The 57,671-nt window shown below is 46.8% G+C and carries 51 protein-coding genes and 1 pseudogene (2 of these 52 only partly in view); 37 read left to right on the forward strand and 15 right to left on the reverse strand.

The window, feature by feature from the left end; translation table 11 throughout:
- Positions 1-672: the 3' portion of a Gfo/Idh/MocA family oxidoreductase gene (locus K6T99_01230; GenBank protein MCL6518430.1), read on the forward strand. 216 nt of this gene lie to the left of the window's left edge; 672 of the gene's 888 nt are visible here — the last part of the coding sequence; the start codon falls outside the window, past its left edge; its stop codon occupies positions 670-672.
- A gap of 148 nt (positions 673-820) precedes the next feature.
- Positions 821-1,234, forward strand: coding sequence for an ATP-binding protein (locus K6T99_01235; protein MCL6518431.1), 414 nt, complete (start codon positions 821-823; stop codon positions 1,232-1,234).
- Positions 1,235-1,334: 100 nt separating this feature from the next.
- On the opposite strand, the gene K6T99_01240 is transcribed toward K6T99_01235, so the two are convergent.
- The 5 genes from K6T99_01240 to ndk all read right to left on the reverse strand — a co-directional run bounded on the left by K6T99_01240 (position 1,335) and on the right by ndk (position 7,773).
- Entirely contained in the window at positions 1,335-3,386 is a 2,052-nt protein-coding gene (locus tag K6T99_01240) for a SpoIIE family protein phosphatase (protein ID MCL6518432.1), read from the reverse strand.
- A gap of 166 nt (positions 3,387-3,552) precedes the next feature.
- A complete protein-coding gene (locus tag K6T99_01245; GenBank protein MCL6518433.1) occupies positions 3,553-5,124 on the reverse strand; it encodes a 4Fe-4S binding protein in 1,572 nt (523 codons plus the stop codon).
- Positions 5,125-5,214: 90 nt separating this feature from the next.
- Positions 5,215-6,135: a DUF362 domain-containing protein gene (locus K6T99_01250; protein MCL6518434.1), complete on the reverse strand. Its 921-nt coding sequence runs from the start codon at positions 6,133-6,135 to the stop codon at positions 5,215-5,217.
- 54 nt (positions 6,136-6,189) lie between these two features.
- Positions 6,190-7,242: a DUF362 domain-containing protein gene (locus K6T99_01255; protein MCL6518435.1), complete on the reverse strand. Its 1,053-nt coding sequence runs from the start codon at positions 7,240-7,242 to the stop codon at positions 6,190-6,192.
- A gap of 114 nt (positions 7,243-7,356) precedes the next feature.
- Positions 7,357-7,773, reverse strand: a complete 417-nt coding sequence (gene ndk / locus K6T99_01260; protein MCL6518436.1) for a nucleoside-diphosphate kinase — start codon at positions 7,771-7,773, stop codon at positions 7,357-7,359.
- A gap of 288 nt (positions 7,774-8,061) precedes the next feature.
- Here ndk and K6T99_01265 point away from each other — a divergent pair, with 288 nt between their 5' ends.
- The 3 genes from K6T99_01265 (at position 8,062) to K6T99_01275 (ending at position 10,500) form a co-directional block, all read left to right on the forward strand.
- Entirely contained in the window at positions 8,062-8,928 is an 867-nt protein-coding gene (locus K6T99_01265; GenBank protein MCL6518437.1) for a cation diffusion facilitator family transporter, read from the forward strand.
- Positions 8,929-9,278: 350 nt separating this feature from the next.
- Positions 9,279-10,031 carry an SIMPL domain-containing protein gene (locus K6T99_01270; GenBank protein MCL6518438.1) on the forward strand — a complete coding sequence of 251 codons (753 nt, stop codon included), beginning with the start codon at positions 9,279-9,281 and terminating at the stop codon, positions 10,029-10,031.
- Positions 10,032-10,056: 25 nt separating this feature from the next.
- Positions 10,057-10,500, forward strand: a complete 444-nt coding sequence (locus K6T99_01275; protein MCL6518439.1) for an STAS domain-containing protein — start codon at positions 10,057-10,059, stop codon at positions 10,498-10,500.
- Between the two features lie 23 nt (positions 10,501-10,523).
- Here K6T99_01275 and K6T99_01280 read toward each other — a convergent pair whose 3' ends face one another.
- Together K6T99_01280 and K6T99_01285 are read right to left on the reverse strand one after the other, a co-directional pair.
- A complete protein-coding gene (locus K6T99_01280) occupies positions 10,524-11,261 on the reverse strand; it encodes a hypothetical protein (protein ID MCL6518440.1) in 738 nt (245 codons plus the stop codon).
- Between the two features lie 108 nt (positions 11,262-11,369).
- Positions 11,370-12,599: a hypothetical protein gene (locus K6T99_01285; GenBank protein ID MCL6518441.1), complete on the reverse strand. Its 1,230-nt coding sequence runs from the start codon at positions 12,597-12,599 to the stop codon at positions 11,370-11,372.
- Between the two features lie 286 nt (positions 12,600-12,885).
- On the opposite strand from K6T99_01285, the gene K6T99_01290 reads away from it, so the two are divergent.
- Together K6T99_01290 and K6T99_01295 are read left to right on the forward strand one after the other, a co-directional pair.
- Entirely contained in the window at positions 12,886-13,854 is a 969-nt protein-coding gene (locus K6T99_01290) for an ROK family protein (GenBank protein MCL6518442.1), read from the forward strand.
- Positions 13,832-14,782, forward strand: coding sequence for a sugar kinase (locus tag K6T99_01295; GenBank protein ID MCL6518443.1), 951 nt, complete (start codon positions 13,832-13,834; stop codon positions 14,780-14,782). Before K6T99_01290 ends, K6T99_01295 begins: the two co-directional genes overlap by 23 nt.
- Before the next feature lie 44 nt (positions 14,783-14,826).
- On the opposite strand, the gene K6T99_01300 is transcribed toward K6T99_01295, so the two are convergent.
- From K6T99_01300 to K6T99_01310, 3 genes are all read right to left on the reverse strand, one after another.
- Positions 14,827-16,074 (reverse strand): hypothetical protein, encoded by a 1,248-nt coding sequence (locus K6T99_01300; GenBank protein ID MCL6518444.1) that lies wholly within the window; start codon positions 16,072-16,074, stop codon positions 14,827-14,829.
- A gap of 199 nt (positions 16,075-16,273) precedes the next feature.
- Complete coding sequence (locus tag K6T99_01305) at positions 16,274-17,017, reverse strand: VIT1/CCC1 transporter family protein (GenBank protein ID MCL6518445.1); 744 nt, start codon at positions 17,015-17,017, stop codon at positions 16,274-16,276.
- 55 nt (positions 17,018-17,072) lie between these two features.
- The gene (locus K6T99_01310; GenBank protein ID MCL6518446.1) at positions 17,073-18,113 is read right to left on the reverse strand and encodes a low specificity L-threonine aldolase; all 1,041 of its coding nucleotides are present in this window, start codon (positions 18,111-18,113) and stop codon (positions 17,073-17,075) included.
- A gap of 246 nt (positions 18,114-18,359) precedes the next feature.
- On the opposite strand from K6T99_01310, the gene rpmE reads away from it, so the two are divergent.
- The 7 genes from rpmE to K6T99_01345 all read left to right on the forward strand — a co-directional run bounded on the left by rpmE (position 18,360) and on the right by K6T99_01345 (position 24,754).
- Positions 18,360-18,602: a 50S ribosomal protein L31 gene (gene rpmE, locus K6T99_01315; GenBank protein ID MCL6518447.1), complete on the forward strand. Its 243-nt coding sequence runs from the start codon at positions 18,360-18,362 to the stop codon at positions 18,600-18,602.
- Positions 18,603-18,663: 61 nt separating this feature from the next.
- The gene (locus tag K6T99_01320) at positions 18,664-19,650 is read left to right on the forward strand and encodes a DUF1385 domain-containing protein (GenBank protein MCL6518448.1); all 987 of its coding nucleotides are present in this window, start codon (positions 18,664-18,666) and stop codon (positions 19,648-19,650) included.
- Between the two features lie 34 nt (positions 19,651-19,684).
- On the forward strand, positions 19,685-20,761 hold the full coding sequence (gene prfA / locus K6T99_01325) for a peptide chain release factor 1 (protein ID MCL6518449.1): 1,077 nt from the start codon (positions 19,685-19,687) through the stop codon (positions 20,759-20,761).
- Positions 20,762-20,765: 4 nt separating this feature from the next.
- Positions 20,766-21,656, forward strand: coding sequence for a peptide chain release factor N(5)-glutamine methyltransferase (gene prmC / locus K6T99_01330; GenBank protein ID MCL6518450.1), 891 nt, complete (start codon positions 20,766-20,768; stop codon positions 21,654-21,656).
- A complete protein-coding gene (locus K6T99_01335) occupies positions 21,631-22,266 on the forward strand; it encodes a threonylcarbamoyl-AMP synthase (protein ID MCL6518451.1) in 636 nt (211 codons plus the stop codon). The genes prmC and K6T99_01335 overlap by 26 nt, the downstream gene beginning before the upstream one ends.
- 165 nt (positions 22,267-22,431) lie before the next feature.
- On the forward strand, positions 22,432-24,438 hold the full coding sequence (locus K6T99_01340; GenBank protein MCL6518452.1) for a hypothetical protein: 2,007 nt from the start codon (positions 22,432-22,434) through the stop codon (positions 24,436-24,438).
- Positions 24,439-24,553: 115 nt separating this feature from the next.
- Positions 24,554-24,754: a cold shock domain-containing protein gene (locus K6T99_01345; protein ID MCL6518453.1), complete on the forward strand. Its 201-nt coding sequence runs from the start codon at positions 24,554-24,556 to the stop codon at positions 24,752-24,754.
- Positions 24,755-24,897: 143 nt separating this feature from the next.
- On the opposite strand, the gene K6T99_01350 is transcribed toward K6T99_01345, so the two are convergent.
- Together K6T99_01350 and K6T99_01355 are read right to left on the reverse strand one after the other, a co-directional pair.
- A complete protein-coding gene (locus tag K6T99_01350) occupies positions 24,898-26,496 on the reverse strand; it encodes a hypothetical protein (GenBank protein MCL6518454.1) in 1,599 nt (532 codons plus the stop codon).
- Positions 26,489-27,424 (reverse strand): hypothetical protein, encoded by a 936-nt coding sequence (locus K6T99_01355; protein MCL6518455.1) that lies wholly within the window; start codon positions 27,422-27,424, stop codon positions 26,489-26,491. Before K6T99_01355 ends, K6T99_01350 begins: the two co-directional genes overlap by 8 nt.
- A 280-nt stretch (positions 27,425-27,704) precedes the next feature.
- Here K6T99_01355 and K6T99_01360 point away from each other — a divergent pair, with 280 nt between their 5' ends.
- From K6T99_01360 to K6T99_01390, 7 genes are all read left to right on the forward strand, one after another.
- A complete protein-coding gene (locus tag K6T99_01360; protein ID MCL6518456.1) occupies positions 27,705-28,097 on the forward strand; it encodes a DUF1648 domain-containing protein in 393 nt (130 codons plus the stop codon).
- A gap of 164 nt (positions 28,098-28,261) precedes the next feature.
- Positions 28,262-29,773 carry a DUF2961 domain-containing protein gene (locus tag K6T99_01365; GenBank protein ID MCL6518457.1) on the forward strand — a complete coding sequence of 504 codons (1,512 nt, stop codon included), beginning with the start codon at positions 28,262-28,264 and terminating at the stop codon, positions 29,771-29,773.
- A gap of 4 nt (positions 29,774-29,777) precedes the next feature.
- Positions 29,778-30,635: an aldo/keto reductase gene (locus tag K6T99_01370; GenBank protein ID MCL6518458.1), complete on the forward strand. Its 858-nt coding sequence runs from the start codon at positions 29,778-29,780 to the stop codon at positions 30,633-30,635.
- Positions 30,636-30,737: 102 nt separating this feature from the next.
- On the forward strand, positions 30,738-31,868 hold the full coding sequence (locus K6T99_01375; GenBank protein ID MCL6518459.1) for a DUF3662 domain-containing protein: 1,131 nt from the start codon (positions 30,738-30,740) through the stop codon (positions 31,866-31,868).
- Positions 31,869-31,977: 109 nt separating this feature from the next.
- Positions 31,978-33,339, forward strand: coding sequence for a Stp1/IreP family PP2C-type Ser/Thr phosphatase (locus tag K6T99_01380; GenBank protein ID MCL6518460.1), 1,362 nt, complete (start codon positions 31,978-31,980; stop codon positions 33,337-33,339).
- Between the two features lie 26 nt (positions 33,340-33,365).
- Positions 33,366-34,961, forward strand: a complete 1,596-nt coding sequence (locus K6T99_01385) for a protein kinase (protein ID MCL6518461.1) — start codon at positions 33,366-33,368, stop codon at positions 34,959-34,961.
- A 59-nt stretch (positions 34,962-35,020) separates the two neighbouring features.
- Entirely contained in the window at positions 35,021-36,451 is a 1,431-nt protein-coding gene (locus tag K6T99_01390; protein MCL6518462.1) for a HEAT repeat domain-containing protein, read from the forward strand.
- A 3-nt stretch (positions 36,452-36,454) separates the two neighbouring features.
- Here K6T99_01390 and csrA read toward each other — a convergent pair whose 3' ends face one another.
- On the reverse strand, positions 36,455-36,685 hold the full coding sequence (gene csrA, locus K6T99_01395) for a carbon storage regulator CsrA (GenBank protein ID MCL6518463.1): 231 nt from the start codon (positions 36,683-36,685) through the stop codon (positions 36,455-36,457).
- 338 nt (positions 36,686-37,023) lie between these two features.
- Here csrA and accB point away from each other — a divergent pair, with 338 nt between their 5' ends.
- From accB to folP, 11 genes are all read left to right on the forward strand, one after another.
- Positions 37,024-37,512, forward strand: coding sequence for an acetyl-CoA carboxylase biotin carboxyl carrier protein (gene accB, locus K6T99_01400; GenBank protein MCL6518464.1), 489 nt, complete (start codon positions 37,024-37,026; stop codon positions 37,510-37,512).
- Positions 37,513-37,607: 95 nt separating this feature from the next.
- On the forward strand, positions 37,608-38,894 hold the full coding sequence (locus K6T99_01405) for a homoserine dehydrogenase (protein MCL6518465.1): 1,287 nt from the start codon (positions 37,608-37,610) through the stop codon (positions 38,892-38,894).
- A 2-nt stretch (positions 38,895-38,896) separates the two neighbouring features.
- Complete coding sequence (gene thrC / locus K6T99_01410) at positions 38,897-39,979, forward strand: threonine synthase (GenBank protein MCL6518466.1); 1,083 nt, start codon at positions 38,897-38,899, stop codon at positions 39,977-39,979.
- Between the two features lie 39 nt (positions 39,980-40,018).
- Positions 40,019-40,978: a phosphoribosylaminoimidazolesuccinocarboxamide synthase gene (locus K6T99_01415; GenBank protein ID MCL6518467.1), complete on the forward strand. Its 960-nt coding sequence runs from the start codon at positions 40,019-40,021 to the stop codon at positions 40,976-40,978.
- Positions 40,979-41,047: 69 nt separating this feature from the next.
- Positions 41,048-42,244 (forward strand): cofactor-independent phosphoglycerate mutase, encoded by a 1,197-nt coding sequence (locus K6T99_01420; GenBank protein MCL6518468.1) that lies wholly within the window; start codon positions 41,048-41,050, stop codon positions 42,242-42,244.
- A complete protein-coding gene (gene tilS / locus K6T99_01425) occupies positions 42,241-43,647 on the forward strand; it encodes a tRNA lysidine(34) synthetase TilS (GenBank protein MCL6518469.1) in 1,407 nt (468 codons plus the stop codon). The genes K6T99_01420 and tilS overlap by 4 nt, the downstream gene beginning before the upstream one ends.
- A gap of 100 nt (positions 43,648-43,747) precedes the next feature.
- A complete protein-coding gene (gene ftsH / locus K6T99_01430) occupies positions 43,748-45,640 on the forward strand; it encodes an ATP-dependent zinc metalloprotease FtsH (protein MCL6518470.1) in 1,893 nt (630 codons plus the stop codon).
- 50 nt (positions 45,641-45,690) lie between these two features.
- Positions 45,691-46,590, forward strand: coding sequence for a glutamate formimidoyltransferase (gene ftcD, locus K6T99_01435; protein ID MCL6518471.1), 900 nt, complete (start codon positions 45,691-45,693; stop codon positions 46,588-46,590).
- A gap of 113 nt (positions 46,591-46,703) precedes the next feature.
- Complete coding sequence (locus tag K6T99_01440; protein MCL6518472.1) at positions 46,704-47,738, forward strand: Gfo/Idh/MocA family oxidoreductase; 1,035 nt, start codon at positions 46,704-46,706, stop codon at positions 47,736-47,738.
- Positions 47,739-47,757: 19 nt separating this feature from the next.
- Positions 47,758-48,543, forward strand: a complete 786-nt coding sequence (locus tag K6T99_01445) for a tetratricopeptide repeat protein (protein ID MCL6518473.1) — start codon at positions 47,758-47,760, stop codon at positions 48,541-48,543.
- Positions 48,544-48,610: 67 nt separating this feature from the next.
- A complete protein-coding gene (gene folP / locus K6T99_01450) occupies positions 48,611-49,864 on the forward strand; it encodes a dihydropteroate synthase (protein MCL6518474.1) in 1,254 nt (417 codons plus the stop codon).
- Here folP and K6T99_01455 read toward each other — a convergent pair.
- Positions 49,836-51,503 carry a GAF domain-containing protein gene (locus tag K6T99_01455; GenBank protein MCL6518475.1) on the reverse strand — a complete coding sequence of 556 codons (1,668 nt, stop codon included), beginning with the start codon at positions 51,501-51,503 and terminating at the stop codon, positions 49,836-49,838. The genes folP and K6T99_01455 overlap by 29 nt on opposite strands.
- A gap of 52 nt (positions 51,504-51,555) precedes the next feature.
- A pseudogene (locus K6T99_01460) lies at positions 51,556-52,137 on the reverse strand (response regulator).
- A gap of 90 nt (positions 52,138-52,227) precedes the next feature.
- Here K6T99_01460 and K6T99_01465 point away from each other — a divergent pair.
- From K6T99_01465 to K6T99_01485, 5 genes are all read left to right on the forward strand, one after another.
- Entirely contained in the window at positions 52,228-53,046 is an 819-nt protein-coding gene (locus K6T99_01465; GenBank protein ID MCL6518476.1) for a hypothetical protein, read from the forward strand.
- Positions 53,047-53,105: 59 nt separating this feature from the next.
- A complete protein-coding gene (leuS, locus tag K6T99_01470; GenBank protein ID MCL6518477.1) occupies positions 53,106-55,598 on the forward strand; it encodes a leucine--tRNA ligase in 2,493 nt (830 codons plus the stop codon).
- A gap of 31 nt (positions 55,599-55,629) precedes the next feature.
- Complete coding sequence (locus tag K6T99_01475) at positions 55,630-56,385, forward strand: carbohydrate-binding family 9-like protein (GenBank protein MCL6518478.1); 756 nt, start codon at positions 55,630-55,632, stop codon at positions 56,383-56,385.
- Between the two features lie 75 nt (positions 56,386-56,460).
- On the forward strand, positions 56,461-57,513 hold the full coding sequence (locus K6T99_01480) for a glycoside hydrolase (protein MCL6518479.1): 1,053 nt from the start codon (positions 56,461-56,463) through the stop codon (positions 57,511-57,513).
- Between the two features lie 63 nt (positions 57,514-57,576).
- A protein-coding gene (locus K6T99_01485) for a heparinase II/III-family protein (GenBank protein MCL6518480.1) crosses the window boundary here: on the forward strand, positions 57,577-57,671 show its 5' end (the start). The gene runs 2,701 nt beyond the window's last position; the window shows 95 of its 2,796 coding nt (coding positions 1-95); it begins with the start codon at positions 57,577-57,579; its stop codon lies beyond the right edge, outside the window.

Consider the following 57,671-nt stretch of genomic DNA (forward strand, 5'->3'; position numbering starts at 1 on the left):
GACTTTGAAGAAGCAGTTGCCAACTGCGATGCGATAATGCTTGAAATAAACGATCCTGCTTACCATTTGGAGTATTTCACCAAATGCGCAGACCTTGGCAAACCCATATTCTTGGATAAGCCACTGGCTGACACAATCGAAAACGGCAGGAAAATCTACGAATTGGCGAAAGAGAAAAATGTCCGAGTTTTCTCGGCGTCTTCTTTGCGCTTTGTGCCCCAGTTAATTGAGGCTTGTAAAACAATACCTGTGCCGAAATTTGTTACTGTGTATGGCCCGCTCGGTAAGGCGCCAGCAGGAAGCTCGATTGTATGGTATGGCGTCCATGCTTTCGAAATGCTCGAACGTGCGATGGGTCGAGGAGCAATTGCAGTTACAGCTCGGTGCGATGGTGCGGGCGTTGTTGCGATTGTGGATTATCCTGAGGGCGTGCGCGGCGTTGTCGAATTGAATGAAGGTTCGTGGATTTATGGCGGTTGTCTGCGGACAAAGGACAAAGCTGAGCCCTTTGTTGTAAATATGGCTAGGGCTTACTCAGATGAGCTTGAGCTCGTGGGGAAATTCTTCCAAGGCGGCGACGCACCTGTCGAAATGGAGGATACACTAGAGGTAATGGCAATGCTGGACGCCGCAGAACGCTCTGTACAAAGTGGAAAAACCGAATCGGTTTAAGTGTAGGTGGACCCCATAAATAGCATACAAAGCTATTGACCCACCTTGTTTATCTTGCTATACTTCCGCACATATAGCAAACGTTTCTATGCATTCTAGAGAAGTTAGGAATTCCATTGCTTTCGATTGCCGACTGGAGTGTTGCGAAGTGAGACCAGACGAAATTGGTTGCTTTGTTGAAATGCGAGTTCGCCCGCATGCTTCTGAATGTTCCAGGATTCGGCGAATTGTATCATTTCTAGCGTTCCATAAACTTCATAATTATGCTGCTACCTATGACCTTGAACTCGCTGTAGGCGAGGCGTTCAGCAATGCAATAAAATATGGAGGTGGCGACAATATCTTCCTAGTAGTAAATGCCACGTCTTCTAGAGAGTTAGTGGTCGAGTTTTATTACAAGGGAGAAAGCTTCGACACAGCGATTGAGTTTCCTAATGATTGCTTGAGTGGCAATGGCGGCTTTGGTAGATATATCATGAGCGAGGTTCTCGATGATATAGAATATCTATTCCTTGATGGTTACACACGCCTTCGCATTGTAAAGCGAGCCTTTGACTACTAAAATCCTCTTTCCAATAAGCCAGCTTTGCGGAACCGAAACTATCTGTATTATTGATGAGAATTGATGTTGGTTTATCAACGGCCGCCAACCATTGCGGATGCTAGCCAATGGTTCGCTCGATAACTATGAGTGCAATGTCGTCGGAAAGCTGGCCTCCAGTCCAATTGTTGATGGCTTTGAGTATTGCGTCCAACAGATACTGGCAAGAACGAGCGCCGAATTTATGAATGATTTTTTTGAGTTCTTCTGCCCCAAAGAAGCTTAAATCGTGCCGGGCTTCAATGATTCCATCCGTATAAAGGATGAACTTGTCATTGGGGTTTAGCCTAGTTGAGTGCTCTTCAAACTCTAACCTCTCTAAAACACACAGCGGCGGTTGGCCGAGCAAGAGGGTTTCTACTTCGCCAGTCGTTCCCCTGCGTACCAAAGGCGGAGGTTGTCTTGCGATTGAGTATCCTAACTTTCCCGTGTCAAGGTCCAGAATGCCCAGGAATAATGTTACAAACGAACCAGAGGTATAACCTTGGTTGATAAGGACGGAATTCGTGTGGCCAAGGGTTGTAGCTGCACTTGATGTTTCGTATGCGAAAGCTCTGGCTGTGCTCCGGGTCGAAGCTGCAAGTGCCGCTGCCTCAATTCCTTTGCCGGATACATCGCCTATGAGAATTCCAATTCTTCCCGATTCCGTAGGGAAAACATCGTAGAAGTCGCCGCCAATCTCTGCTCTTAGTGCTGGAATATATTTGGCTGCTACGTTATACCCCTTACCTATAGTTGGTTTTGGTGGCAATAGAGCTTTTTGCAATTGTGCTAATTGCTGTTGAGCCTCAAGGCGTGCTTCTGCTTCTCGCCTAGCCGCTTCGCGTTGCGCCTCATAAAGCCGCGCATTTGCTAGTGCAAGCGACACCGAATCACCAAGCCTTCGGGCAAAATTAACTTCCTGGTCCGAAAAGCCAATGGGTTCCTTTTGGCGAATAAAGAAGAGAATACCTATCACCTCGTTTCTTATAATGAGAGGAACAAGCATAATTGATTTAGCGTTAAAGACTTTTGCGGCGGATGTAATAATTGTCTCTTTTGAAACATCACTTATCGCTAAGGGTTCTCGGCTTGCGGCAACCAACGCAAAAGCAGGATTTTCCTTGTCGCTAATTCGCAGCCCCCAAATGCTCTCGGGCAGATTGTGCAGATACTTGACCACCCAAGAGTAATCTTCACGCACGCATACCCCAACTGCGTCGGCGCCCACTAATCTGCTGGCTTCTGCGACGACACGTCGCATTATCTCATCGTAGTTGAAAGTCGATATAAGCGCAGTAGTTATTGTGCTAAGTACTGCATTTAGTTCTTCAATCTGCTTTCGCTGGGTAATGTCCCTCGCAACTATAATTGCCCCTATTATTGCTCCTTCTTCGTTTCTTAACGGTGATATGCTAGTTTCCGCGTGAAAATGGGACCCGTCTTTGCGAACTAGAATGTGCTCGGTGTGCACAGTTTGTCCTTCTTCGGAAACTAGGAGGGCAGTTTCTCTCGCCCGAGGCTTGTCCTCTGGAGCAACCAAATCAATGACGTTCATCCCCAGAAGCTCTGTGGCAGAATAGCCTGTTATCCCACGCATTTTAGCGTTGGACATCGTGATTATTCCATTAAGGTCTGTTACAGTTATCGAGTCGGGAGAGGTTTCCATTAGGGTGCGATATTTCTGTTCGCTATCTTTGAGGTTATTCTCAGTATTCTTCCGCTCAGTAACGTCAAGGCAGAAAACCGAAATAGAGTTTATTTCTTTTGTGCGGGAATTGATGTTTGGAATAGCAATGACATCAAAGTACATAGTGCGCCCGCCAATGTTGAGTTTTAAGTTCTCTGTCTTGAGTATTTCGGCAGTTTCCTTGAGGTGGTCTAATAGCGGTTTTAGTTGTTTTAGTTCGGATGATACTTCCCAAGGGGTCTTGTTTAGTGCATCCGCAGGTTCTTTAAGCCCCAAGTTTTTGACTAGCGAAGTCATACGGTCATTTAGAAAAATAATTTGGTAGTCTGTGGATGATAAAATGAAGAATAAACAAGGAATCTTTGCAAGTGTGGCAACTAGTATTGAATGAAGGTCTTCCTGCGGTATGCTTGATAGTATTCCATTGGCAAGGCTAGCAGCCATAAAATATCCACTTCCCTGGCAGATGTGGTTCCTGCCTTTACATTGTTATTGGAGCTAGCGACCATGATTTTATAAAATTTTTGTATTTAGAAGCTTAAGATGCCTGCTTTGTTGTACCATTAAATGCAAAGCAGTGAAACATGATTAAATATCTTCGCGCTGAGGCTTAATTTTCAGACCATGTTTTCTGTTCGTCACGTGTCATATGGCGCTTGTCGCCGTAAGAGAATACTCGGATTGCGGCAGAGGGTTGGATGGGGCATTTTGCTTCGCAAATTCCGCACCCGACGCACTTCTTTTCATTAACAAACGGGCGGTTGTTTCCATCAACTACCTTCCAGTAAATGGCTTTGTAGGAGCAGTGTTCGTCACAGACTAGGCATTTTTTATCAGCATACCAGGCAATGCATTTGCTTCGGTCAATGCAGGCTGTACCAATAAAAATGTGCTTCTTTTCTGCCGTGCCGAACGGTTCGATTGCATTAGTTGGACAGATACTGCCGCAGATATTACAGTCTTCCTGACAGTATCCAATTCTTGGCATGAGAATTGGAGTCCAGAAGCCTTCAATTCCTGCTTCGTGGAAGGCTGGTTGTAAGCCATTCGTGGGGCAAGCTTTCATGCACATTCCACACCGTACGCATCTGGCTATGAACTTATCCTCAGCTACCGAACCAGGCGGGCGGATGAGAGTATCACTGCTCAGCTTAATAGGCATTTCGCCATTAATGGCGAGCTTGCGAGCGGGGTCTACTTTGACTAATGCGGCAAAAGCCAGCCCGATTCCCGCACCTTGAAGTACATGTCTCCGTGAGATATCAAGCGCTGTTTCTTTATGACGTTCAGACTTCAATCGAATACCAAAGCTCACGGTGTTTTGGGGACATATCTCTACACAATCAAAACACACAATGCACTCGGTAGCTTGTGTAAGCCTGGGGGTTTTTGGTATTGCATCCATTTTGCAGTCAGTTGTGCAACGTGAGCATTCATTACACTTTATTCCGACTTTTCGTTTGAGTATGGGAGACAATGAAAATAGGCCTAAGAGCGCACCGAGTGGACAGAGGTTTCGACACCAGAAACGGCGGGATATGCTATTAAGCCCAATAATGGTGGCGAAGATGGCAAAAACTATAAGACTACTTCGGAAATAAACTTGGGTGTTCGAGATGAAAGGCCGCATTCCTAGGAAGCTGCTTATTTTTGTTCCTAGCCAAATAGTTGGTTCGAATGTACCTGACGACCAAGCGGTACCAAGTTCGTTTAACCACTTAAGCATCATTTGCACAGGCGCTATGAATGCGAGAACGACAGTTCGTGTGAATAGGCACATTGGGTCAAGCAAGTAAATTGCCTGAGTGGAAAATAGGGCAGTCATAAATAATCCAGATAGAATATAGTACTTAATTTTGCGAGGCGAATTTGAAGCCTTTTTACGTCGATTTTGGAAGAAAAGTACGTCGGATATATCAAGGGTTGTGCCTAAGGGGCAAATCCATCCACAGAATACCCTTCCTAGGATTATGCTCAGCACGATGATGATTAGGGAAAAGCTAATGGCTTCCCAAATTAAAGTTCGCGAGGCAATGCTCGCTCCTAAAGCGACCAGGGGGCTTAGTTGGACAAAAAAGTCGGTCGCAAGGTTATGCTCGAATGGGTAGGCGGTTATAAGTATCAGCACTAGGAAAAAGGCAAGAAAGATAATTTGGCAGATTCGGCGAACAGTCTTTGTCATCGTAGTAAAAATATGGAGCGATGTACCATTGGTTTTTGGCTCTCCGCGAAATTGGAAATCTCGATTATACTCAAGCCTTCAACCATATATTCATACTTTCTTAATCGTTACTTTTTTCAGATTTATTTGACCTAAACCATGGGCAGCGGCTGCGGTGATATGGCCTATGCTTGATGGTTCTTTGCCCAAAAGTGTTGCGGCATATGCATCAATTGCAACTGGGTCGGTGGACGCAATCACCTGGCCAACATCTTTTGTCTCCCCCGGCCCCTTTGGGCCACGGGTTAGCAGTATGCGGACGGCGTCTAATATAATTAGGTCGGGCTTCACGGCAGTGGAGTAGTCGGCGATGCATTGGTCGAGGCCGTTTTGATGCCATGCCTGTCGGTTCCAATTTGTGCCCATCATGTTTTTTAGGCTCGCTGTTATTCCTGCGCCGCCGTGAACTTTAGCAATGGGTACATTGATAAAGCAATCAGCATCCAGTATGAGTTTCGCGCATTCGTCGGATTTCAAAATCTTGCCTTTCGGAATATTGATTTTCTTGTATAGGCTTCTGCTGTGGCCAGAAATAAGTTGAACGCCTAAATCAGATGCGACTTTTGCGGCGCCGCTAGCTTTGAATGCTGCTGGTCCGTTATCGCAGCTGTGATCAAATACTGTGATGGAGCTTGCGCCAGCAGCTTTACACAACTTAATTATGCCAGCAAGTACCTGCGGGTTTGTGTTTGCGGCGGTTTCTGGAGTTCTAATCCACGCAAGGTTGGGTTTGATGAGAACCTTGCTTCCTTTTTTTACGAACTTTCTAATTCCGCCGAGTCCATCAATTGCTTTTTTTACAAGGTGCTCCGGAGACCCCTTGGATGCAATGCTCAATGTTGGTTGCCTGGCGGCTTTGGCTTCTTCTAAGATGTCGAGGAGCTCATCACCTGCTAAAAGAAATCCGCAGGTTGATGCACCTACTATGCCTGCACGCCTTAAGAATTCCCGACGACTGTATTTGTTTTCCATTTTATCCTCCATAATACTTAATAACTAATGGAGAATTCAGCTTACCCGCATTCGCTAGACATTAACAACTTTTCTAATTATTTCCATCTTGGTTGGGTCATTTGTGCCTAGCCCCTTTGAAGCGGCGGTTTCGATGAATTTTGTTGGACGCCCTTCCTGTGCTAGTGGCTTTCGGTCAATTTCGGCACGCCTTTTTTCGATTATTTGCCAGCCCATAAAGTCAAGAGCCACGGGATCAGCAGCAAAAAGAAGCGATTTGTATTCCCAAACAAAATCGGGTCTGTATCCAGGTCCGCCGTGGCATTGGGGCTTAATTGCATCACAGACGATAAGCCTTGTTTTCTCTCTGATTGCCGGAACAGAGTTTAAGTCAGCCAAATAGGGGTCACAGCCGTTTGCATGATGGTCGCCAGGGTTGTTATGCGACCCATAGTGGTTTTTCATTGCACAAGTAATGCCAGAGATACTATGGTCTTTGAGGATTGGTACGTTAATTAGTGCGGTAATCTTTTGCGTTAATATTTTGCTCAAGCGGCCGTTAAAACTGCCCATTTGTGTTGGCTCATCTTCATAGTTGCCTTCTGTTCCATAACATTGGACGCCTGAACCGCTATTATTGATAACAAAGGCGGCGCTCTTCATTTCTCGATTGTTGCGGTCCCATACGATGATGTTTGCCGCTGGAATACCTGCACTTCGAAGGCCAGCTATTAAAGATGCCACCACTTCTGGATGGGTGGATGCGCCAACTGAAAATAGGCAGTTGACTTTTATTCCAACGATATCATTAGGCTTAAATAGCTTTTTCCATGCACCCGACTCTGTCTTCTCCCCAGTAAATGCTTTGATACCCTCTGCGACCATTGAGTTTAAAACCTTCTGGTCGAGGCTGGGGTCAACTTCGCCTACTGATTCCATTCGGAGTTTTGATGGAGTGTTGGTGTTTTTGTCTCTATCCACGATGATGTTTGGGCTTGTAACGATGACAATGCGGGATTTCTTGGAAGTTTCTTCTGCAATGGCTCCAAGAGATGGTGAAGCTGCGCTGTATATGCCGATTCCAGCGGCAGCTCCTTTGAGGAATTCTCTGCGTGTAAGTTTCCACATTGTACACACTCCTGAATGATTTTACCTAATATTGGGCGCCTGCGATATTAACCTTAAGAGGCTGGTTCTAAAGACAAAGCAAGCCATCTTTTAGCTGGGGTTCCGACTGGAAGGTTACGGCAGTATTTCCTCTGGTTTGAACCAGATTGCAATCTCGGCCTCCGCATTCTCTGGAGAATCAGAAGCGTGCAACAAGTTGTATGTTATGCTCAAGGTATAATCGCCTCGAATCGTGCCTGGCTGTGCTTTGCAAGGCTCGGTTGCTCCGGTCATTGTTCGCACAATTTCAATTGCATTTTCACCTTCTAATAACATTGCAACTACAGGACCGGAGGTTAGGAAGCTTACCGCTAGCTCATAAAACGGTTTGCCCCTATGAGCTGCATAGTGGCGCTCAGCCAGCTCTCTGGAAGGCCGTATGAGCTTTAGGGCCTTGATTTTAAAAGTGCGATTTTCAAATCTGCTAATAATTTGGCCAACCAGCCTGCGCTCAAAAGCATCCGGCTTGATTAGCACGAGTGTGCGTTCCATCTGTTCACCAGATTATTTTTTTCCTGAAACGCGGAAAGTATAGCAAACAAGGGTAAGTGTGTCAAGAAACATTTGGAAGTAAGATTTTGCCTTGACTTGATTATGTAGGTTGCCTATAATATTATCGAAAAATCTCATAAATGCGAAAACATATCGTTAGAACAGGCGATCCCATTAAAGGGATGGTGCCGGGCTTGTGTTAACAAGCAGCAGGTTGAACCTGCGGGACTACTTCATCATTTGTACCCGCAGGTTTTTTGTTTGAAAAATGATGGAAAAAGTTTCTACATGAATAAAACTGGTGCGGCGAGACTATCAATAATATCGAACGTCTTGTTGGTGCTGGCGAAGGGAGCCATAGGCATCCTTGGTGGGTCAATGAGCATCCTTGCTGAGGCTGTGCACTCGGCAGTGGACCTAATTGCCGCCATTGTTGCCTATATTGCGGTGCTTTTTGCCGACCGACCTGCAGACGAAGCGCATGCATATGGCCATGGTAAATTTGAAAACCTTTCGGGCACGGTTGAGGCCCTTTTGATTATTGTAGCAGGCGCATACATAGTGTATGAAAGCATCAAGCGTATTATAACTAATGCTCCAGTGGAGCGTCTTGACCTTGGCATGGCTATAATGTTGGTCTCTGCTGTGGCGAATTTTCTTGTGTCAGCAAACCTTTTCCGTGTCGCCAAGCAGACAGATTCGATTGCACTTGAAGCTGATGGCCATCATCTTAGACTTGATGTATATACTTCCTTAGGCGTGCTTTTGGGTCTGATTCTGGTTCGTTTGACCAATTTCGTGATTCTCGACCGCTTAATTGGTCTGTGCGTTGCCCTATGGATTGGTTGGATTGGCATCCAGCTTTCAAGGAAAGCTGTTGGGCCTTTGATGGATTCCCGACTTCCAGCGGCTGAAATGGAGCGAATCGTTGAAATTATCAAATCAGAACCCGGAATCCTCGATTTTCATAAACTCAGAACGCGAAAAGCAGGCGCCCAGCGCCACATAGACGTTCATTTACTAATGCCTCGCGATATGAGCCTCATAACCGCTCACGAGCTAGCTGAAGAGGTGGAGGATAAAATTCGGTCTGAGCTCGAAAATGTTACAATCGTTACCCATGTTGAGCCTGCTGAAGAAGACAGTAACGCCTAAAGTTTGATTTCCCATCAATATGGATATATTAAAATAAGCAGGAGGCTGGCAGCATTTGCCGGACCTCGTGTATGGTAACTCACTGACTGCCCGCCCATGTCGAGTGGGCGGGCAAGAGAAGTGAGTAAAACCTGAAGCACGGGGTCCGGCAGATGCTGGTAATTTATAGTTGCTGATAGAAGGTATCCTACGTCTGCTTTTGTTCCTGCCTTTTTGTTTTTGCATTGGTAAACCTGAGGAAAATCTGCATCCGGTACGGATTGGTTTAAGAAGCACCGAAGCAGGGGATGAAACTTTTGGTATCCTCCCCATTCGCAAATTTTCGCACCCAGCGGAAAGGCTGACCGACTATGTCTGAAACGTTTGTTAACAAATCGCTGGTTTCATGCTTTATTATTGCTCTAATATTATTAGCGTTGTTAGCGCCTTCATGTTGTTGGTCACAGCTTACTTCCGATAGGCAGCCTCCTTTGTTAACGGCATCTGGCAATGCCGAAGTGAGGGTTCGCCCCGATCTTGCGATTGTTCGGCTTGGCGTGGAGAGCGAGGCAAAAACTGCTGCCAAAGCTCGAGAAGAGAATGCGAAGAAGGCAAATGCCATAGCTGCTGCTCTTAAAACACTTCGCATTCCGGCCGCGAATATTGAAACATCTACGTTTCAGATTTCGCCAGTACGTCGCTTTCCCGAGGGAAGCTCTCAGCAAGGTCAGCCTCCAATTGTGGGCTATAGCGTTACCAATATCGTGACTGTTAGAACTGGACAACTTGATCTTGTCCCGAGAATAATCGATGACTCAGTCGTGGCGGGAGCTAACGAAGTCCAAGGTGTGGATTTTGTTTTGCAGAATGATTCTGTTGCCAAACAGCAAGCCCTAAAAGCAGCTGTTGCAAATGCGAGAGAAAATGCTCGTACCATGGCAAACGAACTTGGGTTAAGACTAGTACAGGTACGGTCTATTCAGCAAGGCGGTGTGGGGGTCGTCCCACCTCCCATTTTCTATAGGCTTGGGGCTGCTGCTCCCACTGCAACCACACCAACGCCTATTTTTCCTGGGGAGGTTACCATAAATGCTTCGGTAACACTTACTTACTCAATTCGATAGCTGCTTGCGAAGATTGGAGGTTAAGATGACAAGTAAGGAAATATTTCAAATTGGGGTAAACGAGATTGGGACGACCAGAGTACTCAGGCTAATAGGAGATCTTGACTCTTATACAAGCCGCCGCCTCTTGTTTGCAGTGGATTCGTGGATTGATAATGTAGAAAAGCTTCTTGTAAATCTGGACCAAATTGAATACATAGACAGCACCGGCCTTGCTGCACTTGTCGCAATTTGGGTCGAAGCTGAAAAACGAGGCGTTCGCTTTATATTGTCGTGCAAGAACTCGCGAGTATACAGGATTTTGGAGATCACCGGTTTATTGAACCTGTTTAATTTAGCCGAGGGAAGCACCACATCTATGCCTACAGTTGGGGGAGCGCCACCAATTATAAGCTCAAAAAGAGAACAAAAGACACCACCAATTGGTGGACCGACGTCGTTTATGCGAAACAAGCGGGTAGGCGGCTAATGTCGAATGATGCATTTTCCGAGTTATGTGCCAATGTGGAAAAATTGGCGTAGGCGGCTCATTAGCCCTCGTTTTGGTTTTGCGGTTTCCATTTTTCCAGCGATTCGGCCAGTTTCGTCGCACTGAATACTCCGGAAAAATTGCTCGATTAGGTCCTCTTCGTTCGCAGATTTCTCAGGTGACCGTTCCAATTTTGTAGCTTCGCTTTGCTCTCCTGTTACCTCCAAAGCTTTGCTTGTATCTTCGCTTGAGACCGTCTCTGCTTCGTTTTGGGCTTGAGCGTCTTTAATCTCACGCTGCTCTTGAGCATTTATACTTGTTTTATTTGAAGTCAATGTCTCCGTAAATTTCACAGATTCCAGGGGCTCTTCTTTAAATATGCCGCGCGTGATTTCATTTTGTACTTCTGTTGCGAGCTTACGACTCTTCTCAAAAAGCTCGTTGACTTTGGCAACCGTTTCTTCCCACTTCGGGTCTTCTGGCTCGGGGAGTTCGCCTTTAAGTTGTTTTAATTCACCTTCTATTGCCAAATTAGTGTCCTGAAGTTGATGAAGAACAGAGCTTGCACGGTGAAGCATATAATTGACCTCTCGCTGGCGTTCAAGCAGCTCGTATGCTATGTGATTCATTACTTCTTCACGCCTGCGAAAATCATCTATCTGTTGCTGGAGCTGCTTTGTTCTTTCCGTCAGCACAGCCTTGGCTTTCAGTGCGCGAGCCAATTTTTGTTGGAGAACTTCAGGGGTAATCTCGTTCTTCATAGTGTGCATCACCAGCGAGACGTTAAGATTATCGGACTTTCGCTGCTTGTTCTTCATAGGCGGTGTGTCTTGATTAAAGTGTATCACTTTTGTGAAATAAAGTAAAACCTACTTTTTTTTAGGCGATAAAGATGGGTGGAACGATATGTATAAAGCAGCTAGTGCCTCCCGCATAGCCTTTTGATTTGTTTCAGGGTCACCTCGTTCGTAAATTTCGAAATTTGATTTTTCTTTTGTTTTCTCAAATGTAAAGATGCCGTCCTCGCGCACTTTGATTTTGCATGAAAGCAGGTTATTTGGCAGAACAATATCACCTGGTTTTATCTCAGACTGGGGGATAAGACGGTATGTCCCGTCTGCACGCTGGACTAGCTTTCTGCGAGAAACTTGCGCCCATAAAGCGGTTTCCCAAACATTGTGCCGACGAATGCAAATTCGGTTCAGCACTTCCAAAGGTAAATCTTCTTCAAGGAAGTTGATGAAGTCAGGCCGGGTTAATCGTTCAAATGAATATGCCGCATATCTTTGCAATTTAGAATCCATTTGTTTTATGAAATTTAGGTTCTCAAGTAGATAATAGCTGTTGTTTGGACCGAGATCGAATGCACCTTTGCCTGTACCGCATGGGTAAATAGCGATTGGAAGGTCGGAGCTTAAGAGGCATACAATGGCTTTCGGGTCTAGCATCACATTCCATTCCAAGAACTCTGGCGAGGATGAACCTGCCGAAAGATGGATTTTTCTGACTTTTTCGCGCAATAACTTAGGCTCGCGATTGTATGCAGCCGCCAGCGGTCTCGCTGAACCAAAAGAAAGAATTTCGACCTTTTGTTCTGACTCTTTGAGAACTTTGAGGATAAGCTCAACCCCAAATTGTTGAAACTTTGGTACGTCGAGCATCTTATCATCCGGCGACTTCATGCGGGTAAATGGCGCAATGCCGAAGGGAACATTGCGATTGAATATATAATTGAGTTGCATGACGGGGATGATTCCAGGATCGCGCGGACCAGTTTCATCACGATATTCGGATTTTTGTCGGGGATCACTGGGTTTTCGATACTCGTCTGTGACGTCGAGGATTACTGCTTTTAAGTCAACTTCGGGCAATCCATATGCGGCAATCAAGTCAAAATTATCTCCTGGGTCCTGGTATGGATGGTAAAGGTCGGTGATATCTATGATTGGAATTTTGCTTGTTGAGGCTGAGTAATTGGATGAACCAGCTGATAAGCTATTCCGGCGAAACATTCCAGCTGCTACTCCCGTGCTAATTATGCTAAAAGCCTTTAAAAGTGTTCGTCGGCCGATGCGGCGGTGTCCAAGTTTGTTTTTCATCTTTGTTTTCCTCCTAAAATCGGATGCCAAAATCAAGCGGTATAGTACCGAGGAAACTATCAGCCTCATATTAGCCGAAAGGGAGAAAGTGTGAAAATAGTAGATCGAACATAATAGCGCAAAGTATGCAATCGAACAACGGTTTATTCGAGAGCTTGTGGAGCTCAGCAAATTAATCAGTGTGTTTACTTAAATGTTTTTGTAACCAACCAATGCCAGGAGTAGCAAGTCTGATATTGTGGATGAAGGAAGAAGCAATCCATGAATCTAACTCCACAAATGGAAGATGAGCAAGCTTACCATTGGAATTGACATTGGTGGAACAAAAATTGCGGGCGGCCTTGTTACCCGGCAGGGCAACGTTATCCGACTATTGGAGAGGCCGACGAATGCGGCTGAGGGTGGCAAAGCGGTCATGGAGCGCGTTGCGGAGCTCATTGCTGAACTGGTCTCGTCATCGCAAGCCGGAATCGAAGGCATTGGAGTCGCAACGGGAGGACAAATCAATCCGGAAACTGGCGTTGTTTTCTCAGCCACGCCTCTTCTCCCGGGTTGGGTTGGGATGCCAATTAAAGGTATTCTGGAGGGACGTTTCTGTCTTCCTGTGCGAGTAATTAATGATGCAAGCGCATCAGCATTAGGCGAGTGGATGTTCGGGGCTGCTCGTGGGTCGAGGAATTTTGTTCTTTTAACAATCGGTACAGGCATCGGCGGCGGGGTATTCTGCGATGGCAAGCTTGTTCAAGGAGCAATGGGTGCTGCAGGGGCAATTGGCCATATGGTTATTGACTGTGATGGCCGGTCTTGCAACTGCGGAAGTCATGGATGTTTAGAGGCATATGCTTCTGGTACAGCAATGGCGAATCGTGCACTTGAGTTAGCAGAAGAGAGAAAGCTGGACACCCAGCTTATTCGCATGATTCGCTCAAATCACAAGATGGGAGCATTTTTCCTAGCGCAATCAGCGTTGGCTGGAGATGGATTTGCTACTGAGGTTATCCGTGAAGCCGGCGAATATCTCGGCTGGGGATTAGTGAGTTTGCTCAATCTCTTCAACCCAGAGCTTGTTGTTGTTGGCGGAAGCGTGGCGGAGATGGGTGATCTACTGCTTCAGCCTGCTTGGGAGATTGCAATGAAGCATAGCCTAAGACGCGAGAAAGATCCAGTTCGTATAACTAAAGCACAGCTGGGAAATAACGCGGGGCTTCTTGGGGCTGCAAGCCTAATATGGCATGAAAAGAATGCAAATGGCTGAGTTTGATGTAATCTGCCTTGGATACAGCGCAACGGATTATCTTGGAATTGTGCCTCATTATCCTGAAGAAGATACGAAGATTGAACTTTTGCAGTTCAGCAAGCAAGGAGGTGGCCCCGCTGCGACTGCGGCCGTTGCGCTTGCACGGCTTGGCGCACAGGTTGCGTTTTTGGGCAAAGTTGGCGATGATGACTTTGGAAAATTCATGTTGGCCGAGCTTGCAAAAGAAGGAGTTTGCACTGAGCACGTCATAGTCCAAAAGGGCGTTAGTTCTCAGTTCGCCTTTATTGTTATTAACCGTCATACGGGAAAGCGGACAATATTCTGGACTCGCTCGGGTGTTGCGCCTCTGCGGCCAGAAGAACTTAATAGCAGTGTACTCACCTCCTGCCGTGTATTGCTAACCGACGGACACGACACTTGGGCCGCTGTGAAAGCAGCTAAATTGGCGAATGAGGTAGGCATACCAGTTGTTTATGATGCAGGCAGTGTTCGTGAAGCATCTGTGGAGCTTGCGGAACACACAGATGCTTTAATTGCCTCCGAGCGTTTTGCACGGGAATATACTGGCAAGAAAGATCCTCACGAAGCTGCGCAGGTTATGCTGTCTGGGCGAAGGCGTTATTCGGTTGTAACCCTTGGAGAGCGCGGCTGTGTATATGCAACCAATGAAGGTACGTTTCACCAGCCAGCATTCAAAGTAAATGTAATTGATACAACAGGAGCTGGCGATGTTTTTCACGGCGCATTTGCCTTCGGAATTCTTAGCAATTGGCCATACCGCGAGATAGTCGAGTTCTCAAGTGCTGTGGCCGCAATGAAATGTACTAAGCTAGGTGGTAGGCCGGGGATTCCAACGCTTATAGAGGCACTTTCTTTCTTAAGGGAGCGATCAGAGAACTCGTTTTGGCACTCTATCAATAAATAAAAAAGCGGCCTCTTGCTCGGGAGAGGCCGCTTTTTTAACCCAGCCTAATTCTTTTTGCCTTTGCCGACACCTTTTTCTTTGTTATTGCTCTTGCCTTTGTCCTTTTCTCTTTCTTCATCGTTTTCCAAGCGATATCTGGCTTTCTCGCGCAGTTCCTCTCGAGTTCTAATCCATTCTCGCCATCTTGCTTCTAGCTCTTCGGGTTTATCTTTATAATGAATATTCCACCACACGACGAAGTCTTCACGATCTTTAGGGTCAAGAGCCTGATAACGGTCTATCCAGATTCCGGTTATCCTTTTTCTTAGGTTGCCTTTGCCAATGTACCAGCCCTTGTGGAGACCTTGGTCATGACGTTCGGTGGTGATTATATCGCTTCTAAATCTGTTTCCGAGAACATCTTCAAGAGGGTGGTATATTGGCTTTAATTTGTACCAGTCAGCTTGGCGTTCTCGGATTCTTTGCTGGTCGGCTATGCTTGTGTCAATCAGTGCTGTTACCCCAACGCCGGCGATACGCTTTATCTTTAGCGGACTGGTAGAATCCGATGGGACAAAAATCTTGATTCTGAATTTACCATTGTCGAAGATTTCTTCATACTGATAGCAAGCCTTCACTGCCTTTACTTCCTTGCTTGGACCGGAAACCTGCACGCCGCCGATATATGCTTTGTCGCCAATAGTGGCAATAGGAACAACCTTTGTGTTGGAATCTAGACCTTTGGTAATTGAGTTTATTGCCTTGTTGAGCGGGTCCGCGGCAGCATTGATGGCAATTGCCACGACTCCTGCTTTTAGGATTTCGCCAGGCCCTACGCCTCGACTGATAGTTTGACCTTTCCACTGTCCGTCAAGCGAAACATCAATGATTGCAGAAATTCCAACCTTCTGCGTGCGTTTGAGTTCCAGTGGATTCAAACTACTAGTTGGCACGTAAACCTTCAGTCTAAACTCATTGTTGCTGAAGTTGTCTTCGTAAAGCCATACTGCCTTTGTGCTTTTTACATAAGAATCCGGTCCGGCTACTTGTGCGGCACCAACATATCCTTTTTCGCCTACGCTTAGGATGGGCACGACTTTTGTTGTCGTTCCAACCGGGACACCATTGTTAAACGTTACAGTACGAATAAATTTGTCTAGTTGTAGGGCTGCAGCGTCTACTGCAAGACCAATTGCAGCAGCACGGAAGATTTTTGTAGTGAACTCTGCGCCATACGCCCGCACGCTAATTGTCAAATTCCAGCATGATAGCAAGAGAATTGCAAGCAAAATGGTTGGGAGTTGTCGCTTCATTTAATGCCTCCTTATTTGTGCAGAACAAGTCCTAAATAAATTATACCTTATTCAGCGATGGAATCACATACTTGGTTACTGAGTTAGTTGGTTTGAAAGTCATTTTAAAATAATACGCTTCTTGCACGCATAATGTTTCAATAGATTGCTGAGTTTTGTTCTACTGTCAGAATGGGAGAGCTGATATGAGGTTGCGAGGTCACATACTGGAGGCGGCTGTAAAATGACCGGCCACGAAACCTGCTATGCCGGCAAGAGCTGCAATGCCGAGCATTTCAAGCCCGCTCTTTATTGGATTGAGCCGAGTGTAAATTGTTTTTGCCGCACCTACGGCAAATAATGTTATAACCGTCCCAATAATGGAGACTACGAGTGCAAAGTCATGTGGGAAACAAGCATACGGCAAGACCGGGAATATTGCTGCCAAGATATATGCCATAAAAATCCAAAATGCCCTCCACATGGGGTTCTTTAGCTCTTTTGGCGAGATTCCATATTCATGAGCTGCCATTTCCTCCATTAGAAAATTTGGGTTGCGAGTGACAGCTGACACACAAATTCTGAGTTCTTCAGGCGTCATGCCATGTTGACGATAGTATTCTATAAGTTCTGCTCGCTCATGTTCTGGGTGCTCTTTGATGCTTTGGGCTTCCTCTTGGAGCTGTCGTTGGAGGACTTCAATTTCAGATTTGACGCCGAGGTAATTACCGGCTGCCATCGAGATTGCCCCTGAGATGGCGCCAGCTGTGCCAGCTAGTAGAACCACCTGCGAGCTTGTAGTTCCAGCAGCTACGCCTGTTACAAGGCCGAGAATGGAAACGAGGCCATCTTCTGCACCAAATACTAGCTCTCTAATAGCGCTCTTGAGGTTTTGCTTTTCCTCTGCGCCACCTTGAAGTTTATGTGGACGAGCTTCCTGCGTGGCGTCATTTCCTATGCTCATACATATCTACTTCCGTGCTATTAGGAGAATTAAACATTATCGGTAGATTTCTAATTTATCGCCTTAGTCGCTCGTCTATTAGCATTTCATGGACTCTTCTTGCAACTTCCAGAATGTCTTTTCGAGTAATTCCCAGATGTGTTACTGCACGGACGCGGTTGTCTTTATATGCACCCATTCGAACTTCTCGCTCGCGCATTTTTTGTGTAAACTCTACAGCAGTCATGCCAATGCTGTTGGTTTGGAAGAAGAGGATGTTCGTTTCGACGTCGTCAGGCTTGATATCAATCCCCTCATCCGCTAGGCGTTCGGCAAGGAGCTTAGCGTTTGCGTGGTCCTCAGCCAGCCGGTCAACATGGTGTCGGAGAGCATAGAGTGCCCCAGCGGCAATTATCCCGGCTTGTCGCATTGCTCCACCGAATACCTGCTGGTAGCGGCGCGCTTCCTTAATGAAGTCCTTTTCACCTGCAAGAGCAGCTCCAACTGGCGCTCCTAGCCCCTTTGAAAAGCACAGTGTAACCGAATCTACTGGGTATGCATATTCTTTCGCCGAGATGCCGCTTGCGACGACGGCATTCATTAGGCGTGACCCATCCATATGTACAGATAAGCCATGTTGCTGCGCAATGTCAGCGACTGCCATCAACTTCCCCAATGGCCAAATTGCCCCGCCGCCAAGGTTCTGGGTTTGCTCAACCGAAACCAGCTTGCTTCTCGGCGCATGGGGGTCGTCTGGCCGCAGCGCGGCAAGAACGTCTTCCTCGGTAAAGATGCCCCGTTCGCCGTGGAGTGGATATATTGACACGCCGGAAAGAAACGCTGGTGCGCCGCCTTCAAATTGGATTGCATGCGAGCGCCAATCCATGATTATTTCATCACCTGGTTTGGTGTGGGTTTTGAAAGCAATTTGATTTGCCATAGTTGCAGAAGGCAGGAATAGCGCGGCTTCCTTGTCCAAGAGTTCACATATGGCGTCCTGAAGGGCATTGACAGTTGGGTCCTCGCCTCGCTGCGAATCGCCCACTTCCGCTTCCGCCATTGCCTTTCGCATTTCGGGAGTGGGTAATGTAACGGTGTCACTTATCAAGTCAATCATCTTTTCGCCTCCGGGCAATTTCATCCTTCATAGTATACCCCATTCATCCTAAAATGGTGAACTCCAAACAATATTACCGCTTGCATGTAGTTCTTGAACGTTTTGGGCATTTACATGAGAGCAATACATTGCCAAGAAGGATGGAATATGTTATAATAACGGCGTTCCACGGGGCTTAGAACTTGGTTCCGCGGCCCGGTGGATTTTTTACGATAGTTTACGACAACTTTTTAAGGGGAGATAAGATTGAAGAAAGGAATACATCCTGAATACAGGCCCTGCAAAGTGATTTGTGCATGTGGCAACACGTTTGAAACTCGGTCAACGATACCCGAAATTCGGGTTGAGATTTGCTCGGTATGCCATCCGTTCTTTACAGGCCGCCAAAAAATAGTTGATACCGAGGGTCGTGTAGACAAATTCCTTCAGAAATACGGCATGAAGTCTGAAGAAAAGTCAGAAGAGAAGAAGGAAAAGGTAGAGAGCTAAACCCTTGGCAGAGCAGAAAAATAACGTTCAATATGGTGGGCAGGCGGTTATCGAGGGCGTTATGATGCGAAGCCCCCGGTTTTTTGCCGTGGCCTGCCGCAGGATGAATAGGGAAATAGTCGTCCAACAGGAGAGTGTGGAATCCTTACTTCGCAGGTTCCAATGGCTAAACAAGCCTTTCCTCCGCGGCACTTTGGCGCTTATAGATGCTATGGTTCTTGGGATAAAATCGCTTATGTATTCTGCAAATGTAGCAATGGAGGACATTGAGAATGCAAATCCCAAGAAACAAAAGGGAGGACAAGGGACAATGGCCGGGCTATTTGGTGTACTGAAAAGCATCGTCCTATCGAGCGCTTTATTCCTTGTAGGAGCGGCTGGCGAAAGCGAACTAAAAAAGAAGAGCACGGTAAATGATATCGCTATTGGAGGAACGCTTGTTCTCGGTCTTGGGCTTGGAGTAGGCTTGTTTGTTATCCTTCCACATGTTGTAATTGGCTTACTTGAAAAAGCTGTCAAGAGCAGTCTGCTACTAAATCTTGCTGAAGGGATTTTCCGCTTTGCGCTTTTTGTGGGCTATGTGGCTACTATTTCGTTGATGAAAGATATTCGCAGGGTATTCGAATATCACGGCGCGGAGCACAAAGTGATAAACACCTTCGAAGCCGGGCTTGAGCTTACTCCTGAGAACTTCGCAAAGTATGGAACAATTCACCGGCGATGCGGAACAAGTTTTATACTCCTTGTGCTGGTATTGAGCATTTTTCTTTTTGCATTTCTGGGCTGGCATCACATCTGGTATCTTAGAATTATCTCTCGGCTAGCCCTCTTGCCAGTTCTTGCAGGCTTGGCATATGAAGCTATAAGATATGCAGGGAGGCATAAGGATTCGAAAGTTGTTAATTTCTTCCTTGCACCAGGCTTGCTGCTTCAAAAACTAACAACTCGCCAGCCTTCGGATGACCAGGTTGAAGTCGCACTGCGGGCGCTCGAGGCAGTTCTGGATAAGGAGCGTGAGTCTGGCTCTCCAGTTCCACAGGCGGCTTAATAATCAACTCGTGGGAAAAATTGTGTAGCTGACTATGTTTGAACGCCTACAAGAAGTAGAACAACGATACGATGAGCTAACTGATAAGCTAAGTGATCCGCAGTTGCTGGCTGACCCAAAGGAGTACCAGCGGATAGCCAAGATGCACGCTGACCTTACCGATATTGTGACTAAGTATCGGGAATATAAACGCACGCATCAGGAAAAGCTAGATACTGAGGAGCTCCTCCGCGAACAACTCGACGAGGAAATGCGCAACCTGGCGCAAGCCGAATTGGATAGGCTTAAAGAGAAAGAGCGTCAGTTAGAGCAAGAACTCCGCATCATGCTCCTGCCGAAGGACCCTAACGACGAAAAGAACGTCATTATTGAAATCCGAGCTGGAACAGGTGGCGAGGAAGCTGCGCTTTTTGCAGGCGACCTGCTTCGCATGTATTCTCGGTATGCTGAGCGAAAACATTGGAAAACTGAGCTTTTGAGCGCTAATGAAACTGGTATCGGTGGTTTTAAAGAAGCGATAATGGCGGTCGAAGGAAAAGGCGCATACAGTATGCTTAAGTTTGAAGGCGGTGTTCACCGCGTCCAGCGCGTTCCTCAGACGGAAAGTGGCGGACGCATTCATACATCAGCAGCGACTGTAGCCGTCTTGCCAGAGCCAGAAGAAGTTGAAGTTGAGATAGACCCAGACGACCTTGAAATAGAAACCTACAGGTCTTCTTCCGCTGGGGGACAAAATGTTCAAAAGAACGAAACCGCCATCCGCATTACCCATAAGCCTACCGGCATCGTAGTTACCTGCCAAGATGAGCGTTCTCAGCTCCAAAACAAGGAAAAGGCAATGCGCATGCTACGCGCACATCTTCTCGAACGCATGACTCGTGAACAACAAAATGAAATTACCGAGACGCGGCGGAGCATGGTAAGGTCCGGAGATAGAAGCGATAAAATTCGCACTTATAATTTCCCTCAGGGACGCGTAACAGACCACCGAATTGGCTACACAATTTATCGGCTTGATAGCTTTATGGATGGCGACATCCAGGAAATGGTAGACCAGCTGATTAGCGCAGATCAAGCTGAGCGCCTGAAGGGTGAAGAAGAAGCAGCTTAAGCTAATGCAAACTGAAACTACCTTCAAGCCAACAATCAAACAAATCCTCACCAAAGCCGTTGCCGTTCTCGAAAAAGTCGAAGTAGATACTCCTCTACTGGATGCCGAGGTTATGCTTTCAGAATTATTGGGTGTGCCAAGGTCATATCTATTTGCCCATCCAGAGGAACTTCTTGATTACGTAGTTGTCGGCCATTTTGAGTCTTGGCTTCGCCTTCGCGAACAAAGGGTTCCGCTTGCTTACATAATTGGTCATAAAGAATTCTATGGACTTGACCTTGAGGTCACGCCGGCAGTTCTAATTCCTCGGCAGGAAACCGAAGTCCTGGTTGAGACTGCACTTTCAGCTCTTAGAGGCATTGCGTCACCAATGGTCGCCGAGATTGGAGTAGGAAGCGGCGCAGTTGCAATCGCATTGGCGAAGTCAGTTCCCGATTCGATGGTTTTTGGTACGGATTCATCCGAGCAAGCACTTGAGGTTGCACACAGAAATGTGGAAAAACACGCTTTGGCACAGAGAATCAAACTTCGGCTGGGAAACCTTCTCGAGCCATTGGCAGGTCTGACCTTTAGTGTCATTGTTTCAAACCCGCCATACATACCTACCGACGAGATTCCAAATCTTCAGCCAGAAATTTTTCGATATGAGCCACTGGTGGCGCTAGATGGAGGGCCCGACGGCCTTGAGTACCACAGGAGAATTGCATGTGAGGCACCATCATATTTGGAACCGGGTGGTCTGCTGATTTTGGAGGTCGGCTTCGGGCAGTCAGATGCCGTGAAGGCAATACTAGCCTCAGCAGGATTCACACATATACGTTCAATATGCGACCCGGGTGGCTTGGAAAGGGTGGTGATTGGTAAATACAATGCGCACACTTGTGTTAAAAACTAATCCAGAGAGTCCCGACCCGCAGGTGATTCTCCAAGGGGCACAGGCAATCAGACGAGGCGAGCTAGTGGCTTTCCCGACGGAAACAGTCTACGGATTAGGTGCTGATGCCTTCAATGAGAGGGCAGTGGAACGGGTTTTTGAGGTCAAGGGGCGTCCTAAAAATAATCCACTGCCAGTGCAAATAGCAGCTGTTGAAGATATTTCTTCGCTTGCTGTAGAGATTTCAGATATAGCGAAGCGGCTTATGAAGCACTTCTGGCCTGGTCCGCTTACATTGGTACTGCGCGCATCTCCTCGGGTATCTAAGCTCATAACTGCTGGAACAGGTAATATCGGCGTGCGCATTCCAAACCACCCGGTTGCGCTTGCTTTAATTAAAAGGGCGGGGACGCCAATCGTAGCCCCAAGTGCTAATACTTCCGGCGAACCTCCTCCAACAACCGCGGAGCAGGTGCTGACCTATTTAGAAGGAAAGATTGAGCTTGTCATTGATGCTGGTCCCACCGAAATTCAGGTTTCGTCAACCGTCCTTGATGTAACGGAAACACCACCTCGGGTGCTTCGCATAGGCAGCATCACTTGGGAAATGCTCCAGCCATATATAGAATAACCTAGCATGCTAGCGTAAGCTGGCCATTGACATGCGCCTGGTTCAATAGCTATACTCTATTCATATCCTCTTCGAAAGGAACCACGATATTATGGCCCCTGTCGAGGGAATGATTATTTCCTTCTACAATTGGCGCCTGGATTACGTCTGCGAGAAAACATGGTAATGGAAGCAAACAGGGAGGAAATTAGGCGACAGGCGAATACCAGCGTGTCGGAATACCAAAGCGGGCGGATTGGTATATCTTTTCGAGCGCTCATGATTGGCCTTACATTGGTTGCCGCCACTTGTTTTGTGGTTTCATATGCCGAGTTGGTTATCATGCGCATCCAAATTGGTTTTCTTCAAATGCCGCCTGCTGTTATCGGTATATTCTTTTTCATAGTTTTGCTCAATAAAGGAATGCAGAGGCTCCGAAGAAAATTTGGCTTGTCCGCCGGCGAGTTGATGATGATTTACTGTATGATGCTGGTTGCCTCGATGATTTCCTCGCGCGGCATAATGGAGAAGATTATTCCTTTATTAGTTACTCCAAATTATTTTGCAAACTCAACTAATAGGTGGCAGGAACTATTCTACCCTTATATCAAGAAGTGGGTTGTACCATTTGACCCCCAGGGTGAAGCAAAACAGTTTGTGGCATTGCGTTTCTACGAGCGGCTTAGAGCTGGAGAAGCTGTCCCATGGGATGCATGGATTACGCCATTTCTTGCTTGGGGTGTCCTTGTACTTCTTGTCATTTTTGCATTCCTTTGTTTGGCAACAATTCTTAGAAGACAGTGGGTGGACAACGAGAAACTTTCATTCCCACTCGTCCAGCCACCTCTTGAGCTTGTTAAGGAAGATCAGTCGCGGCCATTGCTTAAGAATAAACTCTTATGGGGTGGAATTGCGCTGCCGGTGTTGGTATTCGGATTTAATGGCTTGCATAATTGGTATCCGAACGTGCCGGAAATTCCGTTGCATAAAACTCTAAACGAATATCTTGTAAATCCGCCATGGACGGAAATGTATTTTACGCCCGTATATTTCTCATTTGCAGCGATTGGTTTTTTCTTCCTGTTGCCATCGGATTTGCTCTTCGCGCTTTGGGTTTTCGCAATTCTTGCACGTATTCAAGGAGTTATTGCGGCGTCGTTTGGCATGGATTTGTATAGAATGCCAATGTACGGTACCCACCTCTTCGTGGGCTACCAAGTTGCGGGCGCATATGTTGTTCTGGCGGGCTATCTATTTTATGTTGCTATCCCTCACCTCAAGAAGGTTGTTCAAGCGGCAATAGGCCCTGGAAAGGTGGATGACGGCGATGAACTGATGCCTTACTCAGTAGCTTTTTGGGGATTGTTGATTAGTTTCGCGCTAATCATCGGTTGGTCTTATTTAGCTGGAATGTCGTTTTGGATAGCACTTCTCGAATTCGGCGTTTTCATTTTTGTAATTGCGCTCGTAATGGCGCGGAGTACAGCAGAAGCTGGCATGCTAATGACTGAAACCTCCTTTAGGCCTGTTGATTTCTACCGTTTGTTTGCGCCTGTCCACTCCCTAGGCCCCGGAAATATGACAATGCTTGCTTTCTTTGACGCAGCATTCCTGCGCGACCAGCGTGGGTTACTGCTAACCGGCTTCCTCGATGGTTTGAAAATTTCCGATGGTGCGAATGTTCGGCGTAGGGCATTCTTTCCTGTATTTGTCATCGCAATCCTCGCGGCGCTCGTAATTGCCGGGGTTATCCAGCTGTGGTTGCCGTATTCCAAGGGCGCACTCACCATGTATTGGTATACATACCAAGGCAACCCAGTTTGGGCGTTCTCCGAATATCAGAGCCACATGGCGAACTCAATCCCAGGAACATGGCAGGCGCCTGTATTCTTCATTGTTGGCGTAGTTTTCACTATATTTCTTGCTTACATGCGTGCTATGTTCTATTGGTGGCCATTTCATCCACTTGGCTATGCCCTATGTATTTCATGGACTATGACTGTTTTTTGGTTTTCTTGCTTTGTTGCATGGCTTATCAAGACCGTGATTCTTCGCTATGGTGGAATGCGCCTATATGTCAGGGCTAGACCCTGGGTTTTGGGAATGGTACTGGGTGAGTTCGGTATGGCTGTAATTTGGACCCTTATTAGCGCTTTGACTGGTGCCCCCACTCCCGAATTTCCTTGGCCTTAAATATAAAAAATTACAATTTGTGATTTAAAGATACTTGACTAAAGTAAAGAGATGCGATAAAATTATTTAACCCTGGGCGGTTGCTTGCCCAGCAAGATGCAAGGAGGTATGAGATATGCCTGTTGGAAAGGTAAAATGGTTTAACGACGCCAAGGGTTATGGTTTCATCGAAACCGAGGAAGGCAGGGATGTCTTCGTTCACTACTCCGCAATTAGCATGGACGGCTACAAAAGCCTGTCCGAGGGGCAAACTGTGCAGTTTGACATCGTGGATGGTGCGAAGGGACCACAAGCAGCTAACGTTTCTCCTCTTTAAGTTGCTTTGTTAAGATCCTAAAGGGCTGATCTTTGTGCAGGTGCTGATGTTAGGCCAAATACTGAGTCGGAGTTCCCGATAATAATAGTCCTGGCAGCGTACAGAGCGTATCTACTTCTAGCTGTTACTGGTCAGCCCCTTCCTTAGTCGGCGGTTACTGGAAACTTTGAGACTGCTATTTGTTTCACGGCTAGGTCGCCATCGTGCACTACGAGCCGGAAGTCAGAGTTGCAATTCTGCCGTCCTGCGAACATCGCATCTTCAAGAACGAATGTCTCGCGCTTCCAGATACCGCTCCCCATTAACCGGACGGTTTTGCCTGCATCTTTATATGCCCCATTAAAAGGTTCTGTATTTGCCATAGAGTCGTATTGTAATGAAAATGACCCTTGTTTCCCATCATAGTAGTCAACAATTATGTAAGTTTTTCCGCTTACGGGTATATTGTCACTCACCCCAAAATATATATACCGAGTTGCGCTAAAGGGATTAGGCATGGTCTGACGGCAAGCGGTTTCCCCAATTATTTTCGGCTCGCTCAGCCCGTCGTCGCATTTGTTCATCCATAAGCCCCGAGTTTCCGAGGTTGTTCCAAGCGTTAGCACCACCTCTGCCACAGTCCTGAGTCGCACTGGATGCTCATCTACGGATATACTTATCCAGGTCGAGCGTTGTCTTAGTTCGTCACCTTTCGGACGGATATATGTAATGTAAAAGCTGGCTTTCTGATAAAAGCTGATGGTCTTTTTCTCCTGATTTAGCGATAGATTAACTGGTAAAAATGGCGAAATAGTAACGTCTTCCATTCTTTGTTTTGGAAAGGCATTTTTAAGCTCAATTTTGGCTAAAAGCTTTTCAGGTGTTGCTTTGACAATTGTTTGCCTTATCGTGAATGGATCCATAATTTGCACTTCAAAGGGATAATTTAACTTGATTTGGACACCGTTGTGTTCAAACGATAGTTCCCCAATGATTGGGAAAACTCTTGGCCTATAGAGGCTATTTCTTGGAGCCTTAATGTTATAAGCAAACTCCGCTGACTTGCCAGGACTGAGGTTGGCTATTAAGCTAGGTGATGCATCAAGCTCACATGTCCACTCATCTGGCACTGACAATCGGACATTTGGCTTTATTATATTCTCCCTTCCAAAATTATGGATTGTGCACTTTACTCCGAATTTTCTACCTGCGAATATCTTATAATCTGCGTTAGTTTCTGATGGGTAATCCATCTCAACTTTAAATTTAATGGACAAAAGGGCGCAATATGCTTCCGTCAACAAGCGTTTATTATAGGCGAGCGATTCATTGAAGCCCGACTCAAGCCCCGCGTTGATCTCACTTATCTTTTGCCGCAATATCTCATGCTTCTTTTTATAGCTCAAGTCAGAGGGGTCTTGAGCACACAATGAGCGAATTATGTTATTAACGAAATCGGAAGCCTCTATTATTTCATAATTCGTAAGGGGTTTTGCTAGGATAGTAATGCTTGATTTTGTGGTCTGAGCTTGAATTTCCTTTAGGTGTTTATTCTCACGACCCAATTCAAATACTAGAGGATTATTGCAAATGCGTGGCAAGGTAATCTTGCTTGGCTTTGAGTTGAAATGGGTCAGTAAGTGCCCATTGCCATAGCGCTTTAAGTCGTAGATAGGTTGTAATTCGGATGAGTGGATGGAAGAGCAAGTAACTGTGGCTAGAGCCACTAAAATTAAGATTCCGAATGTCTTTTGTTTATGCAATTGAAAGTTCCTCCATTCGTGATTCGATGGTGGAGAGTATAACTTCATGTAGTCGAGGGTTCGATGTTGCAATGCAACTGCGAATATTTGACTCAGATGCATTTAATAGCAATGTATCATCGAGTTTGTTTCCATAAGCATCTGTTACGGTGCAACCAGCAGTTTCAGCAATTAACACCGCTGCTGCGATGTCGTAAGGGAATAAACCCATCACGGTTCCCATTCCGGCTTGAATGAAACGATTGCGTGTCTCTGGGAAATCACGGAAAATTCTATTTCCTACGTCGACTACTGCGCTCAACTGACCTGTTAGAAGCCGTGTTAGAGAGTATGCAGTGCTACTAAAAACGAAGACCCCCCCTCTCAGGGAGGATTTGTCTATTAATGGCGATAGGACATCAGTCACTAGTTCGATTGGCCGACCTGCAAGCTCGAAGGTCCAAGCCATCTTGTCTAACTCCTCATTTGTCGAAAGCGTCACCGGTAGTTCACGCTCGCCTTCACGAATGCTTGCAAAGCCCTTTCGGCTAGCCGTAAATAATCGGTCATTTTTAATTTCAAGAATGCAGCCAAAAACTACGTCGGAGAGGCGAATATCCTCTGAACATGGAGCAAGCGCGATGGAAACGACGCAACTTTCGAAACCTGCCATTGCTGGGCGAGTGCCGTCAATTGGGTCGATGATTAAGACGTGTTCAGGTTTTCCAAACTTCACTAGCCCACGGTCTTCTGAATAATATGCCACCTGAAGCTCGTGCTTTCGTATGAAGTCGTCTATAGCTTGTTCTGCAATTTTATCTATTTCAAATGCCTCGTCGCCACTAACTGACTTCCCTTTCACCAACCTCGATGTTTGCAAGCCAATATGGGGTCGTACTGTTGCGCGGATAGCATATGCAAGCTCGATCAACGTTTTCGGTAGTTCCATAGATTACAATCTCCGGGGCATTCCAAGCGCTGAACTGGCAAGATTTAATTACATGCAAAGTATATAGGTTCAATCTCTCGGCCGTCAACTTTGTTGCGCATTATTCGTTGGAGTTGCTGGGTTTATTTTTTTCAGCGCAGGGCAGAAAAAGTAGCCTAAACATATGGAAAAATATGCTGTTAATGCGCTCTGCAATACTTGAATAATTGACACTCGCAGAAGGAGACCATAAAGTGTATAATTAATTTACTAATGAAAAAGTTCAACGTCCAGGAAGACCATGGCAAAGCATAAGAAGAATCAACAAAAACTTCAAAATCAATCAAAACCGATAAAAGAGCCAAAGCGCACATATGCAGGGTTTCTTGCGTCGCTAATCGCCATTATACTTGGTTTCATCGCTCAAATGGTGATGGCAGTTATCGTTTACCCTCGTCTTCCCGAACAGATACCATCAGGTTGGGCAGGCTCGGCTACTCCATATAACACCATTCCCTCGTGGACTGTTTTCCTCCTTTTTCCTGGTGGCCAAATTGGCATGCTTATACTAATCATGTTTGTCCACCGGGATGAGCAAGGACGGCGTGTATTAGATACAGGCAATGCCATTTTTCTGATATTACTCTCGGCATTATTCACAGTTCTACAGGCATCTGCATTCCGTCTTCACTGAGTTTTCTTATATCTTCATAAGTGTTTGCAAAGCATAGCTGACGTGGGCAAATCTTCGCAAAGGATATAGCATGGTTTGCCAAAGGATTTCTGGGGAGCCCTGCGGAACTTAGGAAATAAACCATGTGCTAAACTTTACCTCAGTATTCTTAGGGAGGTTCACAAATGGTATCAAAGGCTGCCCTTGTGTTAGCTATGTTCCTCAACGTAATTATTTGCCAAGCTGCGCTTGACATCTATCCCCAAGTTGAATCAATCTGTCGCCTTTGGGAAGGGGAAACTAAACAGGTGAACGCGCTTTGGGGTGAGAACCCAAAGGAAGTGCAGTTTGGCGAAGGGCGAAGCAAAGTCATAATTGCTGATTTGAAGGGGCCGGGGATCATTACAATGATTCACTTTGCACTTCCGCAGGCGATGAAGTTGAATCGCGATGCAATACTAAGAATTTATTGGGATGGCGAGAAAAATCCTAGTGTTGAGACACCGCTTGTAGATTTCTTCTGTGACCCCAATGGTGCTCTTGAGCGTGTGGAATCAGCTCTTGTTAACAAGAAGCGTGGGTGGAATTGCTATTTCCCAATGCCATTCGCCAAGTCGGCCCGAGTTGAGGTCGAAACGGACAATCCGCGCTATCCAAACGGTTCGTGGTCGGCAAACCCGTGTTATAGCTATGTTATCTACCGCACGCTTAAGTCATTGCCCCCGGATGTCGGATATTTTCATGCTAATTGGCGGCAGAAGACGCTCCTTCTTGGCAGGGAAGATTACAAGGTTTTCGAAGCACAAGGTAGGGGACAATTTGTTGGTTGGAATGTTACCATTCGGCATGTTGGTAATCCATCGGGAGGATATCCAGTAGATGAAAATGTTAAATTCTACATCGATGGAGAAGCAGAACCATCCATTGAATGGCAAGGTCTAGAGGATTCATTTGGCTTTAGCTGGGGATTCCCCGAGCATGCGAATAGCTTTGCGTATACTGGATACCAGCCGTTTCTAAACGGTGCGGCGGCGTATCGTTTTACTCTCAATGACCGCATTTCATTTAAAAATTCATTAAGGATGACAGTCGGCTTCGGCAAGAACGAAGCGCCTTTCTTCCGTGAAGAGTTCTCTAAATCTGAGAACCCCCTCCAAATTTCAAGCGTGGCATATTGGTATCAGAAAGAGCCGCATATGCCGTTTTCTCCGCTGCCGCCAGCAAGAAATCGCCGGCCTTTTGTAGCGCCCCAAGCCAAAACCGAGCCACCTGAGCCCGGAGAGACTTTTGTCGTGCATTGCGGCAGATTACAGAATGAAGATGAATACCTCGCAGAGGGCTGGGATTTTGTTTTAAAGAAGGGCTATTCATTCTCGGGTTCACCTTGGCCAGGTCCTGTTAATTACTGCTGGGCTGATTTTGATTCGCTTGAATTCGACATCATTTGTCCAAAAGGGGTTTCAGGAACATTGCGCATGTTCATTATCGACCCTGACAATTTTGTTGGTGGTCGGAAACAATCAATCAGGGTAGCAGGACGGTTAATAGGGGAATATGAGGGTTTTCAATCAGGTAGGTGGATCAAGGTTCCAGTTGCCGCAAGCGATACTTCAACCGGGCGCATACCAGTTGTGATGAAGAACCTCAAGCCTGGGGGGAATGCAGTTGTGTCTATACTGCGCTTTCGTGTGAGGTGAAAAAATGTCTCCTAAGATAACTAGACGTGAATTTTTGACTGGTGCCATAGCTACTGCATATTCACCTAAGTTGCTTGCCAATTCAGAGCGAAAACTTGCATCGCTAACCGACCGTGTAGTACTAGGCAAAACCGGCATCAGGGTTTCCTATCTCGGCTTTGGTACGGGTACAAAAGGCTGGGACAAGCGTTCAAATCAAACCAAACTCGGAACGGTTAGGTTTTCTCGCTTAATCAATTATGCTTATGACCTTGGGGTGAACTATTTCGACGTCGCAGATATCTATGGTACACACTCGTATGTCCGCGCTGCTCTCAAGCGAATACCTCGGGAAAACTATGTTATCCAAACTAAGATATGGTACCGCACGTGCAAAGACGCTCAGCAGGATTTGAATCGGTTTCTTTTAGAGCTCGGTACCGACTATATAGATATTCTCTTGGTTCACTGCGTAACTGAGGGCACATGGGCTGCTGACCAGCGCGAAATTATGGATGTGCTTTCGGCGGCGAAGGAAAAGAAGATTATCCGAGCACATGGAATTTCAATCCATTCGCTTGAGGCAATGAAGTCAGCGATTGAGAACTCATGGGTAGATCTTGCCCTTGTTCGTGTTAACCACAAGGGCGCGAAAATGGACGGCCAACCTTCCGAGGTAGTGCCGGTTATAAAGAAACTGCATAACACAGGGAAGGCCGTAGTTGGGATTAAAATTCTAGGCGAGGGGACAATAGCTGAGGAGCGTGATGCTTCGCTTAAGTATGTACTTGGCCTCGATTGCATTGATTCCATAATTGTCGGCTTTGAATCAACCGAGCAAATCGATGATATCCTGAAGCGTGGTAAGAGTATTATGCCTTAAGACTCGCTATAATTGACAAGCCAAACAAAGCCTTGCCAACAAATATTGGCAGCCTCTCGTATTAATATACAGCAGCGGTGATTCCACGAAGGGATGCTGAATATGGATATATTTGAGAAACTGAACAAAGCCTTCGCTGGTTGGTATGAATCCTGGTTTGGCAATGCAGAAAGCGATATTCGGCCAAGAGATGTTCTGCGAAAAATCATCAATGCAATGGAGGATAACCGCAAGGAGGGGATTGATGGCAAAGTTTATGTGCCGAATAAATATGTACTTGAGCTCAACTTTGAAAGCGACGAGGAAAGAGACTACCTTCTGGCATTTCTAGATAAAGCAGAGCTCGAATCAGCCCTCCGCAAGTATATGGCGCAGAATAAGTACTACCTTCGTGGACCGCTGGATTTTACCATTGAAGAATTATCCGTTCAGGAAGGCAAATCTCAGCTAGAGAAACTAAGGGTAAAGTGTAAATGGGATGTTCGTCCTGCTGAGAAGGAAATTGAAATGTCCAATCAAATTTGTCTACAAATGCCTTATAAGCTCGAGGAGGAACACACCGTACCCGCCGTCGAGACATGGGATGACGCAACGATTGCACCCCCAACTCTTATTGTTAATCATGTTGATGGGAGAGTCCAACAATTTACGCTGAATAAGCCCGACATTTTAATCGGGAGGTCAAAGCGGCTGGACAACGATTTGGTTCTTGATAAGGATGGAATGGTTTCGAAAAGGCATGCTCGAATCACCCTTGGCGAAGAAGGCTTCACGATTAGAGATTTGAACAGCACAAACGGCGTTTGGGTGAATGACGAACGCATTGAAAGTCACTTACTCAGAGATGGCGACCGCATCAGGCTTGGCGCAACACAAATGGTTTTCAAAAGCTTGGCAGCCGAACTGAAGATTTCGCCGCTTGCTACTTCTCGTGCAAGGCGCCCACGACTGCTACTTAAAGCTCCATCCGGAACCGAAGAATTTCTGTTGGCATCAGAGGTCATTATTGGCAAGTCCCTGACTTCCGATGTTCGCATTATGGATACCGGCGTAGAAAGTAACCATGCCAGGGTGTTCTCGCCTGACGGGATAATTTTTTACTTGGAGGATCTCGGTAGCCGTGGCGGAACCAGAATCAATGGCGAGCTAGTCCCTGCATACTCGCCGGTGAGGCTTCTGCCAGGCGATAAGATAATTATAGGGAAAGTAGAGATTGGCTTTGAAATGGATTAGTCTCTTCAGTTATACCCTAGGGATATTAAAATATGTGTTTTTGGCATGCCTCACGTTGTTTGTGGTGTATGTGATAGGCTTGCTGAAGAGAGATTTATAACAGGTAGATATGGCTATCCCGACCATAAGTTCGTCATACAAGACTCACAAAGGAAAGCGGTTTTCAAATGAGGATGCTTGCCTAACTGTTCCATCTGAACAACTCAAAGGGGTACTCGATGGTCTATACATTGTTGCAGATGGCATGGGTGGAAGGTCTTCTGGTTCAATAGCAAGCGTCATGGCTGTTAATACCATCCGGGATGTGCTCCTTGCAGAACTAGTCAGTGGAATTATGGATATCAGAGGAGCGTTGGCGCACAGTTTTAAAGCGGCAAATGATGCCATTTACAGGCAGGCGGCATCTAGCCCCGAACTTCAAGGCATGGGGACAACTTGTGTCGTTGCCGCAGTCAAAGGTGAACAGGTTTACTTGGGGCACATGGGTGATAGTCGCGCTTACCTTTTTCGCAACGGAGAGCTTCGCCGTCTAACAGAGGATCACTCGTTCGTTGCTGAGAAAATCAAGGCAGGCGAAATAACCGAAGAGCAAGCGCGCAAAAGTCGGTTCCGCAATGTGGTAACTCGTGCGGTAGGTATAGAGCCAGATGCAGAGCCTGAGATAAGCTCTGCCGACTTGAAACTTGGCGATATTCTTCTTCTCTGCACAGATGGTTTGACAGTTCCTGTTTCTGAGGTTGAAATAAAATCTATCCTAGCTAGTGCGTCCGGTCCTGTGGAGGCATGCGACGAGCTTGTGAATGCGGCGCTGAGGAATGGTGGTTCGGATAACATAACCGCTGTTGTTGCAGCCTATGGAGAGGATAAGAGCATTACACCAGCCATCCCCAGGAATAAACGCAGCTTCTCGATATTCATTGGTATAATTGCCTTGCTTTTGGGAATCGCGATTGGGGTTTGCGGAAGCTGCTTGCTTCCGTGGAGGCACCTAAAGCCGCCGTCTATTAAGAAAGTCCAGACGCGGCATATAAACCTTGCAAATATCGAGTACGATGAACCCGTCTCACTTAGCCATGTGCCGCTCCAGGGCAGAATTCTTTTGCTCAATCGGCACGGGTTAATACATGTTGTTGATAGAGAGGGCCGTTTGCTTAGGCTGGATTCTTCTGGCGCTATTCTTGGCTCCCTGGCGGCTAGCGACTTGCTGAAACCTAAGCCATCTATGGCATCGTTTATGATTGCTTCAGATTTTCAAGGTAATCTTTATATCTCCAATCCTGTCGGAAAGCAAATCGTAAAGTTTGCGCCCGATGGTCTTTTCCTAACAACGATTGGAGAGGGCAAGCTTGTTGCTCCTGAAGCACTCGCGGTAGACAAGGACGGGAACATATTCGTAATTGATAGTGGGCGGCTGAAGGTAATCCGCGTTAAAGCTCAAAGTGAAGTGTCTAATGGTCCACAGCCTAATTAAACACCAATTATTCAGTATCAATAACCATGGCGCTAGGAAAAATTGGGAAATATGAAAAGCTCGATGTGCTTGGCCATGGAGTTTCGGGCATTGTATATCTTGCATGGGATACCCTCCTTGGCAAACATGTTGCTTTAAAGGAGATAAGTCTCCAGGCTGCAGATGAGGCACGGTTTATTGAGGAGGCGCGCGTGCTCGACCGCTTGCGCCATCCTAATATAGTGCAGGTGAACAGTGTTGACAAGATAAACGGGCACTTCGTAATTGACATGGAGTACGTGAAAGGAACAAACCTTCACGAGTACATGCGCCGTCGGGGAAAACTTTCGCCCAAAGAGGCATTGAGCATCGCCATTGAAGTATGCGATGCGCTTGATTTTGCCCATAAGAATCATATTGTCCACCGTGACGTTAAGCCGGCTAACATTCTGCTTTCTGAGAATGGAAAAGCGAAAATAGTGGATTTTGGCCTCGCGGAGATTTTGGGAAGCGGTTCTTATGCAGGTGGTGCAGGAACCTACGCATATATGGCGCCAGAGGACTTCGAGGAAAAAGAGCATTCGGACCATCGGTCAGATATTTGGTCGGTCGGCGTTGCTCTCTACGAAATGCTTACTGGACAGCGCCCTTTCCAAGCAGCAAAGCCCAAGGACCCATTCTCGTGGAAGCGAGCGGTCGAGGAAGACACGCCAATTCCAATTACCGAACTCGAACCATCTTTACCGGGTGGTTTGGAGCAGGTTATCTGCAAAGCACTGGCGAAGGATAAATATGACCGCTACCAGAGTGCAGCTGAGTTACGGGATGACTTAAAGTTTATCCTAGGGCGCATTGATAAGTCGGTTCCGCAAGCAGACTCTAAACATTTCGAGAATCTGCCTGCGTCAAATAAAGAAGAGTTCAAGAATCCAGAAATTGAACTCTCGCTGGACGAATTGAACTTTGGCAAAGTTCGCCAGGGGGAAACAAAGAGCCTGAAGCTCCGAGTTCGCGCACCGGGGCGAGGAAAAACAAAAGGGAGAGTTGCTTCTCAGCCGGGATGGCTAAGTGTCAGCCCACGGGTTTTCAACAGCCGCAAGCAGAGTCTGTTTCTGGTTGCTGAAGGGGGAAATGTTTGGCGGCCTGGCATTTATGAGGACCATCTAACATTGGAAATAGATGGCCAAGCGATTACTATTCCGGCGGTTGTGGAAATTCTGCCGGCGAGAAGGCAGTTTGAAGAAGTATTTTGGTGGTATGTACCGCTTCTTGTCATGTGCATGCTTCCACTTTTGCCTGCAGTGATGGGAAAGGGCGGAGTAATTGGGGTAGGATTAATTATAGCAGGCCTTCTTGCCGCCATGCTCTTTATCATTAGCATGGCTGCTGATTTGGGAATTCTCGAGAGGTTTGTTCCTGGAGTAATTGCTGGCGTTGGCTTAGGCGCTATCATTGGCATAGTGAAGTCTTTTGCGGAAGGTAATTCGGCGCTTGGAGCTGGCCAGATTATAATCACATTGGCAATTGGTACGGTGTTGTGCTTGCTAATCGTAGCGCAATTACTAACAGCATCGCGCTGGCGGCTGTGGGCGATTGCACTACTCTTTATTTCGCTTGCATCTTTTGCGATACTATTAAGGTAAGCAAAAGAAAAATGAATAAAGAATGATTTCCCAAGTTGGATTAGTTAGGAGTGGATAAGTTGAATAAGAAAAAACTATTCTGGAGAATTTTGATTGTCGGAGTAATTCTTTATGGTATTACCAAAGGTATTACAAATCACGTGGAGATGAGTAGATTGGCTCACGACCTTCGCTATGGCACTCAACAACAAAAGGTTGCCGCCGCTAGGGAGCTCATGGAGCGTGATCGATTATTTGATACAATGCAAGAAATGACGCGGCTTGAGCGCATAAACATCATACGCACGGTTATCCGACGCATGCCTGGGCCAATGACGGTAAAGCAGTGCTTGGTTCTCCTCAAAGACCCAAGGGTTACAGTTCGCAACAGAGTTGCAGCAGCACTTGTCGTACTAGGCAGGGACCATATAGATTTGCTTGTGCCCGCGTTAAAAGATTCCGACGAAAACGTGCGCAAGGGTGTTTCAAATGCACTTGTTGCAATTGGGCCACCAGCAATCTCCAAGGTTAAGGAAGCTGTGCGAGCTCCTGAAACAAGGGTAGCGGCAAGCGATGTATTAATTCGGATTGGCGAGCCGAGTGTTCCGGCGTTCGTTGAGCTGCTCAGAGATAAAGACCAGGATGTGCGAATGACCGCGGCTGTATGTCTTGGTAAGATAGGCAGCATGAAGGCAACGCCTGCTCTAATTAAAAGCACCCGTGACATTGCAGCCGTGCGCCGGGTGGCAATCAGTTCTTTGTGCACGATATGCGACCCAAGAGCGACAGACATATTTATAGAGGTTCTTGGCAATCCCAACGACGATGGTGAAGTGCGCGCACGTGCTGCCAGGTCGCTAAGCGTCGTTGGCGGGGAAAAAGCAGTTAAAGCTTTGGTTGCGGCATTAACAGATTTTGACTTGAAAGTTAGGACTTCGGTTATCTCCAGCTTGCAGAGAGTTGGAGCGCCGGCGGTAGGACCAGTAGTTGCTGCCATGTCAGGCCCGCGAGACTTGAGAAGAGCAGCAGCGGCCGTGCTCGAGAAGATTGATTCGCCCGAAGCTGCAAAGGTTTTGCTAGTACTTGCTAGCGATCCTGACCCAGTAATACGCCTATCAGCTGCTAAGGGACTTGGTGAGCAGACTGCAACTCTTGAGCTTGAACCGCTTGTAAAATTACTGGGAGATCCAGACGGAAGAGTAGCAGAGGCAGCAGTTGATTCTCTTGCTTATATAGGTGACAAAGCTGTTCCCAAGCTGGTTTCAGTGCTCAGTTCAAATGCTAGCGATGTGGTCAAGTACCGCGCATGTCGCGCATTGGCAGTGATTGGCGCAAATGCAACTCCTGCGTTGCTTAAGGTGCTTGCTTCGGGAGGTGCTTCATCAAAATGGGCGGCTTATGCGCTGGGACTTATTGGAGACTACCGAGCAAAACCAAGCTTGGAAAAAATGGCAAAGACAGCGGCCCCCGACCTGCGCTGGACCATCGAACGTGCCCTCCAGCGTCTATAAAGGTTATTCCTTTTTCTCTCCATGGTTGAGCAGTTCGCCGTTGTCCTGGGCTGTAGCTGCGGCTTCTATGTTCTCAGCCGTTACTTGCTCAAGAAGCTCTTTCCTGTAAATTGAAACGTTCTTGGGTGCTGTGATCCCCAAGCGAACTTGCTCGCCACGGATCTCTACCACAGTGATCTCTATGTCACCGGCGATGACGATTCGCTGGCCAACTTTTCTGGCCAAGACTAACATTTGGCTACCTCTCCTGAGGCGGCTCAAGCGCCTCGAGGTAATGGCATGTGCTTTACCCCTGACAGTTTGGGTTATGCAAAATACCAGCCAGCCTAGTAAAATTGCCAGGTTTATTCACTAGCAATTGGTATTATCGGCTAATCTCACATAAAACACAAGTTTTGTTTCAAACATTTACTGTTTATGCTCTATCTTTTTCAACTTTTTAGCGTTGTGTCAAATTGACATGCTGGGCTCTGGATGTTATACTTAGCCATCACATCAGTGAAAATTAGAATATCAAAGCGCAAGCATACAAAGTAGCAAGAACGAATGCTTGGTAAAAGGACTGCCTGCCCATGAGCTCAAATATTGATTACGAAAAGCTGGAAAGATTGGTTTCATTAGTGGAAGAAAACAACCTTACAGAGTTGACGATTGAAGAAGAAGGCTTTAGCGTCACAATCAAGGCCAAGGAAGACCACGCCGTTACTTTAATGCCTAGTATTGATCTTACAACTGTTGCCGAATTACCTAAGGAGGAGGGTCCAGCTGAGGTCGAAAGTATTTCTCTAGAAGAGGCTGTTTCTGAGGAACACCTATACCAACTGAGATCTCCTATGATTGGTGTGTTCTATCGCTGTCCTTCTCCCGATTCTCCACCCTATGTAGAAATTGGCGACATCGTTGAGCCAGGGCAGACAGTAGGATTAATCGAAGCCATGAAGGTGTTTAGCGAGATACCAACTGAGCAAGGTGGCAAGGTAGTCGCGATTTTTGTTGAGAACGCCAAGCTTGTCCAGCAAGGTGATATTCTGATGACGATAGATACCTCATTAACTGAGTGAGGGCATATACAATTTGGTAGGAAACATGGTACCGTCGGTACTTTTCACTCCTTACCCCCAATTATGGGCATTTTGATAATGTTTGGGAGGAAAGGTTGAAGCCTCTAATTAAGGTCGGACTTATTGGATTCGGGACAGTCGGTACGGGGACAGCCAAACTTCTACTAGAGAATGCAGAAGAAATTTGTCGCAAAGTTGGTTCGAAAATCGAACTTTCCGTAATCTGCGATCTTGATATTTCCACACCACGAGCTGTCAAAGTTGACCCCAGCTTACTCACTACCAATGTCTCCAAAGTTATCGATGACCCGGAGGTAGATATCGTCGTAGAATTGATTGGAGGCGTAAAGCCAGCTGGCGATTTTATTCATCGTGCTCTCAAGAACGGCAAGCACGTTGTTACTGCGAACAAAGAACTAATCGCAAAGGAAGGGCGGACACTTCTTGCTGAAGCTCAAGATAGCGGTCTTGATCTTTACTTCGAAGGTAGTGTCGGTGGAGGCATTCCAATCATTAGCCCTCTACGCGTGTGCCTGGCCGCAAACCAAATCACCGAGGTTATGGGAATTGTCAACGGTACAACTAACTATATTCTCACCAAGATGGATAATGAAGGCAAAGATTTTGCCGAAGCACTTGCAGAGGCGCAAAAGGCAGGTTATGCTGAGTCGGACCCAACCAATGACATTGAAGGTTATGATGCGCAGTACAAAATCGCCATTCTGGCATCGCTTGCATTCGGTTCGGTAGTTGATGTTCGCCAAATATACACCGAAGGGATAACCAAGGTGGCGCAGCGCGATATAGAATACGCAAGGGAGCTGGGCTATGTAATCAAACTGTTGGCGATAGCGCGTGCAAATTGCCAAAGCATCCAGGCTAGAGTGCATCCAACATTGATATCCGCAAAGCATCCGCTTGCTTCGGTGAGCGATGTGTACAATGCAATCTATGTCCGCGGTGACTTCGTCCAGGATGTGATGTTCTATGGCCGTGGTGCTGGCTCGTTGCCAACAGCAAGCGCTGTTGTTGGCGACATAATGGAAATTGCGCGTAACATCAATGCAGGTTCAAATGCCCGCCTGCCTTTTCCGTTCCAAGACGAAAGGCCGGTTCAAGGGATAGAAGCAATCCAAGCGCGTTACTATGTCAGGATGCTAGTTGCTGATCGTCCGGGCGTGCTAGCTGCGTTGGCAAAGGTCTTTGGCGATAATCAGGTGAGCATTGCATCTGTTGTACAGAAGGATTCACAGGGTGACAAAGCAGAGATTGTTCTAATAACACACGTAGTTGCCGAGCGCAACTTCCGCAAGGCAATGGAAGAGATGGGCAGACTCCAGGAAGTGTCGGAAATTTGCAATTGGATTAGGGTGGAGGAATAAACATGGTTCTTGACCAACAAACGGATATTTTTCGAAGAGTCGGCGTCATTGAGAGATATCGGCATTACTTGCCCGTAACCGAAAAGACCCCCATTATCACGCTCCTGGAGGGAAGCACACCTTTAATTCGAGCGGAAAATTTGGCTCGTAAAATTGCGCCAAACCTCAAGATATACCTGAAATATGAAGGACTGAATCCGACTGGCTCGTTCAAAGACCGCGGGATGACAATGGCCATCTCTAAAGCCGTCGAACAGGGAGCTAGGGCGGTTATGTGCGCATCAACTGGCAATACCTCGGCATCCGCCGCAGCTTATTGTGCACGAGCAGGAATTGATTGCATTGTACTGATTCCCGAGGGAAATATCGCACTAGGGAAACTTTCACAGGCGATGATTCATGGGGCAAAGGTTTTACAAATCAAAGGGAACTTTGATGATGCCCTAAATTTAGTAAAGGAAATCACTTCTAATTACCCGATAACTCTTGTGAACTCGATTAACCCTTATAGAATTGAAGGACAGAAGACAGGCGCATTTGAGATATGCGATGTTCTAGGTGGACCACCGGATTATCATGCAATTCCAGTAGGCAATGCGGGCAACATCACTGCATACTGGAAAGGTTATAAGGAGTATCTAGAACATGGGAAGATTGACCGACTGCCCAAAATGATTGGTTTTCAGGCGGTGGGTGCGGCACCAATTGTTCTCGGGCATCCCGTCGAAAAGCCAGAGACAATTGCAACTGCCATTCGTATTGGCAATCCAGCAAGTTGGAAGCAAGCAGTTGCAGCGCGCGACGAATCTGGCGGCTTAATTGATATAGTCACCGATGACGAGATTTTGGAAGCATACAAAATGCTTGCTAATCTTGAGGGAATTTTCTGCGAACCTGCGTCGGCTGCTTCTGTTGCAGGCGTTTACAAACTATCTAGACAGGGCTACTTTACTGAACCAGCGACCGTCGTTTGTGTTCTTACAGGCCATGGGCTGAAAGATCCTGACCGTGCCATTAAGGTTGCTACGACTCCCATAATCATTGAACCCAATCTTAAAGCGATTTTAAAGGCAATTGGATACTAATTTGCTTGATTTTCTACTTTATTAAATAAAAAATATTATTTGGAGGATGAGAGCGAAGTGATTGTGCTCACTACAAACATCCAAGGATTGCCAAAGTTTCGAACTGGTAAGGTTCGAGACGTCTATGACCTTGGCGACAAACTGCTGATTGTGGCGACGGACCGGATCTCAGCATTTGACGTTGTGATGCCGAATGGGATTCCAGATAAAGGGCGTGTTCTCACTCAACTTTCGCTGTTCTGGTTCGACCTTACAAAAAATGTCGTAGAAAACCATTTACTTACCGCTGATACAGACGAAATTTTAAAAGTGCTTGAGTCGTATGGCGTCGCCGATGTTGAGAGCCTAAGGGATTTACTAGACGGGCGTTCGATGATTGTGACCAAAACTAAGCCGTTTCCAGTTGAGTGTGTTGTTCGGGGTTATCTCTCAGGTTCGGCATGGAAGGAATACAAAGCTGGGCTCCAGACTGCTGGGGACAAATTTGTGGACCTTCATGGTCATCTGCTGCCGTCGGACCTTCGAGAATCTGACAAGCTTCCCGAGCCGATATTTACTCCGGCGACCAAAGCTGAGACGGGGCATGACCTGAATATCAGTATCCAAGAAATGGAGCGGATGATTGGAAAAACTGACGCTGATACGTTGATTAAAAAGACCCTTGCAATCTATGCTTTAGCGGCAGACTATGCAGCCTCTCGCGGCATAATCATTGCTGATACAAAATTCGAATTTGGCAGATTGGGCGACAAAATTATTGTAATTGATGAGGTCCTTACGCCCGATTCTTCACGGTTTTGGGATGTGAATACGTATTCGCCAGGCGGACCTCAGCCGAGTTTTGACAAACAATATGTGCGAGATTGGCTGGAGAGTATAGGCTGGAATAAAGAACCGCCACCTCCTGTTTTGCCAGATGATGTAGTTCAAAAAACAGCAGAGAAATACCGCGAAGCATATAGGCGAATTGTTGGTAAGTCGCTTGTGCCAGGAGCTTAATGCGGCGCTCGAGGGATTGCTTCCCTTACAAAAGTTATTTGTTGCATTGAATAATTCAAAATTAAGACAATGGCAACTGAAAATGTAAAATATATACTTCTTATACCAGACGGCATGGCAGACCGGCCCATTCCTGAGTTAGATGGGAAGACGCCAATGCAGGTAGCGCGCAAGCCGTTTATGGACCACCTGGCATCAACTGGGCAGGTTGGCGTGGTGAACACGATTCCCGAGGGGATGGAGCCTGGTAGTGATGTCGCGGCTATGTCACTCCTTGGCTACGACCCGCGGAAGTATTACACGGGACGCGGGCCAATAGAGGCCGTCAGCATGGAGATTCCGCTTGAAAAAAAGGACGTTGCTTTTCGCTGCAACCTTGTGAGCTCCGACGGAACAACGATGATCGACTATAGCGGTGGCCATGTGTCCACGGACGAAGCTCGCGAGTTGATAACTTTTGTAAATGAAAAACTTGGTACACGGAAAGTTCAGTTTTATCCAGGTGTAAGCTACCGCCACATCATGGTTTGGCGAGATGGTTCGGCCGAAATTAAAACCGAGCCGCCGCATAATATCATAGGCAAGGCGATTAAGGATTATTTTCCTCGCGGAGATGGGGAAAATATGCTTAGAGGCTTAATTTATGACTCGCTGGAGATTCTTGATAGTCATCCAATTAACAAACGTAGACGAGAAGAAGGAAAAAATCCTGCAAATATGATATGGCCGTGGGGCCAGGGAAGAGCGCTTGATATGCCCAACTTCCTTGCGAAGACTGGCTGCACAGGAGCAGTTGTGGCGGCGGTTGACCTGCTAAAGGGCCTGGGGCGTGCCGTGGGCTTAAAGGTTGTGAATGTCCCGGGTGCAACCGGGTACCTCGACACGAATTACGAAGGAAAGGGTAAGGCAGCGGTTGAGGCCCTTAGGGACCGAGATTTCGTTCTTGTGCATGTCGAAGCACCAGATGAAGCTAGCCATATCGGTGATATAGACAAAAAAATCGAGGCTATTGAGAACGTGGATAAATTAGTACTCGGTACTATACTAGAAGGCTTAAAGAATGTGGAAAAGTTTCGCATTTTGGTTACTCCAGATCATGCTACGCCAATTGAGGCAAAGACCCACGTGACTGACCCGGTACCATTTGTGCTTTTCTCTTCGTTTGAACCAGCCAAAACTAACCTACCGTTTGACGAACGGGCTATCCCTGAAACAAAGCTTAGGGTGGATGAAGGCTTCCATCTTATTGATCTTCTCTTTGAATGAATGAAAGACACAGGCTGATTGAATCGCTGCTCGCTACGGTACGACAATATACAATGTTGTTACCGGGCGAGAAGGTTCTCGTTGCCGTTTCGGGAGGCCCCGATTCGGTGGCCCTTCTGCACGCACTTTGGACTGTCCGAGATGAACTTAGCATTTCTCTCCATGTTGCCCATCTCAACCATTCGTTTCGAGGTGAGGAATCAGATAAAGACGAGGAATATGTTCGTTCGCTAGCGGCGAACCTTTTAATCCCGTGTAGCGTCGAAAAGGTGGACGTGCCAAAAATCCAAAAAACTCTGAGGATTTCAGCCGAACAGGCTGCACGGCTTGTTCGATATGAGTTCCTTGAAAACACCGCGGAGAAAATCGGCGCCTCTCGAATCGCTCTTGGGCACACAGCGGATGATCAAGTGGAAACAGTTTTAATGAACATTATTCGTGGCACCGGAGTCGATGGTCTCGTTGGGATGCCGCCGGTACGAGGAAAAATAATTCGCCCTTTAATAAGCGTACGGCGCAAAGACGTGAACGCATATATTCAAGAGGCCGGCCTTCAGCCGCGGATAGATGAAACCAATCTCCTTCCAATTTATACTAGAAATCGAATTCGCCTACAACTCCTTCCAACGTTGCGCGTGTTCAACCCTGATATTGATACCGCGATTTTGCAGCTAGCGGAACTTGCGCGGGCGGATTCAGCGTATCTCGATGAAAAGGCAAAAGAAGCCTTTATTCAAAATACTAAAAGCAGAGATGGAAAATCAGTCCATTTGGACTTGTCTGTTTTCGAGGTCGAGCCCCTTGCGATACGCCGCCGCGTTATTCGTGAGGCATATAAGGCAATCAAAGGCGAAATTACAGATTTGGGCTACAAACATGTTGAAGAGCTTCTGCGGCTTATCGCAACCGTTGGGGGATTTCGATATGAGCTTCCAGGAGGTATATTCGTAGAAAAAAGTGGGAGGTTAATTTCTTTCTATTCAGAAAGGCCGCCTGACCAACCGATTATATATAAGTATGAGCTGGCAGTTCCTGGCAAGACAGTCATTACTGAGGCCGACCTAATCATCGAAGCGGAGATTATTACAGAGAAGATTGAGCCTCTGCGGCCGCGGGGAAGTATGGAGGTCGTTCTTGATTATGACGCTATCCGAGGGAGTCTTATCGCACGGAATTGGAAGCCAGGAGACCGCATTCAGCCTCTTGGGATGGTGGGATCTAAGAAATTGCAAGACCTATTTACTGATGAGAAAATTCCGCGGCAAATGAGATACAGGACGCCTGTTATTGAAGACAGTGAGAAAATCGTATGGGTTGTTGGATTGGCCGTCTCGGAGTTGGCAAAAGTAACTAGTTCGACTCGAACTTTCTTGCGCCTAACTGCTAACCCATTGCGAACTTGAGTTTGACGATGCAAAGTGGTATAATCAAGTACCCTCCAATGCGAGGTAATAAGAGGAGGAATTGAGCTTGTCCAGGTTCTTTAAAACCTTTTTGATATTGATGATCTTGGCTTCTGCTTTGTATATCATAAGGGAGCCTTTCGCGCCAGGGCGGACAGCCAAGCAGATGGATTACTCCACTTTTTGGAAGGAAGTCGAAAAGGGGCATGTTACTAAGGTAAGGTGGCGTGAGGATCGTTTGGAGGCAAACCTCACCACCACCGATAGAAAGATCATAGTAATGCTCTCCGGTGCAGGCGACGATGAGAAATCGGCGCTTTCAAGGGCAATAAGAGAAAAAGGTGGAGTACTTGAATATGCTGGTCCGCCTCTTTCGACATTTATGCAGAGCCTGCTTTTCACGGTTCTGCCGATGGTTGGAATACTTGCAATCTTTTACTTATTCATTATCCGACAGGCGCAAATTGGCGGGAACCAAGCGCTTTCTTTTGGCCGCAGTCGAGCGAAGCGCTTCTCTGAGAACGTGCCGAAAGTTACGTTTGATGACGTTGCTGGAGTAGATGAGGCTAAGCAGGAACTACAAGAAGTCGTTGAATTCCTACGGAATCCAAAAAAATTCCAGGCGTTAGGAGCAAAGATTCCGAAGGGCGTGTTGCTTCTGGGTCCTCCTGGGTGCGGCAAAACATTGTTGGCACGAGCCATCGCAGGAGAAGCAGGAGTACCTTTCTTCCATATCAGCGGTTCAGACTTTGTTGAAATGTTCGTAGGTGTGGGCGCATCACGCGTTCGCGACCTATTTGAGACAGCAAAGGCTAACAGGCCTAGTTTAATATTTATTGATGAGCTTGATGCGGTTGGGCGTCAGAGAGGTACGGGTCTCGGTGGCGGTCATGATGAGCGAGAGCAGACACTTGACCAACTTCTCGTCGAGATGGATGGCTTCGACCCGAACACTGGCGTTATCCTTATTGCGGCGACTAACCGGCCAGATGTTTTAGACCCAGCGCTTCTCAGACCAGGTCGCTTTGATAGACGCATAGTTGTTGACCACCCCGACGCAAAAGGCAGAGAAGCTATTCTTCGGGTGCACATGCGTGGCAAACCACTAGATGCTGATGTTAACATCGAGAACCTTGCTCGAAGGACTCCGGGTTTCTCTGGTGCAGATTTAGCGAACCTTGTGAACGAGGCAGCGCTACTGGCGGCCAGGCGCGAGCGCACCAAAATCAAAATGGAGGATTTTGAAGATTCCATTGACCGTGTGATTGCGGGTCCGGAGAGGAAAAGCCGCATAATCAGCGAAAAGGAAAAGATTATGGTGGCGTATCACGAAGTCGGTCACGCGATCGTACAGGAACTTCTACCGCTCACTGACCCGGTGCACAAGGTATCCATATTACCCCGTGGACTTGCGCTGGGTTATACAATGCAGCTTCCACTTCAGGACAAGTATCTGACAACAAGAAGCGAATTGCTTGATGACATCGCAGGGTTGCTGGGTGGACGTGCGGCGGAGCGGATTTTCTTTAACGAAGTCACAACTGGCTCGAATAGTGATTTGGAACGGGCAACGGAAATTGCTAGAAGTATGGTTTGTGAGTTTGGGATGAGTGAGACACTTGGCCCAGTTACATTCGGCAGAAAGCATGGAAATCCGTTCCTTGGGCGTGACCTGATGGAGGATAGAAACTACAGCGAGGAAATGGCAAAAGCAATCGATAACGAAGTCCGCAGAATTATCGATGAGTGTTATAAGCGCGCAGAGACAATTCTCCAGGAAAAAAGAGAAAAAGTGGTTGAGATAGTAGATGTGCTCCTCGAAAAGGAGACCATCGAGCGCGAGGAACTTGAAGTGCTCATGTACGGCAAGAAGAGTTCGGAGGCTGAGGGCAAAGGCGAAACACCAAAATCGTCTGGTGAACAGACGGAAAAATTAGAGCAGCCAAATCTTGCGCCAGACAGCAAGCCTCGTCTCGAACCTGGAGTAGCATGATTCATGCTCTCCAGGATAACCAGCGTTTATCCTATTCCTCAAGGTCAGCTGTGAGTGCAATCATTCAATGTGTGCCTAACTTCAGTGAAGGCAGAAATGAGTCCGTCATCCAGGCAATTGTGGATGCTGTGCGTACTGTTAAGTCAGTTACGCTAGCTGATTATTCTTCAGACCCTGATCACAACCGTCTCGTTGTTACTTTTCTTGGTGGGCCAGAGGGTATTCGAGAGGCAGTATTAGCGGCGACGGCCCGAGCAGTCGAGCTTATTGACATGCAAAAACATACTGGCGGTCACCCAAGAATTGGGGCCGCAGACGTTATCCCCCTTGTCCCCATTAGGGGCATTACAATGGCTGAGTGTGTCTCAATTTCCCATGAACTAGGGCAGGAAATCGCTGAGACCCTAGGCGTTCCTGTTTATTTTTATGAAAAGTCAGCCATAAAGGCTCACCGTACTAACCTTGCTGATGTACGCCGCGGGGGTTACGAGCGCCTTGCGGAAGTTGGCTTAGAAGGTGAACGCGCTCCCGATGTCGGTCCAAAACGACTTCATCCGTCCGCAGGTGCAGTGGTTGTTGGTGCACGCGGTCCTCTTGTCGCATATAATGTCAATCTCCAAAGTGATGACATGGAAATTGCGGCAGATATCGCGCGCAAGGTTCGGAATGATAACGCACACTTGCCAGGCGTCAAGGCAATTAGCGTTTGGCTTGAGAGTCGCTCAAAAGCACAGGTCTCGATGAATGTAACGCGCCCTGATTTTGTAGCTCTTCCTCGCATTTTTAACTTTATCGTAGGAGAGGTGCGAAAGTATGATGTCGAGGTGGATGAAAGCGAATTAATAGGCCTCGTTTCCCAAAAATACCTCGACGGTGCTTCTCCTACAGACCTTCGTCTCCGCGACTTTAAACCTACCCAAATCCTCGAATACTGGCTAAGACGTATATAGTTTCCCCGGAAATAAATGCTCAGTGTTGCATTTCAAGCATAAAGGAAATTTTGTGTTTATGGAGAAAAATAAGACGTGAACTTAGCTAAATGGCTACTAACAGGGGGAGTTTGATGAAAGACAAAGTTGGTTACGGTATTATTGGATGCGGCGTAATCGCACCATGGCACGCCGGAGCAGTTAGCAGAATTCCTGATGCGGAATTAATTGCTGTATGCGACATCGTTCCAGAAAAAGCAGAGAAAATCAAAAACGATTTTGGCGCGAAATACGTATATACCGATTACAAAGAAATGCTCAAACGAGATGATATTGATATCGTCTCGATATGTACGCCCAGTGGTATGCATGCGGATATGGGAATAGACGCTGCTCTTGCTGGAAAGCATGTAATGACCGAGAAGCCTATTGATATCAGCCTTGAGAAGATAGACAAGCTAATCCAAACCTGCGCCGAACAGAAAGTTAAGCTTGCGTGCATCTTTCAGCGGCGCACATCGCCATTATGGCAGCTTGTCAAGAAAACAATCGATGCTGGCAAGTTGGGCAAGCTTGTGTTGGGCGATGCGTATCTTAAGTATTTCCGAAGTCAGGAATATTACGATAGCGCGGGTTGGCGTGGAACGTGGGCGCTCGATGGTGGCGGTGCCCTCATGAACCAAGGCGTTCACTGTGTTGACCTTCTCCGCTGGATAATGGGGCCAATTGACACAATCTTTGGTTTTGCCGACCATCTTGTAAGGAAAATTGAAGTGGAGGATACTTCAGTCGCCGCAATTCGATTCAAAAATGGAGCTTTTGGCGTGCTAGAAGGAACAACTTCTGTGACGCCAGGTATGAATCACCGATTGGAGTTTCATGGCGAGAAGGGGACAATACTTGTAGACGGTGAAAATATCGTTCGCTGGGACGTGCCGGGCGAAGATAAGCAAGAGGTCACAAAAAGCCTTCAAGACCAGGTGGGCAATGCGTCTTCGGACCCAACTGCTATTTCTCAGCACGGCCACCAAGTGCAAATTGCGGACTTAATTGCTGCTGTGAAAGAAGATAGGGAGCCAATGGTGAACGGTGCTGAGGCAAGGCACGCAGTTGAAGTGATTCTTGCTGTTTACCAATCGGCACGGACTGGCCAGCCTGTCAAACTATAATGTGAGAGGACGGATTACCGTGTCGGCTCAACAAAATCGAAAGAAAAGGTTGACATCGGCTGATTATTTAAAGAAAGCGGACGAACTTGAGGCGAATGGAGAGTTTGAGAAGGCAATCGAGCTTCTAAATAAAGCCATTCGTACGGCCAAAGACAAGCCGCTTTTATATTATCGGTTAGCTGTGCTTTGCAGAAGCCAGCGAAGAATGGATGACGCCATTCTGGCCGCTAAGCGTGCCCTGAGAATCAAGCCGGATGATCTTCGGAGCCGCGATCTGCTTCTGGAAATCCTGTTGGAGCTTGGGCGAGTTGATGATGCGATAAAAGAGGCAAAAGAACTCCTCAAATACTCACCACATAGCCTAAGTGCGCGAGACGTTCTCAGCATAGCTTATCTTCAAAAAGGAATGCTTGAAAAAGCACTGCAGGTTACAAATGAATTGATAAGTCTAGATCCTATGTCACCATTAAATCATTTTAAGAAGGCAGTGCTCTATCAGCAGAAGGGCGACATTGGCAATGCTGTTCAGGAGTTCACTAGGGTGTTGGAAATGCAGCCCGATGAGGATACAGCGCGTGAGGCTAGACAAGCAATTGAGGTTCTGGACAATTACCAGCTTCGCCACATACTTATGCTAGCGGCAGAGGATTACATATTCCGCGCAAAGCTAATTCGCGATCCGGCGGCGGCAGCCTTGGAAAGGGGATTCTATCTTAGCTACTCCGGAATGGCGACACTCAAACAAATTCAGTTTGAAGAATTGCCGGAAGTCTGGGCTGAATGGAAGCAAAAATTTTACCACTAATCGCTCTTATTCCTACTTGTGTTTGATTAGTTGAACTTGGGATAAGAGTGCATGTTGGAGTAAGAGCATGGGTGGGCACAACGCTAGGGTCTATACCTCTCGGAGGCAGGATGACCTGGAAGCTGAGATGACGAGAATCGGAGCGGAGTGGGCCGGTGTCATCAGAATGCTTCCGAAGGCAGAACACTACGTTATCAAGCTGGACAACGTGCGCACCCCAGCGGCGCTCATCCTTAAGGAAGAAATGCTGGCAAAGGGTGGAGATGCGGCCATCCATCGAGACTGCATCACCGGTCGTATTGAGCACTCAGACGTACTGCTCATGGGTACTGGGAAGGTTTTTGACCAGGTGATTCATGACCTCCACGACCAGCAGTTTTCGTTGCCGGAAATCGCCGACGAAATCACTTTGGCAATCGAAAATTACCGTAGCCCAATTTCGCTTATGCCTTCTCCAAGTGAGCTTCCTGTCTGTCTCCAGTCGTTCTATTCTACTATGCGCGAGCGCACCCTAATCATGGGAATATTGAATGTTACGCCTGATTCCTTCTCCGACGGAGGATTGTATGTAGATAAAAATGCTGCCATTGAGCGCGGCTTGGAAATGATAGATGAGGGTGCTGACGTGATTGACATTGGCGGCGAATCAAGCCGTCCCGGTGCCGAACCTGTGCCTGTTGAAGAAGAGCTTGCAAGGGTCGTTCCGATAATTCAGGAGCTTTCAAAGCGTGTATCGGTTCCGATTTCAATTGACACATATAAGCCGGAAGTCGCACGTGCAGCGCTGGATGCAGGCGCAAGCATTATCAACGACATCACAGGCCTTGTAAATCCGCTTATGAGGGCACTTGCCGCCGAGCGAAAAGTCCCTGTGATAATCATGCATATGAAGGGCAATCCACAAACCATGCAAGATAATCCTGTCTATGAAGATGTGGTATCTGAGGTTATGAAATTTCTCCGCCAGCGCACAGAGCAAGTAGTCGAGGCTGGCTTGCCAGAAGAATACGTAATTATTGATCCTGGTATTGGTTTTGGCAAAACTGTCGAACACAACCTTGAGATTATCTACAAACTGCGCGATTTCAAGTCGCTTGGCTCCCCCATTTTGATAGGCACATCAAGAAAGTCCTTCATCGGCAAAATTCTGGGCGGCCTCCCACCCACCGGGCGCTTGGAAGGTACTGCCGCCACTGTGGCCATTAGTATTGCCAACGGAGCGAATATCGTTCGGGTGCATGATGTAAAACAAATGGCAAAGGTGGCGAGAATGACCGATGCTATTGTTCGGTTTATTTCGGAAACACAACCGTTGCCGTAATCCTTTTGTTGCTTTTTAGTGAAAAGTGGCCATGGAGGTCATCGCGGACTAGACTTTCTACGATTTGAAGTCCCAAGTTGCGGCTCTGCCGAAGGTCGAATCCTTTTGGTAGCGGTGTGCCGTCATTTATTACTGCAATCTCAATTTCACGTTCATTTTCTGAAAACCTTACGGCAACGTTCCCCTTATCAAGAGTCTTAAATCCATGCTTGAACGCATTTTGAATGAGTTCGTTTAAGATGAGAGCCACTGAGGTGGCTTTTGCTGGGGGAAGTAGGATATCCGGACCACTTAGTGAGGTTTCAACTTGTTTTTCGGACGATAGTAGACTTTGGCAAGTTGCAGCTAAGATATTTTCTGCGACCTTCTTAATGTTGACGGTATCCATTTCTTCTTGGGAAAGAACTTCATGGACGGAAGCTATGCTGAGGATTCGGTTAATGCTTTCTTGTAGCACGGTTTCGACAGAGTTAGTTTTCGCATAGTGCATTTGTAGACGTAGGAGGCTAGCTATTGTCTGCAGGTTGTTTTTAACCCTGTGGTGCATTTCCTGGATGATTGCTGACTTGACGACAAGCTTTGCGTTATCAATGGCAAGAGCCGCATGGCTAGCAAGCGCTGTGAGGATTCCAATCTCGCCATTCGTGAAGACATGCGGTTTGTCTGTATAACAATTGAGCACCCCGATTATCTTTTCGCGCACGCGCAGGGGGACAGAAATCATTGAGCAGAGTCCTTCCTTTCGGGCAATGTCAGGATATCGGTATTCAGGAGTGCTTTTGACGTCAAGAACAGTAATTGGCCTGCCTTCTTGAATTGCTTTGCCTGCTAGACTCTCACCGAGCTTGAGATTTGGCTTGAATATATATTCTCGGCTGGTGCTCTGTGTGGCACGGATTACAAGCTCTTGCTTTTCCTCATCTACAAGCATGACTGTTACGATTTTAAAATTCATCGTTTCGGCAGTCATGTTAACAATAAGGCCAAGTATTTCATCGAGATACATGCCGGAGGTCATCGAGCGGCTGACTTCAGATAAGGTTGAAAGGCGCGATACTTGGGTCTCCATGTTTCTATAGAGGCGCGAACTTTGAACGGCATTCGCTACTTGTTCGGCTATGTGCTCCATCAGGCGTATCTGGCTCTCAGTGTATTTGTGGGGCGGATTCGTGCGGATATTAATAACACCAACAAGTTGCTCGCCTGCAATGAGAGGAACAGAAAGCATGGAATGAAAGCGGTCTTCTTTTAGCCCGGCGAAGGCTTTGTAACGGCGATCCCTAAATGCGTCTCTATCAAGCGCTACGTGTTTTCGTTCTTGGGCTACCCAACCCGTGACTCCTTCGCCAACCTTCATTCTTATTTTGCCAAGTAATTCTCTATTAGCACCTTTTGCTGCCCTAAGAACAAGTTCCTCGCTTTCATCATCCAGGAGGTAAATGAAGCAAGTATCAGTCTTTGTGACTTGGACAGCTATGTCGGCAACCACATCAAGCAAGTGCTGGGTATCGAATGTCGAACCGATTGCTTGCCCAAGCCGCCTGAGAGCTTCGATTTCGATATCGCGCTCTGCCAGCATTTCTCGGAGATGCTTGTTCTCTGCCTCAAGTTTGCTATATTCCTCTATGAGTTGGTTCATGGGAGTCTTAGGTTTTGGGATCATGGGAAGCAAGCGAAATTGGCTACCCAATCTATCCCATATCTTGCGTCAGGATGATTGCCTCTGCAATCTCCTTCATTGTTTTTCGAGTATTCATGCTTTGTGTTTGAATCCAGCGGAAAGCTTCTTGTTCTTTCATGCCACGTTTCTCCATGAGTATTCCCTTTGCACGCTCGATTAGCTTGCGGATTTCTAGTTTCTCTTGGAGGTCGCCAACATTTTTTTCAAGAACCTCCTTCTCTTGATAGCGGGAGATTGCTACCTCAATAGCAGGCAGAAGGTCAGCTTCTTTGAAGGGCTTGACCAGATAGCCAAAAACCCCAGCTTTCTTGGCTCTTTCTATGAGGTCCTGCTGGCTGTATGCGGTCAAGAGTATGGTAGGCGCAATCTTTTCCTCCGAAATTATCTTTGCCGCATCAAGTCAATCCATCTTCGGCATCTTGATGTCGAGAATGACAAGGTCAGGTTTGAGCAACCGAGCAAGTTCCACAGCTTTTTCGCCGTCGCCTGCCTCTGCTACAACCTGGTGGCCCATTTTTTCGAGTATCTTTTTTAAATCTAGCCGAATGATTGATTCATCGTCAGCAATGAGTATACGAAGTGTCTGCACCAATTACTCCTCCCCGCTTCAACTTGTTGGAAAATTCTACAATATGGTATAATCTTTGTCAAAGTGCCTATTTGCAGATAAGTGGAAAAAAGTATGCGGCTTAACCATGTGGGCTGGTGCATTGGTGCATCGGCCCTCTACCTGTTTATGAGAATTGGCCTTCCTATGCTTCGGATTAAGCTGCTACGGCCGGATGTAGCGGCGTTTATCTCAATTTGCGCCTTCATGCTAGTGCAATTGGCTCTGATGCTAGTAATCGCTCGGATGCAATTAAGACCAATATCTGCTTTGTTTGTTGCAATTCCCAATTTTGCTTTGACGATTGCCTTGACCTATATTATGCTAAATGTGAGGATTACTAATCCCTTATTGGTGGATTGCATACTTGCAGCTCGGTCGCTTTCTATGATGCTTTTGGCCGGTTCCATAGGCTATCTTGTTAGCTTTATTATTAGCGAACCGAACTTGCTTTTACCCGCTGCTGTGTTCGCTGCGCTGGTGGATTACTGGAGCGTTACTTGGGGACCTCTGAGCCATCTTTTAACCAACGCAATGCCTACGGTGGCAGCAGCATCGGTGCAAGTGCCGTCCATTGGACATCCTCAACCGATTACTATGATAGGCATTGGCGACTTTGTATTTCTAGCCCTATTCTTTAGTGTATTGTATCGCTTTCGAATGAACATAAGAGGCTCTTTTTGGCTGGGCTATGCGCTTTTGACAGCTTCAATGCTGCTAGTTCTATATTATAAAACTGCATTACCTGCTTTAGTTCCCATAGGGATTGCAGTAATAGCCATGAATTTGAGATATTTTAGGCTCAAACGCGATGAGCTTGTTGCTATAGTCTATGCTGGAGTAATTCTCCTAGCGTTTCTTGTCGTGGCAGGGTTTTTCTTTCTGCGAAGATAGGAAAATCATTAAATTATACTTTCCCGGTGATAATTGCCGGTTTTGTAAGGATGAGGGTGATGGCAGAGAAATACGATTTTCAGTCAATCGAGAAAAAGTGGCAAGAACGATGGTCTAAAGCTCAGCTATTTAAAACCCGGGACGATCCCGAAAAGCCAAAGTATTACTACCTCGATATGTTCCCATATCCTTCTGGTGAGTTGCACATGGGCCACATGCGCAACTATATCATAGGCGATGTTATTTCTCGTTGCAGAGTAATGCAAGGATATAATGTCCTCCATCCGATGGGCTTTGATTCCTTTGGGCTACCTGCTGAGAACGCAGCTATTGAACGTGGCATCCACCCGGCTAAATGGACGATGGATTGCATTGCTCGGATGCGCGAGCAATTTGGCCAACTTGGGATTTCCTTCGATTGGAACCGCGAGGTCATAACATGCCTTCCAGAATACTATAAATGGAACCAATGGTTCTTTCTAAAGTTTTTGGAAAAAGGCTTGGCATACAAGAAGCTTGCGCCAGTGAACTGGTGCCCCGAATGTCAGACTGTATTGGCGAATGAGGAAGTCGAAGGCGGCGTATGTTGGCGTTGTGGTAGCACTGCTGTTCGAAAAGATTTGGAACAGTGGTTCTTCAAAATCACAGAATACGCTGATCGCTTATTGCAAGATATCGATTTGCTAGAAGAATGGCCTGAACGTGTGCGAACAATGCAGCGTAATTGGATTGGCCGTAGCGAAGGCGTCGTTATTAAATTCAAAGTTGCGGAGACTGGCGACGATGTTCCTGTTTACACTACACGCCAGGATACTGTTTATGGCGTAACATATCTGGTTCTCGCCCCCGAACATCCACTAGTGGCAAAGCTCACTGCTGGCACGGAGTATGAAAAGCCTGTTAAAGATTTTGTGGCTAAAGTGCGAACTTTGAGTGAGATAGAGCGCCTATCAACTACACTGGAAAAGATTGGCATGTTTATTGGGGCTAACGCTATCAATCCAATGAATGGAGAGAAAGTTCCAATTTGGATTGCAAATTACGTTTTACTAGAATACGGGACAGGTGCGGTCATGGGGGTCCCAGCGCATGATGAACGTGATTTTGAATTTGCAAGGAAATATGGCTTGGAAATTCGAGAGGTTATTGTTCCTCCAGGTCAAGCACCACAGGACCCTCAGCATATGGTGGCAGCTTATATCGAACCAGGTATTCAAATCAACTCGGGGCCATTCGATGGTATGCCAAGCGAAGAAGCCAAGAAGGCTATTGCAGATTATATGGAGGAACATAATATAGGCCATCGGCAGATAAGCTACCGCTTGCGCGACTGGCTTATTTCTCGCCAGCGTTATTGGGGCACGCCAATCCCGATTGTTTATTGTGAGAAATGTGGCATGGTGGCTGTTCCCGAAGACCAGCTTCCCGTTGTCTTGCCAACGGATGTGAAGTTTACCGGTAAAGGTGAGTCACCACTTACAACGTCAGCCACGTTCTTATATACGGATTGTCCTAAATGTGGTGGAAAAGCAAGACGCGAAACTGATACCATGGCGACATGGATAGACTCGTCTTGGTATTTCCTAAGATACGCCAGTCCGCATGAAGATAAAATGCCATTTGACAAGGACGCAGTTAACTTTTGGCTGCCTGTTGACCAATATGTCGGTGGCGTTGAGCATGCAGTACTCCACTTACTTTACTCCAGGTTCTTTACAAAAGTAATTAAGGACCTTGGCTTAATTAATTTCTCTGAGCCATTTTCACGCCTATTTACCCAGGGCATGATTTATAAAGATGGCTTTAAGATGAGCAAATCTCGTGGCAATGTGGTCTCCCCAGATTATATTTGTAGCAAGTATGGCGCGGATACAGGGCGCATGTTCATTTTATTTATCGGACCTCCCGACCAGGACGCTGAATGGAGCGATCAAGGCATCGAAGGGGTTTTTAGGTATCTAAATCGCGTCTGGCGCCTCTTCAACGCAAATTCCGCAAACTTCGATTCGTCTTGGAGAGAAAAGCTCAAAGGCGCGAACCTGAGCGTGCCTGAGCGGAATATGCGTCGAAAAACCCATCAAACAATTCGCAAGGTTACCGAAGATATTGAGCGTTTCCACTTTAATACTTCGGTGAGTGCTTTAATGGAAATGGTGAATGAGATGGCAGATTATGTAGATGCCATTGGTTCTAACCCATCAGCTGTCAGCCTTGCTGTTCTGTCTGAAGCTATGGAAAACCTTGTCTTGCTTCTCAGTCCATTTACTCCTCACTTGGCAGATGAGCTTTGGGAGCGCCTGGGGAAATCGGACACCACATACCAGCAGAGTTGGCCTGAGTTCGACCCTGAGATTGCTAAGGTTGAGCAAGTTACAATTGTGCTTCAAGTGAACGGCAAAGTCCGAGATAGAATTGAAGTACCCGTGGACACCGACCGCGCAGAGCTTGAGCGGCTTGCCCTAGAAAGCGAAAGAATCAAGTCGTTCCTAGATAATAAACCTGTGAGAAAAGTTATTGTTGTTCCAGGAAAGTTGGTGAATATAGTAGTTTAAGCAAGTTTCCCTAAGAGAATGGAGGAATTAATTGGCTAAGCTTCTTCTTCTGGCTTATGTTGCTATTTGTCAGACAGTAATCAAAGTCCAACCGACCATTGTTGACCCATCCCAGTGGTCGTATTATGAAGTCCACAGGACAAAGGCTCCAATAACAGTTGACGGTGTCCTTACCGAGAAAGAGTGGGGCCATGCGCCCGAAACTTCGCCCTTTAGAGAAGTATTTCAGCCTGGAGATCTTCAAGAGGCGCGAACTACAGCAAAGCTTCTGTGGGATGACAAATACCTTTACGTAGCCTTCATCTGCTGGGATGATGATATTTGGAGCAATTATACCAAGTTCGATGACCCCGTTTATGCTGAAGAAGCCGCTGAGATTTTCATAGATCCCGAAGGTTGCGGGCGGCACTACTGGGAGATAGACATCAGCCCGCGCAATGTGGTTGTTGATTTAAACATTACGCGCGCTGGTTTTCAAGCTAATGCTGCTACGCTTGCACGCTATAATGTCAAAGGGTTGAAGACCGGCGTGAAGGTTTACGGGACGCTCGACAATCGAAACGACAAAGATGAGAAGTGGACTGCCGAATTGGCCATCCCTTGGTTGGATTTTAAGGGCAGGAAAGTTAATGTCCCTCCAAAAATAGGTGATTCGTGGAGAGCTAATATGTTTCGTTGTGAGCGTGCCGGGCCAGAGAAGGAAGACGACCAATTCCTTTCGTGGTCCCTTTCACCAGGCGTATTTCATCAGCCGAAAAACTTTGGCGTGCTTGTATTTTGCGAGTAGAACGCTATGAGTGTGGATTGCTCCACGGGTATTATTTGTTTCTTTCTGTTGCTAAGTTTTCATGCAGGAGCTGCCATGGAAAAGCCAGGAGTCGGATATACCATCGAAAAATTCACCATAAGCCGGGATGATTCCCTGTATGAATGTTTCCCAAGCCTAGCAAGATGCAACAATGGAAGAATAATACTTACATATCGAGAGAGCGATTCCCACGTTGCAAGGGATTTTTGCAGACTAGTTGTGCGGATAAGCGATGACAATGGCAAGACGTTCTCAGAGCGAAAAATCTTGGCTGAGAGCCACCAGAAGGACGGCGTTCTGCTGAAATATAACTGTCCGAAGGTTCAGCAGCTAAAGGATGGACGCATACTGCTGATTTGTGATGTATTCAAAACTCCGCCAGCTGATGATGAGAAAGGTGGGGCAGGCTCGGATATAGTATTCTTTTTCAGCAATGACTGTGGGGAGACCTGGTCTGCTGAGCAAAAAACTGGCGTTCATGGCATCATGCCCGATGAAGTTATTGAGCTTGCGAACGGTGATTGGCTGTTGGCAACTCAGTTTCGGCGGGGGAATACCTTTCAGTGCGTGAGTCGAAGCACAGACGGCGGCAAAACATGGAGCGAACCTATCACCATTGCGGCGAGAGAAGGCTTTAATTTTTGCGAAGCGTCTATTCTCCAACTCCCGACTGGCGAGCTTGTGTGCTATATGCGCGAAAACAGCGGCAAAGGTCTGCCAATATACAAATCAATTTCAAAAGATGGTGGTAAAACTTGGGAAGGGCCATTTGAAACCTTGATGATGGCTGGCCATCGTCCTGTTGCTCATCTTACAAAAAGTGGAAAAGTCATGATAACCTATCGCCATCAACCAGGTGGTGCAGGAGCATGGGCAAAAAATACCTTTGCCTACCTTGAATCGGTTGAAAGCGCTTTGGAAACTGATAGGTCAAAACAGTTTGGAGTTATCTTACCTCTTGATCATGACCGAAGCCAAAAATCGGATGGTGGTTATACCGGCTGGGTCGAAATTGAACAGGGTTGCTTTTTTGCCGTTAATTACATAGTTGATGACGCACCAAAGGCGCAGATACGAGGATATAGGTTTAGAGAACAGGATTTTTAAGAAAAGCTTTTGCTTGCGCGGAAGAATGGCAGGGTTATCTTGTGCAGTGGAGGAGAGCTTTCTATGCAATTATCATACTTTTTAGTAGTCACCCTGCTGATGCTTGCTTCATCGGCTCCCGCCAGCACTGTTGAGGGCAGCAAAAGATATAGCGTTTT

It is taken from the genome of Armatimonadota bacterium (assembly GCA_023511795.1).
Classification (GTDB): Bacteria; Armatimonadota; UBA5829; order DTJY01; family DTJY01; genus JAIMAU01.

Coding starts and splice junctions, on each gene's coding strand:
- prmC (MCL6518450.1), top strand. CDS start 20,766: ATGCAAACTGAAACTACCTTCAAGCCAACAATCAAACAAATCCTCACC.
- K6T99_01310 (MCL6518446.1), bottom strand. CDS start 18,113: ATGATTGACTTGATAAGTGACACCGTTACATTACCCACTCCCGAAATG.
- K6T99_01440 (MCL6518472.1), top strand. CDS start 46,704: ATGAAAGACAAAGTTGGTTACGGTATTATTGGATGCGGCGTAATCGCA.
- K6T99_01455 (MCL6518475.1), bottom strand. CDS start 51,503: ATGAACCAACTCATAGAGGAATATAGCAAACTTGAGGCAGAGAACAAG.
- ndk (MCL6518436.1), bottom strand. CDS start 7,773: ATGGAACGCACACTCGTGCTAATCAAGCCGGATGCTTTTGAGCGCAGG.
- K6T99_01420 (MCL6518468.1), top strand. CDS start 41,048: ATGGCAACTGAAAATGTAAAATATATACTTCTTATACCAGACGGCATG.
- folP (MCL6518474.1), top strand. CDS start 48,611: ATGGGTGGGCACAACGCTAGGGTCTATACCTCTCGGAGGCAGGATGAC.
- K6T99_01355 (MCL6518455.1), bottom strand. CDS start 27,424: ATGGAACTACCGAAAACGTTGATCGAGCTTGCATATGCTATCCGCGCA.
- K6T99_01370 (MCL6518458.1), top strand. CDS start 29,778: ATGTCTCCTAAGATAACTAGACGTGAATTTTTGACTGGTGCCATAGCT.
- csrA (MCL6518463.1), bottom strand. CDS start 36,685: ATGTTAGTCTTGGCCAGAAAAGTTGGCCAGCGAATCGTCATCGCCGGT.
- K6T99_01385 (MCL6518461.1), top strand. CDS start 33,366: ATGGCGCTAGGAAAAATTGGGAAATATGAAAAGCTCGATGTGCTTGGC.
- K6T99_01360 (MCL6518456.1), top strand. CDS start 27,705: ATGGCAAAGCATAAGAAGAATCAACAAAAACTTCAAAATCAATCAAAA.
- K6T99_01250 (MCL6518434.1), bottom strand. CDS start 6,135: ATGGAAAACAAATACAGTCGTCGGGAATTCTTAAGGCGTGCAGGCATA.
- tilS (MCL6518469.1), top strand. CDS start 42,241: ATGAATGAAAGACACAGGCTGATTGAATCGCTGCTCGCTACGGTACGA.
- thrC (MCL6518466.1), top strand. CDS start 38,897: ATGGTTCTTGACCAACAAACGGATATTTTTCGAAGAGTCGGCGTCATT.
- K6T99_01375 (MCL6518459.1), top strand. CDS start 30,738: ATGGATATATTTGAGAAACTGAACAAAGCCTTCGCTGGTTGGTATGAA.
- K6T99_01380 (MCL6518460.1), top strand. CDS start 31,978: ATGGCTATCCCGACCATAAGTTCGTCATACAAGACTCACAAAGGAAAG.
- K6T99_01305 (MCL6518445.1), bottom strand. CDS start 17,017: ATGAGCATAGGAAATGACGCCACGCAGGAAGCTCGTCCACATAAACTT.
- K6T99_01265 (MCL6518437.1), top strand. CDS start 8,062: ATGAATAAAACTGGTGCGGCGAGACTATCAATAATATCGAACGTCTTG.
- K6T99_01240 (MCL6518432.1), bottom strand. CDS start 3,386: ATGGCTGCTAGCCTTGCCAATGGAATACTATCAAGCATACCGCAGGAA.
- K6T99_01275 (MCL6518439.1), top strand. CDS start 10,057: ATGACAAGTAAGGAAATATTTCAAATTGGGGTAAACGAGATTGGGACG.
- K6T99_01465 (MCL6518476.1), top strand. CDS start 52,228: ATGCGGCTTAACCATGTGGGCTGGTGCATTGGTGCATCGGCCCTCTAC.
- K6T99_01480 (MCL6518479.1), top strand. CDS start 56,461: ATGGAAAAGCCAGGAGTCGGATATACCATCGAAAAATTCACCATAAGC.
- K6T99_01245 (MCL6518433.1), bottom strand. CDS start 5,124: ATGACAAAGACTGTTCGCCGAATCTGCCAAATTATCTTTCTTGCCTTT.
- K6T99_01290 (MCL6518442.1), top strand. CDS start 12,886: ATGAGCAAGCTTACCATTGGAATTGACATTGGTGGAACAAAAATTGCG.
- K6T99_01345 (MCL6518453.1), top strand. CDS start 24,554: ATGCCTGTTGGAAAGGTAAAATGGTTTAACGACGCCAAGGGTTATGGT.
- K6T99_01300 (MCL6518444.1), bottom strand. CDS start 16,074: ATGAAGCGACAACTCCCAACCATTTTGCTTGCAATTCTCTTGCTATCA.
- K6T99_01255 (MCL6518435.1), bottom strand. CDS start 7,242: ATGTGGAAACTTACACGCAGAGAATTCCTCAAAGGAGCTGCCGCTGGA.
- K6T99_01320 (MCL6518448.1), top strand. CDS start 18,664: ATGATGCGAAGCCCCCGGTTTTTTGCCGTGGCCTGCCGCAGGATGAAT.
- prfA (MCL6518449.1), top strand. CDS start 19,685: ATGTTTGAACGCCTACAAGAAGTAGAACAACGATACGATGAGCTAACT.
- K6T99_01285 (MCL6518441.1), bottom strand. CDS start 12,599: ATGAAAAACAAACTTGGACACCGCCGCATCGGCCGACGAACACTTTTA.
- K6T99_01270 (MCL6518438.1), top strand. CDS start 9,279: ATGTCTGAAACGTTTGTTAACAAATCGCTGGTTTCATGCTTTATTATT.
- accB (MCL6518464.1), top strand. CDS start 37,024: ATGAGCTCAAATATTGATTACGAAAAGCTGGAAAGATTGGTTTCATTA.
- K6T99_01335 (MCL6518451.1), top strand. CDS start 21,631: ATGCGCACACTTGTGTTAAAAACTAATCCAGAGAGTCCCGACCCGCAG.
- leuS (MCL6518477.1), top strand. CDS start 53,106: ATGGCAGAGAAATACGATTTTCAGTCAATCGAGAAAAAGTGGCAAGAA.
- K6T99_01365 (MCL6518457.1), top strand. CDS start 28,262: ATGGTATCAAAGGCTGCCCTTGTGTTAGCTATGTTCCTCAACGTAATT.
- K6T99_01340 (MCL6518452.1), top strand. CDS start 22,432: ATGGAAGCAAACAGGGAGGAAATTAGGCGACAGGCGAATACCAGCGTG.
- K6T99_01295 (MCL6518443.1), top strand. CDS start 13,832: ATGAAAAGAATGCAAATGGCTGAGTTTGATGTAATCTGCCTTGGATAC.
- K6T99_01280 (MCL6518440.1), bottom strand. CDS start 11,261: ATGAAGAACGAGATTACCCCTGAAGTTCTCCAACAAAAATTGGCTCGC.
- ftsH (MCL6518470.1), top strand. CDS start 43,748: ATGATCTTGGCTTCTGCTTTGTATATCATAAGGGAGCCTTTCGCGCCA.